This window comes from Sphaerospermopsis sp. LEGE 08334, assembly GCF_015207205.1.
In the GTDB taxonomy this organism is placed as follows: Bacteria; Cyanobacteriota; Cyanobacteriia; order Cyanobacteriales; family Nostocaceae; genus Sphaerospermopsis.
The window spans coordinates 1-57,671 of the sequence record NZ_JADEXH010000031.1 but is presented as its reverse complement, the minus strand read 5'-3'; the positions used below and the strand labels follow the sequence as shown (position 1 = coordinate 57,671).

At 37.7% G+C, this 57,671-nt stretch carries 56 protein-coding genes, 1 other RNA gene, 2 pseudogenes and 2 CRISPR repeat arrays (1 of these 61 running past the window's edge); of the genes and pseudogenes, 33 read left to right on the top strand and 26 right to left on the bottom strand.

Annotated elements, in window-relative coordinates; all coding sequences use genetic code 11:
• Positions 1-616: the end of a sucrose synthase gene (locus IQ237_RS17530; RefSeq protein ID WP_194057430.1), read on the top strand. 1,805 nt of this gene lie to the left of the window's left edge; only the last 616 of its 2,421 coding nucleotides appear in the window; the start codon falls outside the window, past its left edge; the stop codon is at positions 614-616.
• A 149-nt stretch (positions 617-765) separates the two neighbouring features.
• Here the strand turns inward: IQ237_RS17530 and IQ237_RS17525 are convergent, their stop codons facing one another.
• Positions 766-1,314: a peptidoglycan-binding protein gene (locus IQ237_RS17525; RefSeq protein WP_194057418.1), complete on the bottom strand. Its 549-nt coding sequence runs from the start codon at positions 1,312-1,314 to the stop codon at positions 766-768.
• Between the two features lie 722 nt (positions 1,315-2,036).
• On the opposite strand from IQ237_RS17525, the gene glgB reads away from it, so the two are divergent.
• Positions 2,037-4,328 carry a 1,4-alpha-glucan branching enzyme gene (gene glgB, locus IQ237_RS17520; RefSeq protein ID WP_194057410.1) on the top strand — a complete coding sequence of 764 codons (2,292 nt, stop codon included), beginning with the start codon at positions 2,037-2,039 and terminating at the stop codon, positions 4,326-4,328.
• Here glgB and IQ237_RS17515 read toward each other — a convergent pair.
• From IQ237_RS17515 to tyrS, 5 genes are all read right to left on the bottom strand, one after another.
• Entirely contained in the window at positions 4,288-4,905 is a 618-nt protein-coding gene (locus tag IQ237_RS17515) for a hypothetical protein (RefSeq protein WP_228020424.1), read from the bottom strand. The two genes, glgB and IQ237_RS17515, sit on opposite strands and share 41 nt — an antisense overlap.
• A 239-nt stretch (positions 4,906-5,144) precedes the next feature.
• The gene (gene pyrF / locus IQ237_RS17510) at positions 5,145-5,861 is read right to left on the bottom strand and encodes an orotidine-5'-phosphate decarboxylase (protein WP_194057408.1); all 717 of its coding nucleotides are present in this window, start codon (positions 5,859-5,861) and stop codon (positions 5,145-5,147) included.
• Between the two features lie 465 nt (positions 5,862-6,326).
• A complete protein-coding gene (locus IQ237_RS17505) occupies positions 6,327-6,947 on the bottom strand; it encodes a Uma2 family endonuclease (protein WP_194057406.1) in 621 nt (206 codons plus the stop codon).
• Between the two features lie 99 nt (positions 6,948-7,046).
• Positions 7,047-7,175, bottom strand: a complete 129-nt coding sequence (locus IQ237_RS26725) for a hypothetical protein (protein ID WP_255512680.1) — start codon at positions 7,173-7,175, stop codon at positions 7,047-7,049.
• 297 nt (positions 7,176-7,472) lie between these two features.
• A complete protein-coding gene (tyrS, locus tag IQ237_RS17500) occupies positions 7,473-8,744 on the bottom strand; it encodes a tyrosine--tRNA ligase (RefSeq protein ID WP_194057453.1) in 1,272 nt (423 codons plus the stop codon).
• A 285-nt stretch (positions 8,745-9,029) separates the two neighbouring features.
• On the opposite strand from tyrS, the gene IQ237_RS17495 reads away from it, so the two are divergent.
• Positions 9,030-10,952, top strand: coding sequence for a transglycosylase domain-containing protein (locus tag IQ237_RS17495; protein ID WP_194057404.1), 1,923 nt, complete (start codon positions 9,030-9,032; stop codon positions 10,950-10,952).
• Positions 10,953-11,052: 100 nt separating this feature from the next.
• Here IQ237_RS17495 and IQ237_RS17490 read toward each other — a convergent pair whose 3' ends face one another.
• Together IQ237_RS17490 and IQ237_RS17485 are read right to left on the bottom strand one after the other, a co-directional pair.
• Positions 11,053-11,376 (bottom strand): DUF1825 family protein, encoded by a 324-nt coding sequence (locus IQ237_RS17490; protein ID WP_194057402.1) that lies wholly within the window; start codon positions 11,374-11,376, stop codon positions 11,053-11,055.
• Between the two features lie 245 nt (positions 11,377-11,621).
• Positions 11,622-12,029, bottom strand: a complete 408-nt coding sequence (locus IQ237_RS17485; RefSeq protein WP_194057400.1) for a universal stress protein — start codon at positions 12,027-12,029, stop codon at positions 11,622-11,624.
• 89 nt (positions 12,030-12,118) lie between these two features.
• Here IQ237_RS17485 and IQ237_RS17480 point away from each other — a divergent pair, with 89 nt between their 5' ends.
• The 3 genes from IQ237_RS17480 (at position 12,119) to IQ237_RS17470 (ending at position 14,236) form a co-directional block, all read left to right on the top strand.
• Positions 12,119-13,321, top strand: coding sequence for a phosphoglycerate kinase (locus tag IQ237_RS17480; protein WP_194057398.1), 1,203 nt, complete (start codon positions 12,119-12,121; stop codon positions 13,319-13,321).
• Between the two features lie 72 nt (positions 13,322-13,393).
• On the top strand, positions 13,394-13,978 hold the full coding sequence (locus IQ237_RS17475; RefSeq protein ID WP_194057396.1) for a Uma2 family endonuclease: 585 nt from the start codon (positions 13,394-13,396) through the stop codon (positions 13,976-13,978).
• 42 nt (positions 13,979-14,020) lie between these two features.
• On the top strand, positions 14,021-14,236 hold the full coding sequence (locus IQ237_RS17470) for a hypothetical protein (RefSeq protein ID WP_194057394.1): 216 nt from the start codon (positions 14,021-14,023) through the stop codon (positions 14,234-14,236).
• A 129-nt stretch (positions 14,237-14,365) separates the two neighbouring features.
• On the opposite strand, the gene IQ237_RS17465 is transcribed toward IQ237_RS17470, so the two are convergent.
• The 8 genes from IQ237_RS17465 to IQ237_RS17430 all read right to left on the bottom strand — a co-directional run bounded on the left by IQ237_RS17465 (position 14,366) and on the right by IQ237_RS17430 (position 20,426).
• The gene (locus IQ237_RS17465; protein WP_194057392.1) at positions 14,366-14,794 is read right to left on the bottom strand and encodes a type II toxin-antitoxin system VapC family toxin; all 429 of its coding nucleotides are present in this window, start codon (positions 14,792-14,794) and stop codon (positions 14,366-14,368) included.
• Positions 14,791-16,734 (bottom strand): DUF4209 domain-containing protein, encoded by a 1,944-nt coding sequence (locus tag IQ237_RS17460; RefSeq protein WP_194057390.1) that lies wholly within the window; start codon positions 16,732-16,734, stop codon positions 14,791-14,793. Before IQ237_RS17460 ends, IQ237_RS17465 begins: the two co-directional genes overlap by 4 nt.
• 64 nt (positions 16,735-16,798) lie before the next feature.
• A complete protein-coding gene (locus IQ237_RS17455; protein WP_228020423.1) occupies positions 16,799-17,335 on the bottom strand; it encodes a type II toxin-antitoxin system VapC family toxin in 537 nt (178 codons plus the stop codon).
• On the bottom strand, positions 17,332-17,553 hold the full coding sequence (locus tag IQ237_RS17450) for a hypothetical protein (RefSeq protein ID WP_194057387.1): 222 nt from the start codon (positions 17,551-17,553) through the stop codon (positions 17,332-17,334). Before IQ237_RS17450 ends, IQ237_RS17455 begins: the two co-directional genes overlap by 4 nt.
• Before the next feature lie 40 nt (positions 17,554-17,593).
• Positions 17,594-17,842, bottom strand: a complete 249-nt coding sequence (locus IQ237_RS17445; protein ID WP_194057385.1) for a hypothetical protein — start codon at positions 17,840-17,842, stop codon at positions 17,594-17,596.
• Complete coding sequence (locus IQ237_RS17440; protein ID WP_194057383.1) at positions 17,839-18,171, bottom strand: DUF433 domain-containing protein; 333 nt, start codon at positions 18,169-18,171, stop codon at positions 17,839-17,841. Before IQ237_RS17440 ends, IQ237_RS17445 begins: the two co-directional genes overlap by 4 nt.
• Before the next feature lie 76 nt (positions 18,172-18,247).
• Positions 18,248-18,589 (bottom strand): hypothetical protein, encoded by a 342-nt coding sequence (locus tag IQ237_RS17435; protein WP_194057381.1) that lies wholly within the window; start codon positions 18,587-18,589, stop codon positions 18,248-18,250.
• 139 nt (positions 18,590-18,728) lie between these two features.
• Positions 18,729-20,426, bottom strand: coding sequence for an NYN domain-containing protein (locus tag IQ237_RS17430; RefSeq protein ID WP_194057379.1), 1,698 nt, complete (start codon positions 20,424-20,426; stop codon positions 18,729-18,731).
• A 345-nt stretch (positions 20,427-20,771) separates the two neighbouring features.
• On the opposite strand from IQ237_RS17430, the gene IQ237_RS17425 reads away from it, so the two are divergent.
• The 5 genes from IQ237_RS17425 to IQ237_RS17405 all read left to right on the top strand — a co-directional run bounded on the left by IQ237_RS17425 (position 20,772) and on the right by IQ237_RS17405 (position 26,194).
• The gene (locus IQ237_RS17425; RefSeq protein WP_194057377.1) at positions 20,772-21,803 is read left to right on the top strand and encodes a VOC family protein; all 1,032 of its coding nucleotides are present in this window, start codon (positions 20,772-20,774) and stop codon (positions 21,801-21,803) included.
• Positions 21,804-21,930: 127 nt separating this feature from the next.
• The gene (locus IQ237_RS17420) at positions 21,931-22,746 is read left to right on the top strand and encodes a DUF1838 domain-containing protein (protein ID WP_194057375.1); all 816 of its coding nucleotides are present in this window, start codon (positions 21,931-21,933) and stop codon (positions 22,744-22,746) included.
• A 241-nt stretch (positions 22,747-22,987) separates the two neighbouring features.
• Positions 22,988-23,614: direct repeats of the CRISPR family, unit length 37 nt; unit sequence GTTGCAACATTAAATAATCCCTATTAGGGATTGAAAC.
• Between the two features lie 63 nt (positions 23,615-23,677).
• Positions 23,678-24,076: a hypothetical protein gene (locus IQ237_RS17415; protein ID WP_194057373.1), complete on the top strand. Its 399-nt coding sequence runs from the start codon at positions 23,678-23,680 to the stop codon at positions 24,074-24,076.
• 395 nt (positions 24,077-24,471) lie between these two features.
• On the top strand, positions 24,472-24,969 hold the full coding sequence (locus tag IQ237_RS17410; RefSeq protein ID WP_194057371.1) for a hypothetical protein: 498 nt from the start codon (positions 24,472-24,474) through the stop codon (positions 24,967-24,969).
• A 172-nt stretch (positions 24,970-25,141) separates the two neighbouring features.
• Positions 25,142-26,194 carry a hypothetical protein gene (locus IQ237_RS17405; protein ID WP_194057369.1) on the top strand — a complete coding sequence of 351 codons (1,053 nt, stop codon included), beginning with the start codon at positions 25,142-25,144 and terminating at the stop codon, positions 26,192-26,194.
• Between the two features lie 201 nt (positions 26,195-26,395).
• A CRISPR array of direct repeats spans positions 26,396-26,814; the repeat unit is 37 nt; unit sequence GTTGCAACATTAAATAATCCCTATTAGGGATTGAAAC.
• A gap of 63 nt (positions 26,815-26,877) precedes the next feature.
• On the opposite strand, the pseudogene IQ237_RS17400 reads toward IQ237_RS17405, so the two are convergent.
• From IQ237_RS17400 to IQ237_RS17385, 4 genes and pseudogenes are all read right to left on the bottom strand, one after another.
• A pseudogene (locus IQ237_RS17400) lies at positions 26,878-27,147 on the bottom strand (XisI protein); the annotation flags it as partial.
• Positions 27,135-27,551: a XisH family protein gene (locus tag IQ237_RS17395; protein ID WP_194057367.1), complete on the bottom strand. Its 417-nt coding sequence runs from the start codon at positions 27,549-27,551 to the stop codon at positions 27,135-27,137. The pseudogene IQ237_RS17400 and the gene IQ237_RS17395, both read right to left, overlap by 13 nt.
• 396 nt (positions 27,552-27,947) lie before the next feature.
• Complete coding sequence (locus tag IQ237_RS17390) at positions 27,948-28,316, bottom strand: pentapeptide repeat-containing protein (protein ID WP_194057365.1); 369 nt, start codon at positions 28,314-28,316, stop codon at positions 27,948-27,950.
• Between the two features lie 669 nt (positions 28,317-28,985).
• Positions 28,986-30,536: a hydantoinase B/oxoprolinase family protein gene (locus IQ237_RS17385; RefSeq protein ID WP_194057363.1), complete on the bottom strand. Its 1,551-nt coding sequence runs from the start codon at positions 30,534-30,536 to the stop codon at positions 28,986-28,988.
• A 181-nt stretch (positions 30,537-30,717) separates the two neighbouring features.
• On the opposite strand from IQ237_RS17385, the gene IQ237_RS17380 reads away from it, so the two are divergent.
• The 11 genes from IQ237_RS17380 to IQ237_RS17330 all read left to right on the top strand — a co-directional run bounded on the left by IQ237_RS17380 (position 30,718) and on the right by IQ237_RS17330 (position 42,092).
• Positions 30,718-31,593, top strand: a complete 876-nt coding sequence (locus tag IQ237_RS17380; RefSeq protein ID WP_194057361.1) for a M48 family metallopeptidase — start codon at positions 30,718-30,720, stop codon at positions 31,591-31,593.
• Between the two features lie 200 nt (positions 31,594-31,793).
• Entirely contained in the window at positions 31,794-32,420 is a 627-nt protein-coding gene (locus IQ237_RS17375; RefSeq protein WP_194057359.1) for an alpha/beta hydrolase, read from the top strand.
• A 160-nt stretch (positions 32,421-32,580) separates the two neighbouring features.
• Positions 32,581-32,793: a DUF2555 domain-containing protein gene (locus tag IQ237_RS17370; RefSeq protein ID WP_194057357.1), complete on the top strand. Its 213-nt coding sequence runs from the start codon at positions 32,581-32,583 to the stop codon at positions 32,791-32,793.
• Between the two features lie 253 nt (positions 32,794-33,046).
• Entirely contained in the window at positions 33,047-34,177 is a 1,131-nt protein-coding gene (locus tag IQ237_RS17365) for a DUF262 domain-containing protein (protein ID WP_194057355.1), read from the top strand.
• Positions 34,171-35,271, top strand: a complete 1,101-nt coding sequence (locus tag IQ237_RS17360; RefSeq protein ID WP_194057353.1) for a DUF3696 domain-containing protein — start codon at positions 34,171-34,173, stop codon at positions 35,269-35,271. Before IQ237_RS17365 ends, IQ237_RS17360 begins: the two co-directional genes overlap by 7 nt.
• Positions 35,272-36,060 (top strand): hypothetical protein, encoded by a 789-nt coding sequence (locus IQ237_RS17355; RefSeq protein ID WP_194057351.1) that lies wholly within the window; start codon positions 35,272-35,274, stop codon positions 36,058-36,060.
• Positions 36,060-37,286, top strand: a complete 1,227-nt coding sequence (gene coaBC / locus IQ237_RS17350; RefSeq protein ID WP_194057349.1) for a bifunctional phosphopantothenoylcysteine decarboxylase/phosphopantothenate--cysteine ligase CoaBC — start codon at positions 36,060-36,062, stop codon at positions 37,284-37,286. The genes IQ237_RS17355 and coaBC overlap by 1 nt, the downstream gene beginning before the upstream one ends.
• Before the next feature lie 54 nt (positions 37,287-37,340).
• A complete protein-coding gene (locus IQ237_RS17345; protein ID WP_194057348.1) occupies positions 37,341-37,490 on the top strand; it encodes a hypothetical protein in 150 nt (49 codons plus the stop codon).
• 267 nt (positions 37,491-37,757) lie between these two features.
• Positions 37,758-38,147: a transfer-messenger RNA gene (gene ssrA / locus IQ237_RS17340) on the top strand.
• A gap of 331 nt (positions 38,148-38,478) precedes the next feature.
• Positions 38,479-40,197, top strand: a complete 1,719-nt coding sequence (locus tag IQ237_RS17335; protein ID WP_194057346.1) for a diflavin flavoprotein — start codon at positions 38,479-38,481, stop codon at positions 40,195-40,197.
• Positions 40,198-40,379: 182 nt separating this feature from the next.
• Positions 40,380-42,092 carry a diflavin flavoprotein gene (locus IQ237_RS17330; protein WP_228020429.1) on the top strand — a complete coding sequence of 571 codons (1,713 nt, stop codon included), beginning with the start codon at positions 40,380-40,382 and terminating at the stop codon, positions 42,090-42,092.
• 233 nt (positions 42,093-42,325) lie between these two features.
• On the opposite strand, the gene IQ237_RS17325 is transcribed toward IQ237_RS17330, so the two are convergent.
• Positions 42,326-42,538 (bottom strand): proteinase inhibitor I4 serpin, encoded by a 213-nt coding sequence (locus tag IQ237_RS17325; protein WP_194057342.1) that lies wholly within the window; start codon positions 42,536-42,538, stop codon positions 42,326-42,328.
• A gap of 323 nt (positions 42,539-42,861) precedes the next feature.
• Here IQ237_RS17325 and IQ237_RS17320 point away from each other — a divergent pair, with 323 nt between their 5' ends.
• The 3 genes from IQ237_RS17320 to IQ237_RS17310 all read left to right on the top strand — a co-directional run bounded on the left by IQ237_RS17320 (position 42,862) and on the right by IQ237_RS17310 (position 44,055).
• On the top strand, positions 42,862-43,542 hold the full coding sequence (locus tag IQ237_RS17320; RefSeq protein ID WP_194057340.1) for a Uma2 family endonuclease: 681 nt from the start codon (positions 42,862-42,864) through the stop codon (positions 43,540-43,542).
• 79 nt (positions 43,543-43,621) lie between these two features.
• On the top strand, positions 43,622-43,837 hold the full coding sequence (locus IQ237_RS17315; RefSeq protein ID WP_194057338.1) for a type II toxin-antitoxin system HicA family toxin: 216 nt from the start codon (positions 43,622-43,624) through the stop codon (positions 43,835-43,837).
• Positions 43,838-43,839: 2 nt separating this feature from the next.
• A complete protein-coding gene (locus tag IQ237_RS17310; RefSeq protein WP_194057336.1) occupies positions 43,840-44,055 on the top strand; it encodes a type II toxin-antitoxin system HicB family antitoxin in 216 nt (71 codons plus the stop codon).
• A gap of 136 nt (positions 44,056-44,191) precedes the next feature.
• Here IQ237_RS17310 and IQ237_RS17305 read toward each other — a convergent pair whose 3' ends face one another.
• Positions 44,192-45,781 carry a S8 family serine peptidase gene (locus IQ237_RS17305; RefSeq protein WP_194057334.1) on the bottom strand — a complete coding sequence of 530 codons (1,590 nt, stop codon included), beginning with the start codon at positions 45,779-45,781 and terminating at the stop codon, positions 44,192-44,194.
• Between the two features lie 204 nt (positions 45,782-45,985).
• Between IQ237_RS17305 and rpe the strand changes: the two genes are divergently transcribed.
• Positions 45,986-46,693, top strand: coding sequence for a ribulose-phosphate 3-epimerase (gene rpe, locus IQ237_RS17300; protein WP_194057332.1), 708 nt, complete (start codon positions 45,986-45,988; stop codon positions 46,691-46,693).
• A 216-nt stretch (positions 46,694-46,909) separates the two neighbouring features.
• On the opposite strand, the pseudogene IQ237_RS17295 reads toward rpe, so the two are convergent.
• Positions 46,910-47,044 (bottom strand): annotated as a pseudogene (locus IQ237_RS17295) (IS4 family transposase); the annotation flags it as partial.
• Positions 47,045-47,401: 357 nt separating this feature from the next.
• Here IQ237_RS17295 and IQ237_RS17290 point away from each other — a divergent pair.
• Both IQ237_RS17290 and IQ237_RS17285 read left to right on the top strand, forming a co-directional pair.
• Positions 47,402-48,283, top strand: a complete 882-nt coding sequence (locus IQ237_RS17290) for a M23 family metallopeptidase (protein WP_194057330.1) — start codon at positions 47,402-47,404, stop codon at positions 48,281-48,283.
• A 197-nt stretch (positions 48,284-48,480) separates the two neighbouring features.
• On the top strand, positions 48,481-49,083 hold the full coding sequence (locus IQ237_RS17285) for a peptidoglycan-binding domain-containing protein (protein WP_194057328.1): 603 nt from the start codon (positions 48,481-48,483) through the stop codon (positions 49,081-49,083).
• A 224-nt stretch (positions 49,084-49,307) separates the two neighbouring features.
• Here IQ237_RS17285 and wecB read toward each other — a convergent pair whose 3' ends face one another.
• Together wecB and IQ237_RS17275 are read right to left on the bottom strand one after the other, a co-directional pair.
• Entirely contained in the window at positions 49,308-50,423 is a 1,116-nt protein-coding gene (gene wecB, locus IQ237_RS17280; RefSeq protein WP_194057316.1) for a non-hydrolyzing UDP-N-acetylglucosamine 2-epimerase, read from the bottom strand.
• Between the two features lie 396 nt (positions 50,424-50,819).
• A complete protein-coding gene (locus tag IQ237_RS17275; RefSeq protein WP_194057314.1) occupies positions 50,820-51,191 on the bottom strand; it encodes a hypothetical protein in 372 nt (123 codons plus the stop codon).
• An 845-nt stretch (positions 51,192-52,036) separates the two neighbouring features.
• Between IQ237_RS17275 and IQ237_RS17270 the strand changes: the two genes are divergently transcribed.
• The 5 genes from IQ237_RS17270 to IQ237_RS17250 all read left to right on the top strand — a co-directional run bounded on the left by IQ237_RS17270 (position 52,037) and on the right by IQ237_RS17250 (position 57,142).
• Positions 52,037-53,338 (top strand): type IV pilus twitching motility protein PilT, encoded by a 1,302-nt coding sequence (locus tag IQ237_RS17270; RefSeq protein ID WP_194057312.1) that lies wholly within the window; start codon positions 52,037-52,039, stop codon positions 53,336-53,338.
• A gap of 147 nt (positions 53,339-53,485) precedes the next feature.
• Positions 53,486-54,253: a circadian clock KaiB family protein gene (locus IQ237_RS17265; RefSeq protein ID WP_194057310.1), complete on the top strand. Its 768-nt coding sequence runs from the start codon at positions 53,486-53,488 to the stop codon at positions 54,251-54,253.
• A gap of 160 nt (positions 54,254-54,413) precedes the next feature.
• The gene (locus IQ237_RS17260; protein ID WP_194057308.1) at positions 54,414-55,166 is read left to right on the top strand and encodes an MBL fold metallo-hydrolase; all 753 of its coding nucleotides are present in this window, start codon (positions 54,414-54,416) and stop codon (positions 55,164-55,166) included.
• A gap of 111 nt (positions 55,167-55,277) precedes the next feature.
• Positions 55,278-56,378: a tetratricopeptide repeat protein gene (locus IQ237_RS17255; RefSeq protein ID WP_194057306.1), complete on the top strand. Its 1,101-nt coding sequence runs from the start codon at positions 55,278-55,280 to the stop codon at positions 56,376-56,378.
• Positions 56,379-56,572: 194 nt separating this feature from the next.
• Complete coding sequence (locus IQ237_RS17250) at positions 56,573-57,142, top strand: hypothetical protein (protein ID WP_194057297.1); 570 nt, start codon at positions 56,573-56,575, stop codon at positions 57,140-57,142.
• Positions 57,143-57,311: 169 nt separating this feature from the next.
• Here IQ237_RS17250 and IQ237_RS17245 read toward each other — a convergent pair.
• A partial coding sequence (locus IQ237_RS17245; protein WP_194057295.1) for a HEAT repeat domain-containing protein occupies positions 57,312-57,671 on the bottom strand: 360 nt, incomplete at its 5' end.

Here is a 57,671-nt window from a genome sequence, read left to right as displayed (position 1 = left end):
AATTCTCGTAGCCGGTAAATTGCGTGTTGAAGAATCAGGAGATAACGAAGAACGGGAAGAAATCATCAGACTTTATAACATCATTGATGAATATAATCTGCACGGAAAAATTCGCTGGTTAGGAGTGCGCTTAACCAAAACAGATTCTGGTGAAATTTACCGAATCATTGCTGACAAAAAAGGAATATTTGTCCAACCTGCTTTATTTGAAGCCTTTGGTTTGACAATTTTAGAAGCGATGATTTCAGGACTACCAACTTTTGCTACCCAATTTGGTGGTCCATTGGAAATTATTCAGGATCAGGTAAATGGGTTTTACATTAACCCCACAAATTTAGAAGAAACCGCTGATAAACTTCTGGAATTTGTGACCAAATGTGAACATCATCTTCATTATTGGGATGAAATTTCCCAACAAGCAATTGAGCGAGTTTACAGCACCTATACTTGGAAAATTCACACTACCAAGCTGTTATCTTTAGCAAGAATTTACGGTTTCTGGAATTTCACCTCCAAGGAAAACCGAGAAGATTTATTGCGTTATCTAGAAGCTTTGTTTTATCTAATTTACAAACCCAGAGCGCAGCAACTATTAGAACAGCATAAGTATCGTTAATTAGTAGGGGACTGGGGACTGGGGAAGAAAATTTTAGATTTTAGATTTTAGATTTTAGATTGGAGTTCACAAACTCCAAAATCCAAAATCCAAAATCCAAAATCCAAAATAAATAACTCCTACCTCCTGACTCCTGACTCCTTGATCTCCTAAATAGACAACTCCCACCAAGTTTTTTGACCAACAATACCATCTACTAATAAATTACGTTGACTTTGAAAAGCTTTAATAGCTGCTTCAGTAAGAGGACCAAATATACCATCAACTCGAATACCATAGCCATTAGATACCAATAAACGCTGCATAATTCTTACAGACATACCAGAACTACCAAAACGTAAAGTTGGCATGGGTTGTCTGTTATGTGCTGGGTATCGTGCTAATAGCTGCTCTTTTGTAGGGATATCCTGAGCATCAGCTAACTCAAAAGATATTGAGGACAGGTGCTTTTGTCGAATTTGTTTTAATATATAATCCCGCTGATGTGCCAGTGCTGAAATTTGAGGTTTCTCCCTTCCGTCTACTGTCATAAATTCAGGTGGTGTGATTTGAGAAATAGAAGTTAATTGAGATAACTGACTATTTTTTGAATTATGCACGCCATTTTCCGTTGTAAATGGTCGCTGCTCCGGCAAATGGGGCAAATTTGGTTGTGTGGTGCTTAATACGCCCGTCATTAGCAGGCCAATTTCAGTCATTTTAGTTCATCTGATATTTTGTACCTATAAGGATAAACCAGGAGTAGACAAACAAATAGTGTGAAACTGTAACTCTCGTCCAACAAATTATTTTATGTAAGCAGAAGTAATAAAGAAGACAAATAATTACAGTGTAAAAACTTATTTATTTGGAAATTTGATTAATGATAGTAAACGATGATTCTATCGAAGGGAAGAGGTTTTTTGGTTAATTTACTTTTCTTTACATACTTTGGTTGTTTTCCGTCTTTCTACTTATCAATTGTCAATTGTCAATTATCAATTGATAACAGTAATATCAAGCTGCAAATTGTCAATTTTTGTGTAGTATATATCACCATCTTGTATTTACATAGTTAAGCTATTGCTGAGTCATATTTATAACGTTTTATCACTTTACCAGTCCAGGAATTGTGAGTTAATTTTAGCAAAAAAACCTTGACAAAAATTTAATTTTATCCATATACCAGCAAACTGATTGCAACAATTCGGTGTAAAATCGGGATTAGTCCCGCTACACTAAAGCATTTTGAGGCAAAAAGTTTTTGAAGCAGTTATAATCACCGTTACCAAAATACCTCTTCCAGTCCCCATTTCCCAATAAGATACATTCTGGTGTTAGGATAACCGTGACGACAAAAATGCAAATAAATGTAAACAATATATATTAAGTTCTTAAAAACTAAATTTAGTTAATCACCTTATTTCCAGTAGGTAGCTTCATGTCCATCAGTACCATCGCTCCTGAGCAGGTTAATCGCATTGTTGGGAATCAGCATCATGATCCGTTTGAGGTACTAGGTTCACATCTTATAGAACAGGAAGGTAAAAACGTCTGGGCTGTGCGAGCTTACCTCCCAAATGCCAGCGCAGTTTATGTAGTAGTTCCAGAAGGACGCAAAGAATACCCCATGACAACGGTGCATCATCCCCATTTTTTTGAATGCACCATAGAAACACCAGAACTTAACAACTACCAATTACGAATCAAAGAAGGAGAGCATGAGCGAGTCATTTATGATCCTTATGCCTTCCGGTCTCCCCATTTAACAGATTTTGATTTGCATTTATTTGCAGAAGGAAATCATAACCGCATTTACGAAAAATTGGGAGCGCATCTTACAGAAGTTGATGGTGTCAAAGGTGTTTATTTTGCCGTTTGGGCCCCCAATGCTCGCAACGTTTCTGTTTTGGGAGACTTCAACCACTGGGATGGACGTAAACACCAAATGCGGAAAGGACACACAGGGGTTTGGGAATTATTTATTCCTGAACTGGGTGTGGGAGAACATTACAAATATGAAATCAAAAATTTTGACGGACACATTTACGAAAAATCAGATCCCTACGGTTTCCAACAAGAACCACGTCCCAAAACAGCATCTATTGTCAGTGACTTAAATGCTTACACCTGGAATGATGAAAATTGGATGGAAACCCGGAGACATACAGATCCCCTCACCCAACCAATTTCCGTTTATGAAGTGCATTTAGGGTCTTGGTTACACGCTGCTAGTGGCGAACCAGCAAAATTGCCCAACGGCGAAACAGAACCAGTAGTTATTGCTTCAGAACTCAATCCTGGGGCGCGTTTCCTTACCTATCGGGAACTAGCAGCCAAACTCATCCCCTATGTCAAAGACCTGGGATATACCCATATAGAATTGCTACCCATTGCTGAACATCCCTTTGATGGTTCTTGGGGTTATCAAGTCACAGGTTACTTTGCTCCCACTTCCCGTTTTGGCAGTCCTGAAGACTTCATGTATTTTGTCGATCAGTGCCATTTAAATGGTATTGGTGTAATTGTCGATTGGGTTCCTGGACACTTCCCCAAAGATGGACATGGTTTAGCCTTCTTTGATGGTACACATCTTTATGAACACGCAGATCCCCGCAAAGGTGAACATAAAGAATGGGGAACTTTAGTATTTAACTACTCCCGCAACGAAGTTAGAAATTTCTTAGTTGCTAACGCTTTATTCTGGTTTGATAAATACCATATTGACGGGATTCGTGTGGATGCGGTAGCTTCCATGCTTTACAACGATTATTGCCGTAAAGATGGGGAATGGTTGCCTAACCAGTACGGTGGTAGAGAGAATTTAGAAGCTGCTGATTTCCTGCGTCAAGTAAATCACAACATATTTAGTTATTTTCCCGGTGTGCTTTCCATTGCGGAAGAATCTACTTCTTGGCCTATGGTGTCTTGGCCTACCTATACAGGTGGTTTAGGGTTCAACCTGAAATGGAACATGGGTTGGATGCACGATATGTTGGATTATTTCAGCATGGACCCTTGGTTTCGGCAGTTCCATCAAAACAATGTCACCTTTAGTATGTGGTACAACCACAGTGAAAACTTCATGTTGGCATTGTCACACGATGAAGTTGTACATGGTAAGAGCAACATCATCGGTAAAATGCCCGGTGATAGATGGCAGAAGTTAGCTAATGTGCGGACTTTATTTGCTTATATGTTTGCTCACCCTGGTAAGAAAACCATGTTTATGAGTATGGAGTTTGGCCAGTGGAGTGAGTGGAATGTGTGGGCGGACTTAGAATGGCAGTTATTACAACATGAACCCCATCAACAGTTAAAAGCATTTTTTAAGGAGATAAATCATCTTTACCGTTCTGAACCTGCTTTATATACTCAGGATTTTGCGCGGGAAGGGTTTGAATGGATTGATTGTAGCGATAATCGTCACAGTGTAGTTTCTTTTGTCCGTCGTGCTAAAGATACTGATGAGTTTGTAGTTGTGGTTTGTAATTTTACACCCCAACCCCATTCTCACTATCGCATCGGTGTACCAGAAAAAGGATTTTATACTGAGTTGTTCAATAGCGATGCGCGTAAATATGGCGGTAGCAATATGGGCAACTTAGGAGGAAAATGGACTGATGATTGGTCTTTACATAATCGTCCTTATTCCTTAGATTTGTGTTTACCACCTTTGGGAGTTTTGATTCTCAAACTGGATCAAGAAAAGACTGCGGAAGCACTGAGTTAAGGTTTAAACTGGGATGTTGCGGGAAGTAGTTTACACTTCCTGCTTCACAATCCCGTAACCAAAGTTTAACACCTTGAGCGATCGCCCCCTGACTACTATCCCTGGGTGGTGCTATAGGTGGTTTTACTGGATATTCACCAGTTTGAGTAAACATCATCACCACCTGCCAACCCAAAGTAGTTTTCGTCAAAAACAACCAGTGGAACTGTTGCAACTCCACCGCCTTTTTATTAACATACTGTCGTTCCAGCGTTGTAAAAAAAACCTGCTCAACCCCTTGGGAAGCATAATTATTAGTATTATTAGCAGTATTATTTGCAGTATTAATACCAGGGCTTAAAGGTAGATTTTGAAACTCCGGCTTACCTGCCACCAAAATATAAGGATAGATATCAACACTGCGACTCAGACGACGGGATCTTTGAATAACGCGGTTAGCATAGCTAGGTAAATCTAACATCAAACGAGTAGTTAAACTTTCCAAACTTTGCTGAGAACAAGAACTACTCACATCTGACTTTACAGGTGTAGGAGAAAGATTTTTAGAGAAAACAGGAGATACAAAGATAAAAGACATAAAAAGCCACACAGGAAAAAGAAATACTAAATCCTTAAAAACAAACCAGCCATTTTTTCTGCCTTCATCTGGAAAATTCATCAAATTCAAAAAATCACATCTTGTAAAAAATATTATCCCATAACTTGGGCGGGCAAGATGCCCACCCTACAAAAATCAGAAAAGACCCACAAAAAATCTCTTCAAAACTTCCTCTCTCTGCGTTCTCTGCGCCTCTGCGTGAGATTGAAAAAAGTGATTCACTTACCCACATCTACCTCCTCACAAATCTTATCCCAAGCCAGAACCGGATCAGCAGCAGCAGTAATAGGTCTACCGATCACCAAAAAATCAGCACCTGCTTCAACAGCTTGAGCAGGAGAGAGCGATCGCTTTTGATCACCTTTTTCAGCCCAACTCGGACGCACCCCAGGACAAACCAGCAAAAAATCCTCTCCGCAACATTCCCGCAACTGTGCCACCTCTTGGGGAGAACAAACCGCCCCATTCAAACCTGCATTTTTCGCCAAAAGTGCCATTTCTAAAGCAAACTCCGGCAATTCCAGAGGAATTTTCAAATCAAACGCCAAATCTCGCGCCGAAATGCTAGTTAACACAGTAATAGCGATTAAATTAGGTGGTTTAGTTCCCGCCTTTTCTGCTCCCACCAGCACCGCTTCAGCAGCAGCAGTCAAACAATCATTACCACAAGTTGCGTGAATTGTCAACAAATCCACCCCATAACCAGCAGCAGCACGACAAGCAGCAGCTACAGTATTAGGGATATCGTGAAACTTCAAATCCAGGAAAATCCGCTTTTGCCGAGATTTTAGCACATCGAGAATAGCCGGACCCGTGCTAGTAAACAATTCTAAACCAACCTTCCAGAAAGACACCTGGGGAAGTTTATCCACCAAAGCGATCGCACTTTCCAAATCTGGAACATCTAAAGGTACAATAATTTTTTCATCATTCATAATTCTGGTTATTACATTCAGTTATAGTAGTCCTATTAAGGGTGAAAATGTTAACATCTCATGATATCTTCCATCCAATGAACATAACTGATTTGTTGACACATACAAGCTTGAAGATAGCGGAATTTATCTAACACGTAAAGACAGGTGTTCAAAACCGGATAATCATTTTTTGGCAAGGATTTGAGGATGTCTTTGACAATCTTGGGAAATGAATTTATAATCATGATCAAATCAATATTTTGATATAGCTTGCTCAAATTTTAATATATTTTGGGATATTTTTATCACAGATTTCTTAACATTCAACACTTCTGACCTTAGAATTATATTCCACTAATTTTATTAATGGGTTAGAATCTCTACAAAAAAGATATTTAATTAACAAAATTGTAGAAGATAACATATTGTTTGATTTATCTCCTATTTTCAGAGAATATGTCAGAAATTTTTGTGAAGATTAATCTACATCATCCCCGCTTGAAAAATCTGATTTGCGGTTAAATTTAATTCAGTAAAAACTTGAGAAATAACCCGTTCATCATCTCTAAATTTACTGATTTGATATTCTCCATCTACCAAATTACAAACAGAAATAGTAGGTTGTTTGGGATTACCAATAAAATTACGTCCTCCTAAAGCTGCATAATCTATAATCCAATATTCAGCAATACCCATTTCTTCATAATCAGCGTACTTTAAATAATAATCATCACGCCAATTAGTGGAAACAACTTCTATGATTAAAGGTATGGAAGCACCATTACTAATAACTGATTGTTTTTTCCATAATGGTTCATTAGCTAAATTAGCACGATTTAAAACTAACAAATCGGGAAAATAACCAGAATCTTTACCTTCTGGTCTAACTATAACTTGATTAGGTATCACATACGGAAGATTTAACCCATCAATTTTAGCACTAATTTTGATAGTTAAAAACCCTTTAACTTCTTCATGATCTCCCACCGGTTGCCCCATTGTGACAATTTCTCCATGATGTAATTCATAACGTATATCGGAATTGTCAGGAAGCCAGTTAACAAATTCCTCAAAGGTGACAATTTTATTTAGGGTTTGAATCATGACTGTGAACAATTATTGATGATGAAAATATTATAACAGCAGGGTGCGTCAGATATCAAAAGTATATTTATTTACATGACTTCTACCGTCTGACGCACTCTACGAGTCCCGTACTAAATCTGAAACATCTAAAGGAACTATAATTCTCTCGGCATTAATAATCATATCAATGATGGGTTTGTTTTCATGGTGTTTTATATTTTTACGATTGAATGAGTTAATACTCATAATATTCAGTAAGGTGTGTATTTACTTGGAGTGACACACCTTATTTTCTGAAATATTTGGTTATCGTCTAGATTTGACTAGAACTTTACGCATCTCAAACTAAAATTTGTTTTTTCAGAGATTTCAATTGACCAGATAATTCTTTACGAGTTGAAAATCGCAACATACAACATATAGTACAAAAAGAAGTAAAGCAACAAATATTATTTGCCATTTAACCTCTGGTTTTGATACTGTTACAACTTCAGGTTGGGAAGGTGTTACAACTTCAGGTTGGGAAGGTGCTACAACTTCAGGTTAGGAAGGTGCTATTACTTCAGTTTGAGGAGTTGCTATCCCACATTCTGCTTGTGGTGTGAGTTCTTGAAAATCATAGCTAACTAAACGCACAAAATTCTTCTTACCCACTTGTAAAACCTTACCCGATAAATCACTAGGTGAGTCAAAAGTTAAATCTACGTCAGTAATCTTTTCACCATCCAACCTGACACCACCCTCTTGAATTTTCCGTTTACCTTCTCCCGTACTTTTACACATACCAGAAGCACCGAGAATAAAAGCTAATTTAGCCGGAAATTGAGTTATAGCAGCCAAAGAGAACTCCGGTAATGCCCCTTCCTTACCACCGCTTTTTGCAGCCTCCTTAGCCTCATTAGCCGCCGCTTCACCGTGATACTGACGGACAATTTCCCAAGCTAAAAATTGCTGGCGATCGCGGGGGTTTTCTGGCAAACTCTCCAAAGGTAAATCAGTCAACAACTCAAAATACTGTGACAGTAAATTATCTGGCACAGCTTGAAGCTTCTGATATTTCTGGGAAGGGTGTTCAGAAAGTCCCACATAATTACCTAAAGACTTAGACATCTTTTGTACACCATCAGTCCCGATCAAAATAGGTAACAGTAAACCAAACTGAGGCTTCAAACCAAAATGACGTTGTAAATCTCGACCCACAGCAATGTTAAACTTTTGATCAGTTCCCCCCAACTCCACATCAGACTCCACAGCCACAGAATCAAAACCTTGCATTAGAGGATACAGGAACTCATGGAGGAAAATCGGATTCTCTTTCTTATAACGTTCAGCAAAACCTTCCTTAGCCAACATCTGTCCCACCGTCATCGTAGACAGCAACTCCAGAATTTTCCCCAAATCTAGACAGGAAAGCCATTCCGAGTTGTAGCGTACCTCCAACCTCCCAGGTGTGTCAAAATCTAAAATAGGACGCACTTGATCAAGATAAGTTTGGGCATTTTGCTTAACCTCTGCTTCTGTCAGTTGACGACGGACATCAGACTTACCCGTAGGATCACCAATTCTTGCAGTAAAATCACCAATAATCAAAACCGCCGTATGACCAGCATCTTGAAACGCCCGCAGTTTTCTTACTGGTATACTATGACCCAAATGAATATCCGCACCCGTAGGATCAATACCCAACTTGATCCTTAAAGGACGGTCAGCATTCAGCAACCGCCTTTCCAAACTTTCAGTTTCACTATCAGCATCATGAGGTTGAGGAAAAATTTCTGCCACACCACGATGTAGCCAAGAGAAATTTTGCGCCATACTAGCCATACTATAAGATTCACTATTAACTACACTTTGCACTTTAGAAATTAGGTTGGTAAAGTCCACTGGCAAATTATCCGTTTTCTGTTCTGCCAAACTACTATACAGCAGGAGTCAGGAGTCAGGAGTCAGGAGTCAGGAGTAAAACTAGCTTAGTGTATAGGTTTCAATTTAGATTCTGTACCTAATGGATCTGCAAACTACTATAATTGCAAAAAATTAACCGACTTTTTTCATTTCATCAATTACATTTATATTTATTAGTGAGGAAGTAAAACCGCCGTGTCTTCTAGGACTTTTGTAAACAAGCAATCCCAAGACCAGGCTTCATCTGGGTTTGAATTTTTTAAAGGCGTAGGTCAGATAACTGGCGCTACCCTACTATCGCTCACACTGCTGTCAAGTTCTATTGCAGCGGGGGGACTGGTCGGACTGGCCATAAGTTTCCGCAACTTGCCAGACGTGAGACAGCTACGCAGCTTTTCTCCCACAGAAACCACATACATATATGACATTAAAGGTAAACTCATATCAAGCATTCACGGTGAAGCAAACCGCGAAGTAGTACCCTTAAATAGAATTTCCCCGAACCTCAAACGCGCTGTACTAGCCAGTGAAGACGGTCACTTCTACAGTCACCAAGGCATTAACCCTTCTGGTGTAGGAAGGGCTGTAGTAGTCAACTTGGCAGCAGGTGGTGTAAAAGAAGGTGGTTCTACCATCACCATGCAGTTGGTAAAAAACCTGTTTTTGTCTCATCGGCGGGCTTTTACTCGCAAATTAGCCGAAGCAGTTTTAGCCATTCGTTTAGAACAAATTCTGGAGAAAAACGAAATTTTAGAAATGTACCTCAATCAAGTATATTGGGGTCATAATAACTACGGTGTACAAACAGCCGCCCGGACTTATTTTGATAAATCAGCCGAATTTTTAACCTTGGGTGAGTCAGCAATGATGGCGGGTTTAATCCAAGCCCCAGAAGAGTTTAGCCCCTTTGCCAGTATGAAAAAGGCAAAACAAAAACAAAAAGAAGTGTTGGGGCGGATGTTAGACTTGCAGTGGATCACCCAAAAAGAATATGATGATGCTCTCAAGGAAGAAATTAAACTAGGGAGAATTAGGTCATTTCAAGGTAGCGCCCTACCTTATATTAGTAATACTGTAGCCCAGGAACTGGTGAAAAAGTTTGGACGGGATACAATGCTGAAAGGCGGGATGCGGGTACAAACCACCGTTGATGCCAAATTCCAGATGATGGCAGAATCAACTGTGAGTAAGTCGCACAAAAATTTACTAGGTCAAGGGTTGCGTGGAAACCAAATTGCTTTAGTTGCAGTTGACCCCCGCACACATTTTGTCAAAGCTCTAGTTGGTGGTGTAGATTCTAGAGGTAGTGAATTTAACCGCGCTACCCAAGCACTAAGACAACCAGGATCTGCCTTTAAACCTTTTGTTTATTATGCTGCCTTTGCCACTGGTAAATATGCACCAGATAGCACCGTATTAGATACCCCTGTTAGTTACCGAGATGGTAATGGCTGGTACTTCCCCAGAAACTACGATGGTGGTTTTAGTGGAGCAATGTCTATCCGTACCGCTTTAGCTCAATCTCGCAACATCCCTGTAATTAAGCTTGGTAAAGCCATAGGGATGAATAAAGTTGTTGAAACCTGTCGGACTTTGGGTATCATGAGTCCAATGGAACCCGTTACCTCCCTGCCTTTAGGTGCTATTGGTATGACTCCCTTGGAAATGGCCAGTGCCTACGCTACCTTTGCGAATTATGGCTGGCAATCACCAGCAACAGTAATAGTCAGAATTACAGATAGTAGTGGTAATGTGTTACTCGACAACACACCAAAACCCCAGCGAGTGCTTGATCCCTGGGCATCAGCAGCAACTATAGATATTATGCAATCTGTGGTTAGTAGCGGTACGGGTAAGGGTGCAGATATAGGCAGACCATCAGCAGGAAAAACAGGAACAACTTCCTCAGAAAAAGATATTTGGTATGTGGGTACTGTGCCACAACTCACAACTGCTGTCTGGGTGGGAAGAGATGATAACCGACAATTATCCAGTGGTGCTACAGGTGGTGGTATGGTTGCTCCCATCTGGCGTGATTTTATGGAGCAAGCCCTTAAAGGCGTACCATCAGAGAAATTTAAACCACCTTCTCAGTTTCCACGTCCTAAAGCAAATTAGAGGTGACAGGTGACAGGTGACAGGTGACAGAAGGCTAGGGTGATGGGGTGATGGGGAGGTTAATAACCCAATGCCCAATGCCCAATGCCCAATGCCCCAATCATACCTGTTTTTCCAACTCAGCTTTCATTCTTTCCAGAGTCATATTCATCTGCTCAAACATTTGTTGTGGTGTAACACCAAACTGATTTAGCTGAGTTTTTAGTTGCTGTATGGTCATTTGCGCCATAAAATCTTCTGATAGCTCGAACCGCTTCATAAAGACGCGATATCTGTCCATCATAGATTCCATCTGCTCAATAAACAGCTTTTTGCCCTCGCGGTCAAATTTGCCGTAGTTGTTGCCAAGTTGAATCAGTGCTTGGTAATCTTCAAAAAGCTGTTTGGCTTCGTGTTGAACTATTTCAGAGTCAAAGAATCCCATTTTGCTTATATTCAACTGAGTGCTTGTACTCAGTAGCTGAAAGTTTTGTCTCTAGTCTTATTTTAGTCTAGAGGACTAATCTAGAGAAAAAAATTCGCTGGAAGTACGGTTTTTTACCGAAATTTCACTACTTGACTGGAGATGGGTCATGGGTGATTGGTGATGGGTGATGGGTGATTGGGCATTGGGCATTGGGCATTGGGTTATTCATCTTCCCCTGACTCCTGCTTCCTGCCTCCGAATAACTAAGGCACAATCAAAACAGGACAAGGTGAAAGATTGATCACCCTGGTTGTGACACTATCATTTGCGCCTTCATCAGTTAAACCGAGTCCGCGAAAACCCATAATAATTAAATCTGCTCCTATCTCGTCAGCAACATCACAGATAGTAAAAGCCGGTTTACCTTGTCTTTCTATTACTTCAGCAGTGATACCTTGCTGAGAAAATAAAGCTTGGGCATTTTCTAGGAGTTTAGCAACCACCTCTGGAGAACCCATGATATCGCCAGCATCCCCATTTGGGGAGGGTTCTTCCACTACTGACAGCAATACCAAACGACTTTCATATTTCTGCACGATGTTGGTAACTACGTCAGCAGCTTCTCGTGCTTCACGACTTTGGTCAATGGGAAATAGAACTGTTTTAAACATAAATTAATCTTCACACCCCTTACTCCGGTAAAATCTTGATGGTCATATTTTGAAGACAATAACAAAAAAGTAATCAGGAGAGTTGTACTGTGTCTAAAAAAAGTTTAGCAAGTTTATCTGCGGCTGATATATCTGGAAAACGCGCTTTAGTACGGGTTGATTTTAATGTGCCTGTGGATGATCAAGGCAACATTACTGATGATACTCGGATTCGGGCGGCGCTACCAACTATCCAAGATTTGACCCAAAAGGGTGCTAAGGTGATTTTAACAAGCCATTTCGGTCGTCCCAAGGGTGTAGATGAAAAATTGCGTTTAACTCCGGTTGCTAAACGTCTTTCTGAACTGTTAGGACAAGAAGTTGTTAAGACTGATGATTGTATTGGTGATGAAGTTGCTGCTAAGGTTGCAGCTTTGGACAATGGCCAAGTCCTGTTATTGGAAAATGTGCGCTTCTACAAGGAAGAAGAAAAGAATGACCCGGAATTTGCTCAAAAATTGGCAGCAAACGCTGATTTTTATGTAAACGATGCTTTTGGAACTGCACACCGCGCTCACGCTTCTACTGAAGGTGTAACTAAGTTTTTAAGTCCTTCTGTGGCTGGTTATTTGGTTGAGAAGGAATTGCAATATTTACAAAGTGCAATTGAAGCTCCTCAACGTCCTTTAGCGGCTATTATCGGTGGTTCTAAGGTTTCTAGCAAAATTGGTGTGATTGAAACTTTGTTAGAAAAGTGCGATAAGTTGATCATCGGTGGGGGAATGATTTTCACCTTCTATAAAGCCCGTGGTTTGAGTGTTGGTAAGTCTTTGGTAGAAGAAGATAAACTGGAATTAGCGAAGACTTTGGAAGCAAAAGCTAAAGAACGGGGTGTAGCTTTGTTGCTACCTACAGATATTGTAGCGGCTGATAAGTTCGCGCCTGATGCTAATGCTACTACTGTGAGCATTGAAAATATCCCTGCTGATGGGATGGGTTTAGATATTGGTCCTGATTCTGTGAAAGTTTTTCAGGAAGCTTTGGCTGACTGTAAAACTGTAATTTGGAATGGTCCTATGGGTGTGTTTGAGTTTGATAAATTTGCTGTGGGTACTGAGGCGATCGCTCATACTTTAGCAGAAATCGGTAAAACCGGCGCAATTACAATTATCGGTGGTGGTGACTCTGTGGCCGCTGTAGAAAAGGTTGGTTTAGCTGATCAAATGAGTCACATTTCTACTGGTGGTGGTGCTAGTTTGGAGTTATTGGAAGGTAAGGTTTTACCTGGTATTGCAGCTTTGGATGAAGCATAATTAAAAGGTGAAGGATGAAGTTTTAGGCTTTATCCTTCATTCTCGGCAATTAACTAAGTTAAGGAAAATAATATGCAAGTAGAAAGTCGTAAGCATACTTATACACCTGAAGAATATTTAGAGTTAGAAGAAAAAGCACTTTATAAAAGCGAATATCGGAATGGAGAAATAATTCCTATGACTGGTGGAAGTACAAATCATAATCAAATTGCGCTGAACTATGCAGCGTCTTTATTATATGCTATTAGAAAAAAACAAAATCGTGTTTTTATTGGAGATGTACGTTTATGGATTCCTGAATATCGAGAATATACTTATCCTGACGTGATTGTAACTGATAACAGGCCTCTTTATACAGGTAAGAACAATACTACTATTACTAACCCTCTGTTAATTATCGAGGTTTTATCTAAGTCTACGAAAAATTATGATCAAGGTGATAAATTTAATTTTTATCGTTCCATTCCCCAATTTAAGGAATATGTTTTAGTGGAACAAAATCAATATTTGGTAATGCACTACAGCAAAACTAATGAGGGAGAATGGATTTTTAGAGAGTATAAATCTGAAGATGATATTGTCAAGTTGCAACATCTTGATTTTGAAATTAGTTTAGTTGACATTTATCAAGATGTTAATTTTGAGGAAAAAGAATAATATCAAATTCGGATAATTACTTACAATATAAAAGCTAAAATAATGGAAATCCAAGAACTAAAAGCTTTGATTAGGGAGATAGTTCAAGAAGTATTGCAAGAAGAGAGAATAACACTTTATAACACCCTGCTACTATATAAAAATAATACAAAAAATGAAGAATGGAATCAATTTTCTTTTGAACAGGCTATGAGAGGTTTAGAAAATGATTATCTCCCGGAATACACAGAAGCGGATCTCATAGAAAAATGGCAATAGTTGGTCAAATTGTTTTATTCAAATTTCCCCAAACAGACCTAACAATTGGAAAATTACATCCACTACTTCTAATTAAGCCATTAAGCAACAATTATGATGATTGGCTAGTTTGTATGATTTCCACTAAAACTATATACTTACAGTCCAATCTTCCATTTTTAAATCAGGAATTTTGATAAAATCTTGGTAATTTTGAGTTACTAAAATTGCATCATTAACTAAAGCTATGGCAGCTATTCTTAAATCTTGTGTACCTGTATTGATTTTTTGCTGACGCAGTTTTTTAAAACATTCACAAGCTGCTTCATTAAAATCTAATAAATTCATTTGACAAAAATAACGTTGGGTTATTAGTAAATTCTGGTAAGCTCTTGGTAACAATTCTGGTTTAGTAGCAGATTTACTAATAACTGCTAATCTACCTTTTAATTGTTCTTCCAGGGTAACAGTTGTAATAAATATATTGGCAATTTCCACAACTTTGGCACGTTGAGCAATATTAGAATTTCCGTGTTGAGAAAGAGTCACAATATTAGTATCGAGAATATATCGGCTCACGCTGTTTGATTCTCCTCTAAAGAAGCTTCATAAGCAGCTATTTCTGCATCTAATTCACGTCGATTTGCAGCCATTTCTTCAACAAAATCATCAAAAAGCGGATCGTCTTTGAAAATACCGTCAAACTGAACAAGGGGATTAAAATCTTCTTCTTGTCTTTGGTTCAAAATTGGCAAACAGCAGAAACGCAATGTTACCCACCACAAATAAGACATGATAGGACTATTAAATTCATTATCACTAATTAAACCATGAGCCATCCGGTTTCTTAAATTTGAACCAGAACGCTCAATTAACAAACCTTGAATATCAAAGAGAGTATCTGCGTCAAAAATTGAATTTATTTGTGGGTAGTTTCTAGGAAACAGAGTAGTATTCAAATCACGTTCGTCTTCAATTCCTTTTTTAGTCTTCATTTCTGATGGTATTGCTCCCTGTTTGCGAAGTAAATAACGCACTGAATTTTCTATTTGAGGAATTAAAATGTGTGTAGATGTAAAAAAATCTCCTATTAATCCAGCATAAAGCCCTTTTGCAAATAAATATTCTCTTCCTGATGGTACAAAAGGGCTATGTGAAACAATAGGAAAAAAATCTCTTATTTCTATGCTATGTTCCAAATTAATTTGATATCTAGCTGGTTCAATAAATGCTTGAGCATTACACCTATGACCATCAACTGCTATCCTATACATATCAAAAAGAATTGCCTCTTCTGCTTTATCTGGCTCAATAGGTTGACGTGCCACCGTCTTTCCCATCTCATTTTTATTCACTACTGGCATAAACTTAGACAACCAAGCATTTTCTTCTGCAATCTTACGAATATCTGAAACTTTCTGAGGAATACCCAAAATAGCCAAAGATAATAATGCGTCTTGAAAATCTTTACCTTTCACATACGCTCTAGCTAGTTCTATTTCCTTACTGATGTTATGCTGGGAAGAAACAGTTATTAATTCATGTAAAGATTGTTCTTGATACTGAGAAAGAAGTTTATGAACTTCATCCATTTTACTGTTTATTGCAGTTCTTTCCTCTTCTGTACTTTGGTGGCTCTTTAATCTTTCAAATGCTTCAAAAGCCTTCTGTAAATCGTGTGATGCTTTTAAGTAAGGTGTTGGATGTTTAGTTAAAGAATGTTGTGATTCCTTTCTGTAAGTTTCAGCAACAAGTATTCGTGCTGCATATTCTGCTTTATTCTTTTCAATGCGATGCCATTCAGCTTTAATTTCCCAATAGTTTCGTGCTTTATCCCATTCTTTTATAGATTCTGCAAAAATTGCACCTTTCTCAGCTAGATCAGCATATTTAACAGTATTTAAAAGTTGTTTTTTCCGCAGAATATTTATGTTTTTCTCTTCTTGTAAAAGTTCATGGAGCTTTACTGATAGCCATAATGGATCTTTTCCTTGGTAGCGATTTAAAACCTCATCTACATATTTAACAACAATTTCTGGCTTGTAATCAATTTTGAGTGCTAACGTAAGCGATCTTTTAATCCTATCGACACAGTGACTCCATTTTTGAGGATCTTCTAGTTGCTTGGCAGATTCTAAATAACAATCCACTGCTAACTGTCCCATCCGATAGTTATGCTTTTTAATCCAGAGAATTTCTGCAATTTGAGCTTGAAGTTCTGGATCTGAAACTTCATTTACAATCTGATTAAGAAATTCTATTATTTCATCAGGAAATCTTGCTAAAAATATTGAAGATTCACCATCTAATTCTGATTGCATTGTAGCAACAATTACACGATTGAGAATCTCAAAAACTGCCTCTTCTCTGATATTTCCTGCTTCTTGTGCTTGCTTTGCCTTATTCCAGAATGCCATGTCATAACTATTACAATCTTTTCTCTCGCTGTTATTAATTACTTCTTTCCAGCCAGACTTAATAAAATCTTCTTTACTCAGAGGAGGATTTAGTGGTGACATATTTTAATATTAGTAAATTATTCAGATACTTATATATTAGCTCAAATTGCTCTTAAACGTTATACTATAGGTAAAGATTACTGCAGGTACGGAAGCGAACTAACAAAAGCCCTTCTGCTTTAGAAGACACTATGCGTAGCTTGCTTTCCGTAGGGTACGGAAGCGATCGCTCACATTCTAGCAGAAATTGAATGTTTTGTATTTTTGGATAAATAGCATTGTACAATTTTGCATCAGCAGTGATAAATTTACAGTTTTCTCTAATGCTTAAAGCTAGGTAAAGGCTATCGTAGACAGTTCTTTGATAATTCACTGCAAACTGATAGGCATCTTTTAATAATTCATCGGCAGGAAATATTTTTAATTGTATTTGTTGAAATAAATCAATTATTATCTCAGCGTCCTGATTTGTTAAACCTTGAAATCGCTGTATTTTCCAGACAATATTACCAATTTCTGCATAAATTAAGTCTGGAGCAATCAAGGTAATTTGTTGTGATTGATAAGCATCAAGAATTTTATTTGCCTCTAATGAATAATCTTGAGCAATAAACCATTTAATAGCTACACTACTATCAATGACAATTTTATCTGTGATCATCTGTCTCTATCTTCTCGTAATAATTCTGTCAAATCAGAAAATTCACCATATTTTTGCTTTAAGCTTTCTTGAAAAATATGTATGTTTTTAACAAGTTCAGACTGTTCTATTTTGTTATGTTTAGCGAAATTTATTTGATTAATTTTTTCATCAACAATTCTATTAATTAAGGATTCTAAATCCTGTAAAGTCATTTCGGTAATAGACTGGTTTAGCATATTTGATCTACCTCCAGTAGTAATATCAATTTCTTTTAAGCTAGAATTGAACTAAACTGAGCTTTATTGTAGCATACATTCGTATTAGGAAAAATTCATAAAAGGTTTGGTATGTTACCAATAACCGTTGAAATACTTCCAGATAACGCAGGAGTTCTGGATCTAGTGTTCCTAGAGGGGGAGCATCTGGATCACCCACACGAACTATATCTATTGCTGGGTTAAGACGCAAAACAGCAAATTTTAGCTTTGGTGACAAATTTTCATCGAGTAAGAAACGGATCTTCATACAAAATTAAGCCGCTCCTGTTCTCGTTGCGCTTTGATTGCTCTCAAACGCTGTATCATCGGAGAAGGATTAGCCGCAGCTTCTTGATAACGCTGTTCTCTCCACCTAGCCAAACGCAACATATAAGCATCTATTTCCGCACGATTATGGAGATAGTAGGTAATAGTAGCATGAATTTTTTCTAAATTCAGTGATGGCAACTCTTCCAAAATTTGTTCTGGTGCAAACCCTTGCAAATAATAATCAATCACATCATCAATACCGATTCTATGCCCCTTAATACGGATATCGTCTGGATCTAAAAATTCAAAATAATCCTCTAGTTGCATACTTTCACCTTTATATGTGATATCAGTTTAGTGGATATTGAGCAACATTTGATTTTCTACATCCATAATATCAGTTTTATTCCTCATTTTCACCTATTTCTGCATCTAATTCACGACGATTGTTAGCCATTTCTTCAACAAAATCATCAAAAAATGGGTCATCTTTGAAAATACCATCAAATTCTACGAAGGGATTATAGTTATCAATATCTTCTCGCAATTCGGTTAAAATAGGAAATACATCATATTTTTGCTTGAGGTTTTCTTGCAAGATATGTATTTTATTCACCAGTTCATTTCGTTCTATTTTGTTATTTTTAGCAACATTAATCTGATTAATTTTTTCATCAACAATTCTATCAATTAATGATTCTAAATCCTGTAAAGTCATTTCCGCAATAGATTGATTATTTAGCATTTTTCAAACCCTATAAACTGAAGTAACAGGTAATCATAATAAAATCATATTAGCGTTTTCTATATGCACTCAGACGCACAAAATATGAAGTTTTTATGGGAGATATGCAGTTATGGATTCCTGAATTTAGACAATATACTTATCCTGATGTCATAGTGACTGATGGTACTATTTTATATTTATTCCCTTTCTGCTGGATCTGAAAAGAATTACAAGACTGTAAAAATTTGAGAAAACTACCATTAATCTGTAACTCTTTCATTTGCTTAGTAATGGGTTTATCATATTGTTGATGAAATTTAATTCCTAAAATTCCAATATCAACATAGTTGTTGTTTGCTGTTTTCGTTAACTCTGTAAGAATCATTTTTAGTGCTTTTTCTAAGTCAGCAGCAGAATTGATCTTAGTTGATGAAACAGATGATAATACAGATCCAGAGCTAGGAGAATTAAGTTTAATTACTTGCCATTTATTATCTTTGAGTTGAACTTGAAAATCACTACAAGATTGTAAAAACTTGGCAAATGTACCACCTATCTGTAACTCTTTCATTTGTTCAGTAATCGGTTTACCATATTTTTGCTTAAATTTACTGGCTAGAATACTAATATCAAAACTTTCATTTTTAGATTGTTTGCTTAACTCTGCCCAAATATTTTTTATGGCCTTTTCTAAATCTAATTTGGTGGTTAAACTATTCACTAATGAGTTATTTTTAACCTGAGAGTTTTTATTATTTTCTGCTGGATTAATATCTTCTTTTTGGGAAAAATGTTGTTGTTCAAAAAGCGTGATGTATAATTCTCCTACATCATCAACTTGATGAATCACAAAATCTGCTGGATAGCTAATAAAAATATCTTTAGCCCTTTTACCTGGTAAATATTTAGCAACGATATTACTAATATTTACTTGATATTTATTTTTATATAATTTAGAAATTTGAGACAGTTTAATCCAATAATTAGCTGTTTGCTTTTGTTCTTCTTTAATTAAATGTTTGACTTGCAGAACAAATTGATCAATAGATGGTATTTCTGGTAAGGGTTTAATGCTATGGATAATAGTTTCACCTGTGGTATTATTTAAGATATTGATATTTTCCCCGTGCTGACTGACTTGATATACAGTTAATCCATGCTGCTGTAAATTGTTACATAAATTCGTCATTACCTTATCAGATGAACAAACGAAAACTTCTTTAGCTTTGGGATAAAGTTCATGAATAGAAGACCCAAAAGCAATCATTTTTCCATCTGCATTATCCCTACCAGCAGGAACATGAATCAAATCATAACCACGTTCATGTAATTCTACATCTAGTTTACCTCGATTACTCCAATTAGCAAAGGCAATTTTCACTTGAATCGGACATTGACAAATAGTTCCTAAAAATTTTTCTGTATTGATATTAAGTTGTAAATTTTCCGCATCTAAAAGTAAAACCCCTATTCCTACTGTTACTAAAGCCGGAAACAATGTAGAATTTAAACAGCTATCTAAATCAGATATAACAGGATTGTGATTTCTAATTTCAGCAATTAATTCTGATATAATTGGTACATTTAAAGCTGCGGGAACTAGGAAAGCTTTTAAATATAGTTGTAGCTTATTTATTAGTTCTTCCTTACTGCGAGTTTGACTGAGTAATTCTGTAAATTTAGCACTCAAAGCAGATTGATTAGCTGTTTTTTGCCATTGGACTTTTCTGTACTTTTCCATTAATAATTCTGGCTGCTGTTGTTGAATAGTAATTAGGGCTTGGCAGACCTGAGAGACTATTTGATTTAATAAAGCAGAATCAGAGGTAGTAAGCGATCGCTCATGATTTGACATAACTTATACAATATAGTAAAGCATCCTTGCGGAAAATGCGTAAATTATTCTTCAAAAATCTAATTTATACCTAATGTATATTTAGGTTATACCTAATTTATACCTAATTTATATCAAGTTTACAGTTTTAGATGTGGGAACATCTCTCAAATAGTATAAAAGTGTGAGTCTACTTTTGGGGAAATTTCCGCACTTGATATTCTCTCGCTGCTGACATTTCATAGGAAAAGCCCAAAGATTGGTGAACTTTTTAAGCGATCGCACCTAGTTCGCTTTCCGGGCTGGCTTTCCACTGTTCGCGACTTTGCCTATACACCAACAGTTTACACTGAAATTGATTGAACCATGACTCAAGTAAAAACTACGACAATTGAAGGTATCTATGAAGTTTGTATTGGCGTTACAGAACCGATTTTAGCAATTCAATATTGGCAACAATTTGGGTATCGCATTGGATCAGTGGGAGAATTAAACGCAGAAACAGCGTATCAATTATATGGGGTAAACTCCCCTTTAAAAGCAATTCGTCTTAATCACCAAGATGCAGATCATGGTTTAATCAGATTGATGACTTGGGAAAATCCCATAAATCAAGGTTTGGGTATCAGTTCCATGAAAATCAAGGGTAATCGCTGGACTACGGCTTTAACTGCTGATTTATTAGGGATTTTAAATCATGCGGAAAATGCCAGAGCCGCAGGTCATACAATTAGATATACTTACCCTTACTGGGAAGTCATTTATCAAAAAGAATACAAAAACCGTCCCTTTGTTGATCCAGCCGTAGGAGTCAGAGAAATGCTACTGTTGCAACCCTTGACGCGACAGGTGTTATTTCAACGCTTTGGTTATGTCATGCCCTACTATGGCAAAATAAATCACAATGCACCTTTTAGCACCAGTCAGTTTACCCATTTGGGGTTAGTAGTTCAAGACGACAGCAAAGAAACCCTGCGGTTTTATGAAGAAGTTTTGGGTTTGTTGCGTGTGCGAGATGATGTAGAAACCAGCTATGAATCTTCTTTTGCAGGACGAGATTTTTTTGACCTCCATCCAGGGGAAAAGTTTATAGTTACTGCTTTTGATGATCCCCGTTCTTCTCAAACCAACTTAATGGAAGCTCGCAGCGGTAGACTTTATATTGTAAGCTTTCCAGAAAATATCCTCTTAGAATCACATTTTACATTTGCTCAACCAGGAAGTTTAGGAATGTGTCTTTACACTTATCGTGTGCAGGGAATACACAATTATTTTGATAAAATTCGGGCAAGTAATGTACAGAAGTTTACTAATATTGTAAATAATGAATTTGGAGAAATGAGTTTTTCTTTTGTCTCCCCAGATGGTTATTTCTGGACTTTAGTAGCAAAAAGTTAATGTCAGGAGTCAGGAGAATTTTAGATTTTAGATTTTAGATTTTAGATTGGATTCATGAAATACAATCCAAAATCCAAAATTGTATCACCAGTCCCTACTATAATCATAAGGAGAAAATATACAGAATATGGTAGCCCACATCCAAGAAGTTGATGCCCAACAATGGGTGAAAACTCGTTCTTCCTTAGATCCTAATGAATCTACTTTTTTAGTTTGGACAGGTAAAATTTATAGCTTTGTCCCTGGGGAAAAGCGACAACTGTTATTTAAAATCATCGGTATGAGCGTAAGTCGGTGTATTCCCACTGCTGAAGGTCGTTGGGATTTTACTTCTAGAGAACTGACTTATTACCTCAACCCAGAAACTGATGAAATTTTGCGAAAATGGGAAAATCCCTGGACTGGGGAAACTGTGACAGTGATGCACGTGGCTAATAATCCCGTACAAGGTAAGTTTAAAGGTAAACTGCCTGTACAGGTGGAAGGTGAAAATACTACCTTTGTCTTTGATCTGTTTCCCTATTATCCCAACCCTTTGGCAGAAGATCCCCAGTTTGCCTTATATTGCCCATCTCCAACTTATCAAGCGGCTGAGTTATTTAAAATTACTGTCAAGAGTGCAGATTTGCTCAACTCAGAACTTAATTCCGTCACAGAATTAAAATTAAGTTGGGATAGAATTGGTCAATGGTTGCCTTGGATGAAAATGGGTGAACAACCAGGACAACTTATATATAGTGCTACCGGTGGCAAGGTGGGCGGTTTTACAGAGTTACCCCCACTGTTACAAGCGGAAATTAATAACCGTGTGCCTTTGTATAAGCAAGCGCCGAAGGCTTTTATGGAAGGGGAAGATATGACTTCTTGGTTATATTTTCAGAAGCATTTTTCTGATTATTTGGCTGGGGAAGTTTTTCCTTTACCAGCAACGGAGGAAGGTTAGTTTTTAGTCCGAAATGCGCGGATGGGTGGGTGTAATTTTTGAGGTGTTGAAAAAAATGCCTGGATCTCTCTCTATGCAAGGGTTGGGAGTTATTTGTGTAGAACAACCACCCGCGCACCTTACGCTGTCCTGGTTTCAGCGTTTTTCTCTCTTGACGCAATTCCTGAAATGGACTATCATTAGAACATCCGCGCAACCGAACCTTGAAAACTACATATATCTAGGATTCCAGGATGCCGCTGTTGCAACATTAAATAATCCCTATTAGGGATTGAAACTCTCCAGGAACTCTTTATCCTCTGGTTTAACTGCTACGTTGCAACATTAAATAATCCCTATTAGGGATTGAAACTTCATACTCCTCTTCGTCGTACTCCTCTTCTTCATCCGTTGCAACATTAAATAATCCCTATTAGGGATTGAAACATAAACCCGTGCTTCTTCAATCAAGGTAACAACCTCATGTTGCAACATTAAATAATCCCTATTAGGGATTGAAACGGCATCGGCTGTAATTTCATGACCAGTGCTAGTCTTGCACGTTGCAACATTAAATAATCCCTATTAGGGATTGAAACAGTCAAACCTCCTAAAACAGTGGAACTGGCTACTAATAGTTGCAACATTAAATAATCCCTATTAGGGATTGAAACAAAGTTGGTGAAGATGCGATCGCGCATCTACTCCATGTTGCAACATTAAATAATCCCTATTAGGGATTGAAACCTTTTGCAAAAAGGCTCGCTACTATTAAAGTAGAGTTGCAACATTAAATAATCCCTATTAGGGATTGAAACTTTTAATGTGATAGCTGACAGACCACCAGGACTTGTTGCAACATTAAATAATCCCTATTAGGGATTGAAACGTATTTGAGAGAGCGTGGGAGTTATATGACCAAAAGCTAGAGTCAAGCTTTGACAATGTGACTATGGAGTTAGTTGTTCCCATACTAGAGAGACTAGCTGGCGATCGCTGGCTGGTGTGGTTTCCTAATGTTGAAGTAGAGCTTTCAACAGCTCCTACAGAGATAACTATAGAGCATGACAACCTGGAGTTAAAGTACAAGTGGAGTAAGTACAAACAAGACTATCTTCGCACTGCTAAACCAGAGCTGGGGGGGCGCATCCTATTCTTCCCACCTAGTGAGGTTTCCTTACACTCTATCTTAGAGCAGCCAGCTCAACTGGGAGCTAACGTGGCTGACATTCCTTTTGTGTACCCAAGTGATGATGAAGAGGACATAGCTAGGAATGCTGAGAGAGAGGAAAAAGACTACCTCTCCAGAGGGTTTAGTGCGACAGAGGCTTGGGAGTTAGTGCGCTCTTAGTGGGGTACACTAAATCTAGTAAATCTAGAGAGCTATGCACCCCATAAAGATAATAGGGTTGTTATTTGCAGCCCTAGCCACTCCAGCCCTTGCTTGGGTGAGTGTCGGTCTAGGCAGTAGTGTTTACCCATTAGTAAAGCATTCTGCCTACCCCGCTCCAGGAACTTATACTCTCAAAACCAAAGTATTAGGGTTCTGCGGGGGTAAAGATTATATAACGTTCTCCTACAAATTCTCGAAGGAGAACTGTGTGGTTGTCTTCTTGTCAGATGATGAAAGATTGAGAGTAGAGGACCCGCGCAACTTGTTAACTCAGCAGGGACAGAAAGGTCAAGCCACCCTGGCAGTTGATGGGTTTAACAGACCTACTGTGGTAGGGTGGCAGAGGGAACAGGATGAGTGAAGAAAAGCCCTCTCTGACCAGAGCAGAAGTAAAAGAGTTCTTCTTCTATATAATGCTGCTAGTAGTACAATGCGCCTTTTGGTCAAACGTATATCAAAGAAAATTCCCCAACCCTCTTCCTACTTTAGCAAAGGATTGGGTGAAGCCCAATCTGGAACAACCTAGAATAGGGTTCTACAAGTACATCAAAGTCCTCGGCTCAGGTGATCGCTATTACCTTCTCAACCTAAATACAGATAGAGGAGTTGTCAAGAACGTTAGAGCAACTTTAATGCCGGGTAGCTACTGGAAGAATGTTACTATTAACTCAGAAGGTAGAGTAACCCGTAAGGAGCTATCAAAGTCTAGAGACACTGGCTGCCTAGAGAGTGCTGTTATTATGCGAAGGTCTGGCATAGTAAGCGTAGGTGGTGTACAAGTGACTGACGCGCGAGGGAACTTCTACGGGAATGTTGATTTAGTTAATTGTGAGAAGAAGAATAAGGATTAATTTGAAAGGTCAGTAGTTTATACTGACCTTTTGAGTGTCTGCTGGTAATATTATCTTCTCTAAGAAAAAAAGCCAAAAGAGAGGATTCCTCACACAAATTACTATGAGCATTCACTTTCTAGTTACCTTTACCTTATTCTGCTGGGTAGTCTTACACCTAGCTAGGCATTCTTTGATAACTCCCTATATAGCCGGGGGAGCAGCCATGACTCTGTGTTCCTACTTTCAAACCAGAGCAGAAATCTTTCTGGTTGCCGTAGTCCTTGCCTACTTCATTGTTTATCTCCTGAATGAGGATGTAGACCCCAACCAACTGTTAGTAAGAAATAAAGAGAGTGCGGCTGCCTTGACAGAGGAGATAGGTGGCAACATTAAAGTAGTGAGAGTAGTGACTTTGCTACTGTTCTGCTTCCTACCAATCCCCAGCCCTCCTGGTTTTATTACAGGAATACTCCCAGTAGTGATTATCTCTCTGCTGATATTCCTCAACAAGGATGCAGGGAAAGGCAACCTGATTGGTTATCTGGTTTTGGTTGTAATGGCTGTAGGAGGAGCCAGTTTTACTCTGTGGCTGGTCAAAACCTTCCTACCAATCCAAGTGAGTGTAATACCAATCTTAACCGGGCTGGCTATCCCTTCCTTGCTGGGCTGTGACCCACCACCTACCCCAAGCCAAAGATTAAGAGAAAGAGGGTTGAACTCTCCACCAGGGATAAACAACATTCTGTGGACATTCCTGCTCACCTGGGTAACACCGGGTTTATCTCTGAGTGCTACTACGTCTGCGCTCATAGCTCCCGGTGCTTACAGGTTAGTAATTGCTAACCTAACTTCTGTAGCTATAGAGGGCTGGAATCTGGGTCTGTTATTCAGGGATGGGAGTTCAACTAAAACTCCTCTAGCAGACTTATTACTCAGACCAGACCGCTGGTATCAAACCCCAACCTTGCAAGTTTCAGGAGCTGGGCTGGACCACCTGTTCTTTGTAGTCCTGCTGGGAGTAATGCCAGCGGTCGCAATGTACCTCTGGTGTAACTCAAAGTTTGAGCCAGACCCTTCCATAATCATTGTGGTGATGCTATTGCAGTCTGCCGTGATAGCAGGTTGGTCATCCTTAGCATTAGTACCTCTAGGATTGGGGTTTGCTGTATTGCAGCTGGCGTTTATGCCAAACTATTCAGAGATTAGGAGCTTGACTATCATGGCTCCAATGCTTGTACCATAAAAGAGATTGATTGACTGAAGTAACAAGAGTTAATAAATCACTGATGATTTTAGAAAACAAAGAAGAAGGCAGAGTGGTAGTTCAAGGAGCCAGGCAAGTGTGTGATAATCCTTATGACTATGAAGAAGAACCAGACCAAACAGAAGTGACTGACAAAGAGTTAATATCTCAACGTATCCAGCAAGGTAAGTTAACAGAGGCGTTGCAACATTAAATAATCCCTATTAGGGATTGAAACAACTTGTTCTTAAATATAGTAACTTGTTAAATAACAGATGATAGTTGCAACATTAAATAATCCCTATTAGGGATTGAAACTTTGACCATCTGAGAGATTTGAACTCAAGACAACCCGTTGCAACATTAAATAATCCCTATTAGGGATTGAAACTTGGTGTCTCTTTTTCTGTTGATTATTTTGAGGACAAGTTGCAACATTAAATAATCCCTATTAGGGATTGAAACTAGTAGTTGAAGTTATTCAAATTCCTTTGGGAATTTTATCTCTGTTGCAACATTAAATAATCCCTATTAGGGATTGAAACTGGAGATAGTACCCAAAATCAATCTATAAAATTGCAAAGTTGCAACATGAAATAATTATGATTAAAATACAATCAACCAACTCCATAGCCTGTATATTCCCGCATTTCAGGAGCTTGAAAACCTAAAATAATATCTTCCTTTGCAACCCCTCGCGCTACAAGTTCTTGAGCCACCATCATTTCCGTCATATTTTGCTCAATCCAGATTTTTCCCTCTTTAATATCCAAATGTAAAACACAACCATAGACACGCCGATGGCCATCCCATCCAACATTCATGACTTGGTAATGATCTTGTTTAGTATCAAAAACAGTGTAACAATCAATCTTACCATTGGCTATCGGGATGGCAGCATAAGCAGTCAACAACGACTGAATGATATTGCGATAAGATGCTATGGTATCCATTGTAAAATTACCTCTTCAATTGGGTCATAAATAATTTGTTTAATCTGATATCTCTCTATTGAAATTTGGGCAAATTCCCGCTTAAAAAAAGATTCATAAACACCTATTGGTACTGCCAAATAGAGAATACGAATTGGATCACTGATTTCTAAAGCAAGTCTATAATTCAAAAATTGTCCTAATGCGGCATGATAATCGGTTAGTGGTGAATCACTTAGGAAAGTTTTAATCTCAACTGCAATTTTTTCTTTACCCCGCTCTGCGGCCAAAAGTTGCTCTGCACCTAAATCAATTTCAAACTTGGTTCCGCCAACTTCCAGTCGTAGGGGATCATCAGTGATCTTCCACTCCTCCTTTTCTAAAGCTCTTCTCACCACAGTATGAAATTTATCTTTAGCTGCCATTGTTGTCTTTTTAATGTTTAGCCCAGAATCTCTGCCCTTTTAGGGTGAGTAGTATGTCAATTACAATCTTAGAACAAATTATTGCAACATTAAATAATCCCTATTAGGGATGGAAACTTGTACCAAAATTCAGGTTCTAAACCGGAATATTGTAGAGGTTTAGCAATGCTAAACCCCTACAGACTCCTGTTATATTTGGTAATTCCTATGGTTTATGTCCCAATCTTAATGGCTACAGCTATAGGTTAAAATTTTATAGCCCTGGACAGGTTGGTTAAGACATTAATTGATAATGAAACTGTTACTAAAAGAGGGTTTTACTTCTGACTCCTGCTATAGATAAAAACAAGAGCGATCGCCAAATTTATCCCCATAACCAGCAACAAAACCAAAACGTCAAAATTTCCGCATACCATGACTAACGGGATCAAAACCCTTAGAAAAGCGCGTGCTGTCATCATAACAAGCGCCCTTCAAATTCGCACCATATAACTTAGTATAGTGCAGCCTCGCACCCCGAAGATTAGCTTCAGAGAGATTAACACCGCACAAATTAGCCCTGGTCAAATTAGCATTAGCTAAATTAGACCTACTCAAATTAGCACCCCACAGTTTAGCCTTAGCCAGATTAGCTTCACTTAAATCTGCTCCCCACAAATTGATTCCCGGTAAATAAGCATCAATCAACTTGATTCCAACCAAGTGAGCAGACATAAAATATCTTTCTCCAGCGGCATAGCGCCGTTTAATATCCTCCGCATCCATCTATATTTCACTGCCTTTAGCAACGACACAGTGATTTCTGTTCCTACTTATCATTTAACCACAAAAACAGCCAAACCGCTATTTAAAGCCAGAAACACTAACTTTTCTCCCCTTACACACTGCCCTGTATTTTCCCATCTGTTCCAGTACCATTAAAAACCAACAAATTGATACTAGAAAAATAACCATTTTTTTTTATACACGAAAAAGCGCCTGAGTCCTTTTTGCTTACTCAGGCACTCCCCCGTATAACTTTATACCATTTCACTGTATGTAACATTTCAAATCCTCCACACTGCTATTAGGGAAAGCATTGTGAGGATAACCTGTAACAAACATGAGTGAAGTGGTATCACTCCTTGCATTAGATAAGAATATCTCTTTTATCACCAAATAGCCAGTGTAGAGAGTGACAGTTTATGAACTGACACTGGTGGAAAACGATGCAACCAGGATAGTAACTATCAAGACAAAGGCAAACAGTAAACATTTTCTGGCAATAGTATAAAAAGTCTAAAGTTGGGGACTAGGGACTGGGGACTGGGTAATCAATTTGATGTTTCCCAATCAACTATTAAATATTAATAATTACCAAATAGCTTTTAAGTAAGAAGTTATCCATACTACAAACCACAACTACAAAAAAGCTACCTTGATTTTTAGCAAAATTCAGCCAAAACCACCACCTCCTGGAGTTTCGATCACAAAAATATCTCCTGGTTGCATTTCTACAGTAGCGGTACTACCTAAAATTTCCTCAGTGCCATTTTGCCTTTGTACCCAATTGCGTCCTACTTTTCCCGCTTCAGCACCATTTAAACCGAAGGGAGGAACAACACGATGGCCAGAGAGAATATTCGCAGTCATCGGTTCTAAAAACTTCATGCGACGGATCACCCCATCACCTCCGCAATATTTTCCTTTCCCTCCACTCTGGGAACGCAAACTAAAACTTTCCACCAACACAGGATAACGAGTTTCTAAAACTTCAGGATCTGTTAAAAGAGAATTAGTCATGTGGGTATGAACCCCATCAGTACCATCAAAATTTATTCCTGCACCAGAACCACCGCAAATAGTTTCATAATATTGATATTTTTGATTTCCAAAAGTAAAATTATTCATTGTTCCTTGGGAAGCTGCCATCACACCCAAAGCACCATATAAAGCATCAACAATAGTTTGCGAAGTTTCTACATTTCCTGCTACTACGGCTGCGGGATAAGTTGGGTTTAACATACAACCTTCAGGAATAATAATTTCTAAAGGTTTAAGACAACCAGCATTGAGAGGAATATTATCATCAACTAAAGTTCTAAATACATATAAAACTGCCGCTTGAGTTACAGCTTTGGGAGCATTGAAATTACTATTTAATTGTGCAGATGTTCCAGCAAAATCAATTTTGGCATTGCGTTTTTCTCTGTTGATTTTTACATGAACTTCAATTTTTGCACTGTTGTCCATTTCATAAATAAATGACCCATCTTTTAAAACATCAATCGCCCGTCTCACAGATTCTTCTGCATTGTCTTGAACAAACTGCATATAAAGTTGAACTGTTTCTAGTCCATATTGCTTGACCATTTTTAGCAGTTCTTGTACTCCCCTTTCATTAGCAGCAATTTGAGCTTTAAAATCTGCTATATTTTGGTCAGGATTGCGACTAGGATAGGGATGATTTAACAAATAATTTCTGATTGCTGTTTCTTGAAATTCTCCCTCTTGCACTAAGAGAAAATTATCAAAAATAATTCCTTCCTCTAAAATTGTCGTACTATGGGGAGGCATAGAACCGGGAGTAATACCACCTATATCGGCTTGATGTCCACGGGAAGCAACATAAAATATGGGACTGGGAATATTTTCATTACTCGCTAAAAAAACTGGAGTAATAGCAGTGACATCAGGTAAATGTGTTCCCCCGTTATAGGGGTTATTTGATAAATATACATTTCCTGGTTGAATTGTGTCACCAACATCATTAATTAAACTGCGGACACTTTCACTCATTGAGCCTAAATGTACAGGAATATGAGGAGCATTGGCAACTAATAAACCAGAACTATCAAAAATCGCACAGGAAAAATCTAGCCGTTCTTTTATATTAACTGATGCTGCTGTATTTTGCAGCACAATTCCCATTTGTTCGGCAATAAATTGATAGAGATTTTTGAATATTTCTAAACGAACTGGATCAGGTTGAGTTGTGTTGTACATGATAATTTCTTCCTAATTAATTTTTGGCATCTTTTTAGATACAGTCGTAGGGGCAAACCCCCCGTGGTTGCCCGTACTCCCAGGAGTGAGTTTAAGGCGATCGCCTGTACTCACAAGTATCACGGGGCTGAAATCGCTATACTATCTGTGGGAATTATATTTTTTATTGATTGCCATCATTATGTCTTTAGTTAAAACTTCTCTAATTGGTTTAAAAGCTGACTCATTCCGTCATCCTCTGGACTTGGAAGCTACAAAAACTCTCAAGCAAATTCCTGGTATAGATATGATGGTCAGAAATTGGCTAGGTCCAATGGCAGAACAGGTTTTTTATGTAGAAAATATTGCTGCTAGTGTATTGGTGGGTGAAAAACAATTACCAGATTTACACAAGTTATTATTAGACGCTTGCAATATTTTAGATATTGAACCACCTCAATTATACGTCCGTCAACATCCCGCCCCTAATGCTTATACTTTTGCCATGCGGGGTAAACAGCCTTTTGTAGTGTTGCATACTTCTTTAATTGATATGCTCACACCAGAAGAAATACAAGCGGTTATTGCCCATGAGTTAGGACATCTCAAATGCGATCATAGTGTTTATTTAACACCTGTGAACTTACTCATTTTAGCGGCTGCAATTTTACCTAATGTGGGTGCGGTTTTAGCTCAAACATTACAAGCACAGTTATTAGAATGGGTACGTTGTGCAGAGTTTACTTGCGATCGCGCTGCTTTGTTAGCTACCCAAAACCCCAAAGTTGTCATGTCAGTTTTAATGAAGTTAGCCGGCGGTTCTCCCACCTTAGCACCTCAATTAAATCTTGATGCTTTTGTTGCCCAAGCCCGTGCTTATGATGACATCAGTAAAACCGAACTGGGTGTAATGGTGAAAGAAGCCCGCACCGCCCAGTTAAGCCATCCAGTACCCGTATTGCGAGCCAGGGAAATTGACAGATGGGCAAGTAGTACCGAATACCATAAACTTCTGCAAAATCACGGTTTTAAAGGAGAAACTGAAACCGCACCCAAAGGTGGTTGGAGAAATTGGTAAATACTTGGTAAATACTGGGGACAGGTGACAGGTGACAGGTGACAGGTGACAGGTGACAGGTGACAGGTGACAGGTGACAGGTGACAGGTGACAGGTGACAGATGACAGGTGACAGGTGACAGGTGACAGTAAATAATTAATTACCAATTACCAATTACCAATTACCAGCCCTAACTAAATGACTAACAACATAATTGATCATGACATTAGATTTCATTAGAATTTCGCCAAAAACAGAAAAACCCCCATCAGCTTTAATCGTTACGTTACATGGTTGGGGTGCAAATGCGGAGGATGTAGAATCTTTATCCTCTTATTTCAATTTACCTGATTGTGAATTTTTGTTTCCCAATGCACCTTATCCACATCCCTATTCCCCTGTTGGTAGGGCGTGGTATGATTTGCGGGATGAGAATATGTATCAAGGATTGCCAGAAAGTCGTCAATTACTGATAGATTGGTTGCAGTCTTTAGAAAGCATGACAGGAGTACCTTTGTCTCGCACCTTTTTGAGTGGGTTTTCTCAAGGTGGTGCAATGACGTTGGATGTGGGGTTAACTTTACCTCTCGCTGGTTTGGTAGTGATGAGTGGCTATCCACATCCTCAACTTGCTAACTTACAAAAAGGCAATTTTCCACCTACATTAATTATGCACGGCACACAGGATCAAGTTGTACCATTGTCAGCTGCTACCAAAGCTAAGGAAGTGGCACAAGCATTAGGAGTGGTAGTGGAATATCATGAATTTGTGATGGGACATGAAATCAATTTAGAAATGCTGGAGGTATTGCGAAAATTTGTTATCAAGACAATTGCGGATGGTTAAGTTATCAATTTTTTACAATTTTAGGATAAAAATCAGCTAAATGTTTACAAATTTCATGCCCACTAATTAGTAATATAGATTGGGTGGAATATTCTAGCTCATTTAGCGCAACTCCACCCACGGCTGAAAGCGAGTGCTGCAAAAGGGAGGGGCAAGCATTATGACAACTCTAAGCATTTCCAAGAAAGAAATTGCTGGTATGACAGCAACAGATGTAAAAGATTTGGCTACTCGTCTGGAATTGGATAATTATAGCAATGCTTTTGAGGGCTTAAATGATTGGCATCTACTGCGAGCGATCGCCTTTCAGCGTCCAGAATTAGTTGAGCCTTACATCTACTTGTTAGATTTAGAACCCTACGACGAGGCATAGAAATTTTACCTAACAATTTAGAATTATGTAAGGGTTTGGCCTTGCTAAACCCTTATACAAATCATTTTATGCAAATAATCATTACATGATTCAAATAGAAGCATACAAATAGATGCAATAACAATATAGGCTTATGCCAAGGTAGCCATGCTATCAGTCAACACCTAAATGATTTGTGTAGATGAATTATTTGGTATCATTAGAGAATGATATACAGTTTTTTGTATCTAAGTAATTAGGAACGATTGTCATAATGATCACAAATAATCAACAGCCGGAATTATTAGATCAAGAAAATGAATTAGATGATGATTTTAATTTTGAACAAGATCAGGATGAGGATGAAAACTTAGAACCATTTGATCCTACAAAAATTAGGGTTAAAACGAAACCCATGACAATGGATTTACTACTAAAAAGAATTAAACATGATGAAATTGACTTAGCTCCTGATTTTCAGCGACAATCTGGTATTTGGACTACTAAAGCCAAGAGTCGCTTAATTGAATCTCTTTTGATTCGGATTCCGCTGCCAGCATTTTATATAGATGCGACGGATGATGATAAATGGATTATTATAGATGGTTTACAAAGAATTAATACATTCAAAAGTTTTATTTTAGATAAATCTCTTAAATTAACAGGATTACAATTTTTAAGCGATTTAGAAAAGAATAAATATGATGATTTACCCCGTCATTATCAAAGACGTATAGATGAAACAGAATTAACAGTTTATTTAATTGAACCTGGAACTCCTACTGAAGTTAAGTATAATATTTTTGAAAGAGTTAATACAGGAGGATTACCTCTTAATAAGCAAGAACTTAGACAAGCAATTAACCCTGGACCAGCAATAGAAATCCTGAAGAGATTCGCTAAATTACCAGAATTTGAAAGAGTCACAAATTTGAGTCCAAAAAAAAAGAAACGTATGGATGACCATGAATTTATACTTGGTTTTCTAGCATTTACTTTAAATGATTATGAATATTATCCTGTCAATAAAGGTCGTAATTATTTCTTGAATGAAGTAATGCAGCAATTAAATAAAATAGATACTAATTACATAGAGAAAGTAGAGAATAAATTTATTACAGCTATGAATGCATCTGAGAAAATATTTGGAAATTCGGCTTTTCGTAAATCACAAAAATCACCAGTTAATAAGTCTCTGTTTGAAGTTTGGTCAGTTACTTTAAGCAAATTAACTTCTCAAGAAATTGAAAAATTAATCAATCATAAAGAGAAATTGAATAATATATTTAAACAAAAAATGATAGAAGATGCTGATTTTCTGAAATCCGTATCTCAAGCATCTAGTAAAGTTCAATATCGGTTTGAACAAATTAATCAAATAATTCAAGAGGTTTTATCATGTTAAGTTCTTTAACTTTAAAAAATTTCAAACCATTTGAAAATCAATCTTTTTATTTAAAGCCATTAACTTTACTCACTGGCTTAAATAGCACTGGTAAATCATCTGTATTGCAATCTCTATTACTATTGCGTCAATCTTCTCAGCAAGATGATTTATTAGATAGGGTAGGTTTAGTATTAAACGGTGATTTAGTATCTATAGGTACTGGACAAGATGCTCTTTTTAAAAGAGCTAAAGAAGATTTTATAACTTTAGAAATTGGCATGAATAATGATATTAAAGGTACTTGGATTTTTAATTGTGATCGTGAATCAGATATAATGCAAATATCTCCATTGTCAAGTGCTGATGTAGCAATTTATAAATCATGTCTTTTTAACGATAAATTTCATTACTTAAAAGCAGAAAGAATTGCACCGAGAAATTATTTCCAAATGTCCGATTTTAAAGTCAGACAACATCAGCAAATTGGCAGTCAAGGTGAATTTACTCCCCATTTTCTATCCATAAATGAATATAAAAAAATTCCACATAGTCAACTATCGCATCCATCAGCACAGTCTGATATTTTAAAAAGTCAAGTTGAAGTATGGTTAGGAGAAATTAGCCCAGGAACAAGAATTGATATAAAATTACATTCAGCAATGGATGTAGCAAATTTACAATATTCCTATGAAGATAATAATTCTTATCGTTCAACTAATGTAGGTTTTGGAATTACCTATACTTTACCAATTATTGTGGCTATATTATCAGCTAGTTCAGATACATTGATTTTATTAGAAAATCCAGAAGCACATCTTCATCCTAGAGGACAATCTAAGATGGGAGAATTAATTGCCTTAGCAGCAAGTTGTGGTATTCAGATAATCTTAGAAACTCATAGTGATCATGTTCTCAATGGTATTCGTAAAACAGTAAAATATAACAAACTTGATGCTAATAAAGTGCAAATTAGCTATTTTGAAAGATATTTAAAAAAAGGACAACCAACAACAGAAATTATTACTCCTCGAATTTATCCAGATGGAGGAATTGATAAATGGCCAGATGGATTTTTTGATCAAGCTGAAAAAGATTTAATGGAGTTACTATAAATGTACTTTTTGATTAACGAACTTTCTTTTATTGCACAAGCATCTAATAATTATAAAGCTGATGAATTAATGAAAAATATTTTAGACATTATTCAAGAAATCAGTGTTATTCAAAATGGTGATCCAATCCAAACTCATAGCAGTTTTGCTTCTCAAAAGCTATCATCAGAATTAACAATTAGTCAATGGATTTTTCAGAATATAAACTCAAAAAATTCTAATCAACAAAAGATTGCTATGATTTTGCTGAGACTTTTAAGAAAAGGTCCTTTTATAGATGTACAGGATTTACTTAATAATTGCCAATGTCATCATCAACAAAAAGATGTTTCATCGAGTTCATTAGCTGGTGCTGCTAAATTGGAAGGTATATTAATTAGTTTACAAAATAACCCTGATTTTATTCACGAAAATATAGAAGTTGAATTTCAAGAATCTATAAATTCTCCGCAAAAAAATATAACTATCACAAATTTGACTACTATTAAACAGACTAAAAAAATATGTCCTCGTTATCAACTTCATTCTAAACATGATCCTCAAGGATATTGGAAAAATGCTACTCCTATGGATTTAACAGATGCAGAAGCTCAAAAAGTTTTAAATAGTTCTGTATGTAATAGTAATGAAAATAGTGAAAAACGTTATGGATATCATAAGGAAAGTGTTAAATTCTATGTATTTCATTCAGATAATACTTTTGATGAACAGGGTTATCCAACCTATCATGGATTTCCAATTTCTGAAGATCAAGTCCCTAAAGAAGTATTAAATAAAATAAAGAGATAATGCCATCATCTGTAAATCTCCCATCCAAAAAAGTTATTGTTGCTATATGCGGCGGTATTGCTGCTTATAAAGTTTGTGAATTGGTTTCTACCTTGTTTAAATCTGGGGTAGAAGTGCGAGTTATTCTCACAAATTCTGCTCAAGAATTTATCAAACCTTTGACTTTTGCCACTTTATCTCGTCATCAAGCTTATACAGATGATGATTTTTGGCAACCTATTTATTCTCGTCCTTTGCATATTGAGTTAGGGGAATGGGCTGATTTAATTGTGATTGCGCCTTTAACTGCTAATACTTTAGCTAAATTTGCTTATGGGATGGCAGATAACTTGTTAACAAATACTGTCTTAGCGTCTACCTGTCCTGTTTTGTTAGCACCTGCTATGAATACGGATATGTGGGAACAGGTAGCAGTACAAAGAAATTGGCAGCAAGTATTGACAGATAAAAGATTTTATGGTATGGGAACGGGTTCTGGGTTGTTGGCGTGCGATCGCATCGGTGCAGGAAGAATGGCCGAACCGGAAGAAATATTTGTTAATATTCAATCTTTATTACACACCCAAGGAATTCAAGATTTAAGCGGGAAGCGGGTTTTAATCAGTGCTGGGGGAACGCGAGAATATTTAGACCCCGTGCGGTTTATAGGCAATCCCTCAACAGGTAAAATGGGATTAGCATTAGCACAGGCAGCATTGCACAGAGGCGCAGAAGTCACACTAGTGCATTGTCCAGCGAGTTGGGATGCACCTTTAGGAGTAGAAGCAATTTCCGTAATTAGTGCAGCCGAAATGCAGCAAGCAATGTTAGAACATTTACCAAATGCAGATATTATTATTATGTCTGCTGCCGTTGCAGATGTGAAACCGAGAGATTATAGTATAGAGAAATTACCCAAGCGATCGCTTCCCGAAAACTTACCCCTTGCACCAGTACCGGATATAGTTGCTGAACTAGGGAAAATTAAACAACCCCAGCAATTATTAATCGGTTTTGCAGCACAAACCGGGGATATTATCACACCTGCGAAAGAGAAATTACAGAGAAAGAAATTAGATGCAATTGTAGCGAACCCTATTGATAAAGTTGATAGTGGTTTTGGCAGTGATCATAATCAAGCGGTGTTTTTAGATAAAGAAGGAAGAGAAATAGAAATTCCCCCTTGTTCTAAATTGGAAATGGCGCATTATTTATTTGATTTTATTGTTTACAACAGGAGTCAGTAGGGGCAAACCCCCTGTGGTTGCCCTCTTGAGGCAGGAGGCAGGAGGCAGGAGGCAGTGGTTCGACTTACTTCGACTGCGCTCAGTACAAGTCGCTCACCAACCGGAGGCAGAAGAACCCGCATTTCTCACAAACAATGCGATCGCCATCTATATAATCCTTATGGAGAACCAGTTTCGGGTATTTTTCATGGTGCTGATTTTTGACACAGTGTGAAAACCGAGAATCCAGATTTTATAAGGGTTTGAGGATTTTGGTGAGAAATCCGGGAGAAGCAGGGGAGGTAGGGGAGGTAGGAGTTTTTTATTTTTTATTTTGGATTTTGGATTGTTTTTGTCAACCCCAATCTAAAATCTAAAATCTAAAATCTAAAATTTTCCGCCCAATGCCCAATACCCAAAGACAATAAAATTTTTTTGATCAACTGCACACAATTCCAAAATTGTATACTATAATAAAAATATAAAGCGCATGGGGCTTTAACGGTTTCGACAGGTTGGCGAAAGCTGCTCTGTGATTCAGGTCGAGAGTGAGTCTCCTCTCGCAAATCAAAGGCTCAAACAAAAAGTAAATGCGAACAATATCGTAAGCTTTGCTCGTAAGGAAGCCCTAGTTGCTGCCTAATAGCCTCTTATAGGTCCGAGCGTCTCTGGTTTGACTCCGTTAAGGACTAGAGACCTAACCCCAACGGATGCTCCAGTAAGCGTTCTCTGGTTGGTTTGCTGGCTAAGACTAAATCAGAGCATCCTACGTTCGGGACAATGAACGATTCCCGCCTTGAGGGTCAGAAAGGCTAAACCTGTGAATGAGCGGGGGGTTAATACCCAGTTTGGACATGGGTTCAATTCCCATAAGCTCCACTTTAAATATTGAACAAGTCCACCTGACACTATTATGTGTGGGTGGATTTTGTTTATAAGTAAATCAATGTTAAAAAACGTATTACCCATATCCCCGACTTCTCAGAGAAGTCGGGGATCTATCCACTTTCAATTAATTGTAAGTCGTTTATGTTTCATTATCTGGAAGATAGTTCAGAGTTCGTAGATTTTCGTGTCAAAAAATATGCTGAAAAATAGCATTGTTTGATACAACTTTAATTTTACAAAATATATTCTTAATTACAGCTTTAAAAAGAATTTAGGAAGAAAATGGTGGGGAGAAAAGAATATTATTTAGAATCGGATACAAATCATGGTAGCAATATCAGAGAAAATTGAACCAAGGTTAACTATACAAACTGTAGAAATTGCTCCTAATACTACAGCGATTCGTTCTCTGGATTGGGATCGCGATCGCTTTGATATTGAATTTGGATTGCAAAACGGTACAACCTATAATTCATATTTAATTAGGGGTGAACAAACAGTTTTAATTGATACTTCTCATCAGAAGTTTCGCCAATTATATTTAGACACTCTCAAAGGTTTAGTTAATCCGAAAACAATTGATTATATAATTGTTAGTCATACAGAACCTGATCATAGTGGTTTAGTAGAAGATGTACTACAATTAGCACCGAGAGCGACTGTTTTAGCTTCTAAAGTAGCATTGCAATTTTTAGAAGGTTTGGTACATGATCCTTTTTCCAAAAGAATCGTTAAAAGTGGCGATCGCATTAACATCGGAAAAGGACATGAAATAGAATTTGTCAGCGCCCCAAATTTACACTGGCCTGATACAATTTTTAGTTTTGATCGCAAAACCCAAATCCTTTACACTTGTGATGCGTTTGGGATGCACTTTTGTGATCATCGCACATTTGACGAAGATTTAGAAGCAATAGAAGCTGATTTCCGGTTTTATTATGATTGCTTAATGGGTCCCAATGCTCGCTCTTTATTGAATGCAATGAAGAGAATGGGTGAACTAGGTAACATTCAAATTATTGCCAATGGACATGGACCATTATTATATCATCACCTCGATGTTTTAACCGAATATTATCAAAATTGGAGTCAAAGACAAGCGAAAACAGAAACTACTGTTGGGTTGTTTTATGTTTCCGGTTATGGTTATAGTGAGCAATTAGCTCATGCAATTGGTGATGGTTTACAAAAAGCTGGTGTGGGTTCAGAAGTAGTTGATTTACACACAGCAGATTTTCAAGAAATTCAAGAATTAGCTGGTAGAGCAGCAGGTTTAATTATTGGAATGCCAGCTACTTCTTCAATTGTAGCACAGGCTGGTATTAGTTCTTTATTAGCTGTAGCTAAAAATAAACAATTTGTAGGTTTATTTGAATGCTATGGTGGTGATGATGAACCGATTGATACTCTAAGACGGAAGTTTATTGACTTAGGGATTAAAGAAGCATTTCCCGCAATTAGAATTAAATCAATTCCCAACGAAGCAACTTATCAACTTTGTGCAGAAGCGGGTACAGATTTGGGACAAAGGGTGGTGCGAGAACGCAACATCAAACAAATCAAATCTCTCGACGTGAACATGGAAAAAGCGTTAGGGAGAATTAGCAGCGGATTATATATTGTAACTGCAAAAAAAGGTGAAATTAGCGGTGCAATGATGGCTTCTTGGGTAGCACAAGCTAGTTTTCAACCGTTAGGATTTACCATTGCTGTTGCTAAAGATCGAGCGATTGATAATTTATTACAAATAGGCGATCGCTTTGTGATAAATGTGTTAGAAGAAGGTAATTATCAAGACCTGAAAAAACACTTCCTCAAACGTTTACTTCCCGGTGCAGATAGATTTGCAGGTGTGAAAACCCAAACTGCTAAAAACGGTTCACCAATTTTAACCGATGCACTTGCATACATGGAATGTCAAGTAGTCAGCAACATTGAATGTAGCGATCATTGGATTTTATATTGCATCGTTGAAGATGGCAAAGTTTCCAAACCTGATGCACTGACAGCAGTACGTCATCGCAAAGTAGGAAACTATTACTAATTGATAATTGATAATTGATAATTGATAATTAATTGTTAATTGTCAATTGTCAATTATCTACACAGATATTTATCTAGCAAGAATATTTGATAAATAGTATGCCTTTTTCTGATTCTGTTTCTAATGCTTTCAACTCAGCTAAAAATTGGGTTTCTCAAGTTTTTTATTCACCAGAAAAATCTATGACAGATTCCAAACCACGGGACGTACAAATTTTACCGATCGCCACCAATACCAAAGTTCTCAGAGCTAGGAGTTGGTCACGTCTAAGGTTTGAAGTTGAATATGCACTTTGTCGAGGAACTACCGCCAATTGCTATTTAATAGAAGCGGATAAAACTGCATTAATTGATCCTCCGGGAGAAGGATTTACTAATATTTATTTTGCAGCATTGCAGAATACAGTTAATTTGAGAAAATTGGATTATGTGATTTTGGGTCATTTTAGCCCTAATCGTATACCAACTTTAAAAGCACTGTTAGAACTTGCACCGCAAATTACTTTTGTTTGTTCTATGGTTGGTGCAAATAATTTGCGTGCATCTTTCCCAGATCAAGATATTAAAGTTTTGATTATGCGGGGAAAAGAAACTTTAGATTTAGGTAAAGGTCATGTTTTGAAATTCTTACCTACTCCTAGTCCCCGTTGGCCAGAAGCACTTTGCACCTATGATCAACAAACCCAAATTCTCTATACTGATAAATTATTTGGGTCGCATATCTGCGGTGATGAAGTTTTTGATGATAATTCAGAAGCTTTTAAAGAAGATCAGCGTTATTACTTTAACTGCTTAATGGCTCCCCATGCAACTCATGTCGAAGCTGCATTAGAGAAAATTTCTGATTTGCAGGTGAGGATGTATGCAGTGGGTCATGGTCCATTGATCCGCACTAGGTTGATAGAATTAACTAAAGCATATTCTGAATGGAGTCGCGCTCAAAAAGATCGGGAAATTTCCGTAGCGTTACTTTATGCTTCCGCTTATGGTAACACTGCCACTTTAGCACAGGCGATCGCTTGGGGATTAACTAAAGGTGGTGTTGCGGTAAAATCTATTAATTGTGAATTTGCCACCCCTGGAGAAATTCGTGGTACTGTAGAACAAGCAGATGCGTTTATTATTGGTACTCCTACCATCGGTGGTCATGCTCCCACACCTATTCACACTGCTTTAGGTATTGTGTTAGCTACTGGTGATAATAGTAAATTAGCAGGTGTGTTTGGTTCTTATGGTTGGAGTGGAGAAGCTTTAGACTTAGTAGAAGGAAAACTGCGAGATGCGGGATATAGGTTTGCTTTTGACACTTTGAAAGTCAAGTTTAAACCCGATGAAGTCACCCTGAAAATGTGCGAAGAAATAGGTACAGACTTTGCACAAAGTTTGAAAAAAGCCAAGAAAATTCGTGTACCACAACAACCTGCAACCCCTGTAGAACAAGCGGTAGGAAGAATAGTTGGTTCTGTATGTGTAGTTGCAGCGAAACAAGGAGAAGTTTCCACAGCAATGCTGGGGACGTGGGTATCTCAAGCTACCTTTAATCCTCCAGGAATTACAGTGGCGATCGCCAAGGAAAGAGCAGTTGAATCATTGATGTATCCGGGTGGTAAGTTTGTCCTGAATATTCTTCCGAATGGTGTTCATGTAGACTACATAAGACATTTCCGTAAAAATTTCGCCCCCGGAGAAGACAGGTTTACTAATTTCCAAACGGTAGAAGCTGATAATGGTTGTGCAGTCCTGACTGATGCTGCTGCATATTTAGAATGTTCCGTTAACCAACGTCTAGAATGTGGTGATCATTGGGTAGTATATGCCACTGTAGATAATGGTAAATTACTCAAACCGGATACTGTAACTGCTGTTAACCATCGCAAAACCGGTACACATTATTAAAAGGATATCAAGGAGTATTGATAATTGACAATTGACAATTGATAATTGACAATTATTTCATTCAGGGGTGAATACCAGCAGAAAAACCGCTTATTTGCAGATGCTATCCCGTGGTTTTTGCAGTCAAACAATAGGTGTAGCGATGCACAGACCTAACCAACCAAGATATAACAGCAGTGATGTTTTTGTAATAGATGATTGGCATTAAGACACCAAAACACAACCAAAATCTATCACAAATAATCATTATCTCCAGCTAAGAGAGATTCAGTATTGCTTGGGGAAGATTTACTGATTAAATTTGTATTGTTATCTACTGCTGAATATCCCAATACACTCAGCATTACAATACTAGCTGCTGCTAAAACGTAGCGTCTACCCAAACTAACTCCGTACCGTCTTTGTAAGAAATTTCCTTGCACAGCAATAAACTTGTGTCGGTTCATCTGCTACCTCATTTTTTGTTTCAGCTTTCTATCAAGTTAGACGCTAATGATGTGTCAGATGTTCACTATCGCATACAAAATACATAAATCTTTGCTGGTTACAGTTTTGGTAACGGATTTTTACGTTATGTTTTCATAACTTAATTCAAGAGTCAGGAGTTATTAATTTTGGATTTTGGATTTTGGATTTTGGATTTTGGATTTTGGATTTTTTCAACTTCAATCTAAAATCTAAAACCTAGAATCTAAAATCTCAAATTTTTTTCCCCAGTCACCAGTCACCTACCTAATATATACTAAAAATAGAACTGGTAGCATCAATTATGCTAAATTACAATCCTTTGCATTGCTTACCTTCATCAGAAGAACTACCCGACTCCGACGAAACACCAGTGGATAACGAACTACAAGATTTAATTCCCGGTTTATTAAAAGCCATGTTAGCCTTAATCTGGTCTCAAAGATGGGATTGGTTTTTTGGTGTGGACATGGGAATATATTATGATCCCAATCAACCTGCAATAGTACCAGATGGGTTTTTAAGTATTGGTATTCCCAGGGTAATTCATGAAAAATTACGTTCTAGTTATGTTTTGTGGGAAGAACAGAAATTACCCAGTTTAGTGTTAGAAGTTGTTTCCCAAACCTACAGAAATGAATATAGCACTAAAAAAGAATTTTATGCCCATGATTTAGGGATTTTATATTATGTGGTATATAATCCCCAACGGAAAATCAAAGAAACTTTAGAGGTTTATAAATTAGTGGATGGGGAATATATTTTAATTACTGGAAATCCCGTTTGGTTGCCAGAAATTGGTTTAGGAATCGGTAAAGAAAAGGGAACTTATCAAGGAATAACCAGAGAATGGTTATATTGGTTTGATGAAAATGGTAAAAGATTTTTAACACCAGAGGAAAGGATTCAACAAAGTGAGGAAAAAGCGAAAAAATTAGCTGAAATGTTGAATAATTTAGGAGTTGATCCTGAAAGTTTGATTTAAATCACTTCTCACCCCCTGGAAACAGGGGTAACAGTATAAAAGCTGAAAGAAAGATTGTTTTGATCAAGGATTTTTACTTGTGCCTCAAAAAATTCGACAACTCAAAGCTCAACTATTAAAAGCTGGTTTTACTTATAGGCCAGGTAAAGGAAGTCATACTGTTTGGAGTCATCCTCAGTTATCCTATAGTTTGATTTTATCTGGTAAAGACGGAGCAGATGCTGATAGATATCAAGAACGAGATGTGAGAAATGCACTGAAAGATTTAGAAAGTTTAAATCATGAGGAAGAGTAGGTATGAATCACCATTATAGTATTTTAATTCAGTGGTCTGATGAAGATCAAAAATATATAGTTAGCTTACCAGAGTTTGGATCTTATGCCCATACCCACGGAGAAACTTATGCTGAAGCACTCAAGAATGGAGAAGAAGTTTTAGAACTTTTAATTGAAGAATATCAATTACAAGGAAGACAACTTCCAGAACCTTTAACAGTAGGTTCTCATCCGTAATTCATTATAATTCACGAATCAGAAGTTATTAGGGTTTTAGCAGTGCTAAACCCTTACATAAGTCATGATTCAGAATATTTCATAATTGTATAATCGTTACAATGGGGTTATTTTCACTAAAATTATTATCAAATAACTAATTTCCGGGAACAGTCCACCATGCTAATGAATAAGCTTGAGTTGGTTCGTTGACTTGTTGTTTAAACTGCACCCGAATTTTATATTTACCATTAGTAGGAACAGGACAAAAAATATGCTCTACATTATCAATTTCACTCACAGAAGCACAAGTAGCAATTTCCGTTTTTTGTGAATCTGCTGATACCAGGAATAAATCCAGATTATTTAAACCTTTATCTATAAAAGTTTCATCTTCATCATATAATTGATTTTGGTTTTTATCATTTAATGCTACTAATCGATCCCAAGTTAAGGTGATAGCTACAAAACTATTTTGTTTTAATGGTTTTTCTAATCTATATTCTAAAGCAGAATTAGCATTAATTGTGTTATAATCCCAACCAATAGGCGGAATAGGTGCGGTAGGTTGCCATTGACCAAACATAAATTGTTGATAGGCACGAAAAGCATTTAAATGTCCAGCACCCATTTGATCATCTAAGGGAATTTTGGGATTTTTGTAAGCATCGGAAATAAACCAATCTCGATTTTGCTTATCAACTAAAGTCCTGGTCATTCCCAACCGCAAACCATCACCACTATCTTGAATTTTCTCTGCTGAATTTAATAATACAGCTTTCATAACTTGATGATTTCTCGCATCAATAGTCCAATTTTGCTGTTTAATTCTTAACTGTCTATCGGCAAATTCTTGTAATAATGCAATGGTAGCTGTTAGGTGAGGTGCGGCAAAACTTGAACCTGTAGCTTTATTTAATTTACCATCGGGATTAATCACAGGAATGTTAGTACCAGGAGCAACTAAACCGATGGATCTGCGTCCACCAATATTAAATTCTTTACCTGCGAGGCGATCGCCTACTCCTTGATTATTTCCTGCTAAATTAGAAACATGAACTTTATTAAAAATTCCCTCCCTAGCAGATGAAAAAGCCACGTTAATTGCGTTAAAATTATCTGTAGGAATGGGAATCCCACCTTTGCCTTGATTCCCGGCGATCGCATACACCACATTATGCACCCGACTTGACCAGTCAATACATAAAGTCAGCAAAGCTTGACCATCTAAAACCGCATTTGGTCGAGGATCACGGTACAAAGGTTCACCAAAACTAAAGTTAATAGCACGAACATCACCACCATTTTGTAATGCTATATGTTGAGTGGATAAACACTCTTCCGCTTGACCCATATTTCTGGTAGATCCCACCGCAGAAGAATATAATTTTGCGTCTGGTGCAACTCCTGGCCAAGCTTTATCTTTACTGATCATCACCGTAGCCACATTATAAGCATGAGGGTCTACACCAGAATTTGATTTAGCTGGTGTATTGCGTAAAAACACCGCTACAGGAGAAATAGCGCGATTTTTAGAGACTGCTTTATCTAACCCAAACATACCAGGACGACCGATTTCTACCTGACCGATCGCAATTTTGCGCCCAGTTAAATTGTATGGTGGTTGATGTAATTTAAGTGCATCAATACCACTACTACCTAAAGAACTGCTCAACTTTACAAATGCCAATACTGGCACAGTTAAACAAGAAACAGCCAAACCGCAGATTATCCAGAGTTTTTTCATAGTAGCGTTTTTTCATAGTTAGTTATCAGGGAACAGGGAACAGGGAAGAGGTGGGAAGATGGGAAGATGGGAAGATGGGAAGATAAATAACCCAATCACCCCCAATACCCAATCACCAATCACCAATCACCAATCACCAATTTCCAAAAAATCCATATTTTGTTACAATGCTTACAGACAAGGACGATTAAGAACCCGCTAACCATGACCCAAAAACCATCTCAAAAGCCTATAGTTATCTCTCCATCTATCCTATCAGCAGATTTTAGTCGTCTGGGTGACGATATTCGTGCTGTAGACAAAGCGGGAGCAGATTGGATTCACGTTGATGTAATGGACGGACGTTTTGTACCTAATATTACAATCGGTCCTCTGGTTGTGGAGGCGATTCGTCCGATTACAACCAAACCTCTGGATGTCCATTTAATGATTGTGGAACCAGAAAAATATGTAGAAGGTTTTGCTAAAGCTGGTGCGGATATTATTTCTGTACACGCTGAACATAACGCTTCACCTCACTTACACCGGACTTTGGGACAAATCAAAGAACTCGGTAAACAAGCTGGTGTTGTGCTAAACCCCGGTACACCTTTAGAATTAATTGAATACGTACTGGAACTGTGTGATTTAGTGCTAATTATGAGCGTTAACCCCGGTTTCGGTGGACAAAGCTTTATTCCTAGCGTAGTTCCCAAAATTCGCAAACTGCGTCAAATGTGTGATGAACGCGGTTTAGATCCTTGGATCGAAGTTGACGGTGGACTCAAAGCCAATAACACCTGGCAAGTTTTGGAAGCCGGCGCTAATGCTATTGTAGCGGGTTCTGCTGTGTTTAACGCTCCTGATTATGCAGAAGCAATCAATAATATTCGTAACAGTAAACCTCCTACTAAGGAATTAGCGGCTGTTTAATTGAATACTGTTAACTGAATATAGCGTTTCCCAGTCTCATGAGGTACACCCTAATTTATTTACTGTTCCCAATTCCCAATTCCCTAAGATAAAAAACTCTGTACCTCAATCACTAACTTGGTAAATGCTATAATACTTAAATCCTCGATTTCTTTGGGAAGTCGGGGGTTTATTTTTTTGATGAAATCTGGATTTTCTTAACGGGTGACAAGGTGGTTAAAAAGCTTGTTTCATAAGGGATAGACCCTGAAAGCCACGCTGAAAAAAGAGGCGTTTATGAGGCTTGAGAGCGATTAAGTTCAGAGCTAAATCAGCCCATAATTCCATACCATAAATCCATAATTGTCTATACCTGGGTTCTTTTGAGCCTTTATTTCTATATTTTCTCTTCCAATAAACAGCAATATTAAATAGGGTTTGCTGAAAAAGTCTGTCCTTGAAGATTAAGGATTTCAAGGAGTCAGGAGTTCAAGGATATCAAGGAGTTTTTTGTATTTGGAAACGAGGTAAAAACCAACAAAGTGCAAGGTTTTCCTACTCATAGTTTCCAAAACATTGCCCCTATTTTTTACCCCCCTTATTTTCTCAAATTATTGCCACATCTCATCTTCAACCGTCTTGTCACCCGTTAAGCAATTTTCCTGATACTAGGTGAGTAATGCTGAAACAGCAAATAAAGAACTTTAGAAAAGAACTTGAGAGTTTTTTATGAACAAAAATATTATTTCTCGATTATGTGCTTATATCTTGATAGGGTTGATATCTTTAACAACTGTTATTAGTACAACTACCTCTGCATCACCTCCAGTAGTCAAAGCTTCCGCAGTTAACCAAACTCTTTTACCTAGTAGCAACTTAATTTGGCCGACTCAGGGGATAATTTCCCAAAGTTTCCGTAAACATCAACACGAAGGAATTGATATTGCAGGTGCTATGGGAACTCCTATTTATGCGGCTGCATCTGGTAAAGTGGTAAAAGCTGGTTGGGATGATTGGGGATTAGGTAATTTTATTGAAATTAAACACCCCGATGGTACTATGACAGTCTACGGTCACAATAATCGTTTGTTAGTTAGCAAAGGTCAAACGGTGACTCAAGGACAAATTATTGCAGAAATGGGATCAACAGGTAACAGTACAGCGCCTCATTTGCATTTTGAATTTTATCAAAATAGTCGATTAGCAATTGATCCTCTGAAACTTTTATCATCTTCCACCACTGCTAAACTACCCTTAGATAAACCAGTTTCACCTTCACAACCCGTTCCCGTCAATGTTCCACCCGTAAAAGTTAATCACGAATTAAAAGTTAATCACGAATGTACTGGAATTATAGTGATCACAGGTGAAACTGCAAAAGCTCGTATTCAAGTCTGTAACGAAAATGGTCAACTTTTTTATATTGGGCAATTAAAGCAAGATACGAGTCAAGCTGTCAAGATACTTGCTTGGAATGTTGGTGAAAATAAATATCGAGCAGATAACGGTTCTTTTTCTTACTTAGTTAGTCCAGAAAAGGTAGAAGTATGGCGCAATGGTAGTCAAATTCGTGCTGATAATTTTGATAATTTCCAGCAAGCTGGTAATTAACTAGCAATTAAAAATACTGTTTAGTTAAGTATGTGATGATTCCTTAAAAATACGGTACTGTGACAGTTGAAAGGCCGGAATAAGGTGTTAACAACTCTGCTAAATCAGGAGTATAAAATACATCTAGATTAAATCTAGAAAAAAGCAAAGTCATTTTTTGCAATATCCCAATTATTTACATAAAGGAGCAGAAAATCATGGAATATATGGCTTATTCCTATATGTACATGGCTAATGAAGAGACTCCGGTTAATTTAGAATTGAATTTGCCCAAATTGCAGTCTAATTGGCAAAAATTACTCAAGTCTTCTGCTTGGTTAGCGTTAGCTGGTGTGAGTGTTTTTGTTACTTCCCTTGCTCCCCTTCAGCAAGCTTCCGCCGAATATGTCAGAACTAATGGTAGTTGTTTATTTATCCGTAGGGGTCCTAGCACCGCTAACTCATCTGTAGCGTGTGTACCTAATGGTACAGATATTGGCAATACTGGTAATGTGAGAAATGGTTTTGCTCAAATTACTTCTGGACGTTACCAAGGATATTATGTTGCGGAAAGATGGTTAGGTACTACTCCTGGTAGATATCGTCGTCATTCTGGGGTTGGTGTTGGTGGTCGAGTATTATTAAGACCAGGTGCTAGAGGTGAGCGTGTGAGAACCGTGCAAAGAGCTTTAGGGATCAGAGTTGATGGTGTTTATGGATCTAGCACTGCTAGTGCAGTTCGCAATTTTCAACGCCGAAATGGATTGCTTGTAGATGGTATAGTTGGTCCATCAACTCGCAGGGCTTTGGGTATCAATTGATAATTGATAATTGATAATTGGTAATTTACCCAATCACCAATTACCCATTACCAATTACTAATTCTCAAATAATTTTTCACAATTTGCAAAATGCGTTCTGCTGCATGGCCGTCACCAAAGAGGTTAATAGCATTAGCCATTGCGGTATAAGGGCTTTGGGTATTAATTGATAATTGATAATTGATAATTTACCCAATCACCAATTACCCATTACCAATTACCCATTACCCATTACTAATTCTCAAATAATTTTTCACAATTTGCAAAATGCGTTCTGCTGCATGGCCGTCACCAAAGGGATTAATAGCATTAGCCATTGCGGTATAAGCTTCTGGGTTACTCAGTAACTCACTGGCAGCAGTAACAATACTTTCAATTTCCGTTCCCACCAGTTTAGCTGTCCCTGCGGTGACAGCTTCTGGTCTTTCTGTGGTGTCTCTGAGAACTAACACAGGTTTACCGAGACTGGGAGCTTCTTCTTGTAAACCACCGGAGTCTGTTAATAATAAATGCGATCGCCCTATTGCTCCTACTAATTCTGCATAGTCTAATGGTTCTGTCAAAAATATTCGGGGATGTTTACCCAATAATTGCTGTAATGGTTCTCTCACAGTGGGGTTTTTGTGTAAAGGCAGTAATAAAGCGGTATCAGGAAATTTGTCTAAAATCTGTAAAAATGATTGGGCGATCGCTTGCAGTGGTTCACCCCAATTTTCCCGACGATGCACTGTAGCCAAAATTGTCCGATATTCACCCCAGTTTAAACCCGGTATCTCACAAGCTGGGTTGGTTGCAGCCACATTCAATAACGCATCAATTACCGTATTCCCCGTGAGGTGAATTTCTCCCAAAACTCCTGAAGCTTGCAAATTTTCCACCGCTAGGGAAGTAGGGGCAAAATGTAATTGAGTAATTTGGGAAATTAACCTTCTATTAGCTTCTTCTGGATAGGGATTAAATAAATCATCCGTTCTTAACCCCGCTTCCACATGACCAACGGGGATTTTTTGATAAAAAGCCGCCAAAGCTGCTGCAAAAGCTGTTGTAGTGTCTCCCTGAACTATCACTAAATCTAAATTTAGTTCTTTAAATAAAGCTTCTAAACCTTGCAAACTCCTACAGGTAATATCATTCAGCGATTGTTTAGGCTGCATAATCTCTAAATTATGATCTGCTTTGAGGTTGAATAGCTGCATCACCTGTGCAACCATCTCCCGATGCTGTCCTGTAAGAATAACCTGTACTTCCACATCTGGAGAACTTTGGAAAACCTGAATTACTGGTGCTAGTTTAATCGCTTCAGGACGAGTACCTAAAATAATGCCAATTTTTTTAGTCATTAGTTATTAGTCATTAGTCATTAGTCATTAGATATTAGACATTAGACATTAGACATTAGACATTTGTCATTAGTTATTAGTTATTAGGCATTGGGCATTGGGCATTGGGCATTGGGTTATTAACTTCCCCCTGTTCCCTGCTCGCCTTGCCTATTCACTGTCACCTGTCACCTGTTCCCTGCTCGCCTTGCCTATTCACTGTCACCTGTCACCTGTCACCTGTCACCTGTCACCTGTCACCTGTCACCTGTCACCTGTCACCTGTCACCTGTCACCTGTCACCTGTCACCTGTCACCTGTCACCTGTCACCTGTTCCCTGTTCCCTGTTCCCTCAAACATGAAAAAACCCGGCTTAACCGGGCAGATGCACTGTTTGTCGAATTTAGCAATGTTATTTATTTGAGTTCGCAAGTTAAAGGACAAGCAGCATAAACCGTGGTTTGCACTTTTTCTGCCTCACCATGTAGCCAGCTTAACCATTTAACTTCTTTAGGATGAACACCTTTAGCAGTTAGTACACCAGCCACGATCAAAACTGTCAGAACATTAAACATAATTAAACCACCTGCTACCAGCAACACAGCACTGACAGGCATTACAGATTGTAGGACTATCGACAACAGGCATCCGACCGTAGCCATTACTACAACTAATGGAAAACCGACAACCAACAAACATACTGCCAATGTGAAAGTCCAGATTAAAAAGCTTTTAATCATTAACAAGGAGTAGGTCTTCCCTTGATTAGAGCTTTGAGCCGAAACCATGACTTTTCCTCCCAAATACACAGCAAAGTTTAAATTTGAATTTCAGTTGTGCCTCGCTGTTGACGAGTTAACTGTTTTGACTCAGTGAAATCCAGTATATAGAAACTTATGGAAAAGATGAGCATTTCTTTACTAAACTTTACAGTTTATTTTTTGTAATTATGGATATCTCCTCAAATGCCCCTTTGTGTAGTCAGTCTTGCTTGAGCATATATCTTGAGGAATATAACCTTGTGGAGAGAATAGTCCAATCATGATCTCCGAAATTAATGACCTGCTTTACTTAACATTTCTTATCAAAATTAGGATCGGTTCTCATAATTCAAGAGACGGGGCTGAAAAAGTTATGCAGGACTGATGCAAAACAGAACGAAAGCAGGGGTAATCATGAATTACCCCTACGCAAGAATCAGGAGAATCAGGTCTTTAGTCCAATCTTGCCTAAGTCCTAAGTAGAAAGGCGTAAAAAACCGAAGTATGTAACTAAAAGTAAAGTTGCCGCAAATCCTCTTCCTTGGTGCCTTCTATAGCTGACAAATTTCTCATCTGGGGGTTGAAAAATTAGGTATTTGTAATTTCAGGTAGAAAAATTACATAGCATTACAGAAATATTTACGTTTTAATACTGAAGGTTAACCTGTGTAAAACCAGGTTATATTGATGAAAGAATTTGTATATAACTAATAAATCCTGGAATTAGCTGCGAAAAAAACACAGACGGAGGTGGATGAACTCAAACTGACTGCTGTGCTTAATTTCCCAGGCTTAAACTCAAAATAGTGCTTTGTAATTCATCAAGAAATTAATTGTCGATTTCATTTTTGATCTACCCAAGTTGAAGATATATGACAGAATTACCATCTCGCAATCTACCACCCAAACCACCAGCACCACCAGCACCACCAGCGCCATCGATAGCAACATCTATGACACAACGCAATAGTACACAAATGTTGCAGAATCCCAGAGTAGGTTTACCAGCTGGCAATGCACCACCACCTCCCCCAGTAGCAGGTCAACGTCCAGTAGCACCACCACCAATGGCAGCACCAAGGGCAACAGTTCCGGCAACTTCTAAACCACCTGCGGGACTCACCCTAGCTCAAATTGTTCAAGAAGCTTTTGATCAAGGATATTCTGACGTTCACTTGGGGATAGGTGAAATACCCCGTTTCCGTAACCGAGGAGAAATTCAAGTAACGAACTATCCAGAAACGGATAAGGCAACTTTTGTTAATTGGTTGCATGAGATCATGACTGATGCAGAAATCCAACGCTTTCAGGATAACCTGGAATTTGACGGTGCGACTCAGTACGAATTTGCCCGTGTACGGATTAACGTTTTTGACTCTTTGCGCGGTTATGCAATGGTGCTGCGGTTAATTCCCTTGAAAATATTGTCAATTGATCAGTTGAGATTACCGCCGATTTTTCGGGATATTTGTCATTATCACAAAGGTTTGATTTTGGTGACTGGTCCTACTGGTTCTGGTAAATCTACGACAATGGCGGCAATGGTTGACTACATCAACCGAGAAATGCCCAAGCATATCATCACTATTGAAGATCCGATTGAATTTGTGCATCAAAGTCGCAAGTCTTTGGTGAAGCAGCGGGAAGTGGGAATGCACACCCGTAAGTTTGACAACGCCTTGAAAGCAGCTTTGCGGGAAGACCCAGATTTGATTCTGGTGGGGGAAATGCGGGATAAAGAAACGGTGAATACTGCCTTGAAAGCGGCTCAAACTGGTCACTTGGTTATGGGAACACTGCACACTAACAGCGCGGTGAAAACTATTGAACGGATTCTTAATTTGTACTCTGGTGAAGAACAAGATGCTATGCGGGTGGCACTTTCCGAGTCTTTAGTGGCGGTAATTGCCCAAGGTTTGTGTCGCACGACGGATGGTAAACGGGCAGCTTTCCACGATATCCTGATTAACACTGAGGCGATTAAAGAATGGATTAAAGATGCTAAGTATGATGATATTGGGGAGTTGATGAAACAAGCCGGTTTTGATGGCATGATTACTATGAATCAGTCTCTATTCAATCTCTATCAGGAAGGTCGCATTACTGAGGAAACCGCTATTGAAATGTCACCAACTCCTAATGAAATGATGCAATTCCTCAGAGGTCGTGTTTAATAAGGAGTCAGGAGGCAGGAGGCAGGGGAAGCAGGGGAAGCAGGGCGAGAATATTTTTTATCTCTTGCCTTTTGCCTTTTGCCTTTTGCCCTTTGCCTTCTATTCCCTATTCCCTGTTCCCTGTTCCTTGTTCCCTGAAAAAGCATAATGACCAAGCTAACCACAGACAAACTATCTCCACCCCAGTTGTTTAAAGGTATTGCTCTTTTTACACCAGGGGGAGATTTAATTTACTGTATTGACCCTAGTAAGCAAGGTCGATGGCATTTACATTTGTGTACGGCTTTGCAGGAAATTCTGGATTTATCAGAGCCGCCACATTTTTTAGTACCTTGTTATACAGCTACTATTGATCATTGGTTAAATCCACGGACACAACAAGTACAGACTTTTGCGGAAGCTTATCCAGCAGTGATGCGTCATCAGTCGGTACTGAGGGCAATTTTTGGTACGGGGGATATAGTGTGGCAAACAGCACCTTGGCAAGAGGGTTTATGCGATCGCATGGTGTTAGCTACTTATCGTTCTTCTTTTCCCCAACTCTGGGAAGATCATGATTTAATTGTGCGTTTAGATCGTGCAGATATACCATCCAGATATCAGCAAAATCATTTACATCCACAACAGGGAAAATTGAATGGTCAAGGTTATGTATTGCGTTTGTTTGTTGCTGGTCATAGTATGACTACTGAGCGAATTTTAGAAAGTTTACACGAATTATTAGAGCGATCGCTTGGTTATCCTTACACCCTCAAGGTAATTGATGTTTTAACACATCCAGAGCAAGCAGAAATTGATCAGGTTTTGGCAACTCCTACACTCGTTAAGGTTTGGCCTCATCCAATTCGGCGTATAGTAGGAGATATAGATAATGTGGAAAAACTATTACAAATATTAGGAGCGAAGGATAATTGACAATTGACAATTGACAATTGACAATTGATAATTCGTAATTAACCAGCCGTGTATTCGTGTTTAAAATCAGTGTGATCAGTTCGTAAAACTATCATAAATATTATAATTAATATTATAATTAATAATAAAAATCAGCACTACTCTTACTACCTTCAAAGTTATGTATTTCACTTGGTTAGACAGCAATAGTTGGTTAATGGAAATTGGTGGACAGCGGATACTTTTAGATCCTTGGTTGGTGGACTCATTAACCTTTAATAATTTAGATTGGTTATTTAAAGGTTCTCGAACGCAAGATCGACCCATACCAGAAAATATAGATTGGATTTTGTTGTCTCAAGGTTTGGAAGATCATGCACATCCCCCAACTTTGAAAAAACTGGATAAGAATATTCAGGTTGTTGCGTCTCCCAATGCAACTAAAGTAGTAAAAGAATTGGGTTATAAAAATATAACCACTCTTGATCATGGTGAGACTTTCACTTTAAATAATCAAGTAGAAATTAAAGCTTTTCCCGGTTCTCAAATTGGACCGAATTTGTTAGAAAATGGGTATCTGATCAAAGAGTTAGCAAGTGGTGTAAAACTGTATTATGAACCCCATGGAAATCATTCAAACCAACTCCAGCAGTTTGCACCAGTAGATGTGGTAATTACACCAATTATTGATTTAAGTTTACCTTTGGGACTACCAATAATTAAAGGAATGAATAGTGCTTTAGAAGTTGCTAAATGGTTACAACCTCGAATTATTCTTCCTACTGCTGCTGGTGGAGATGTTCAATTTGAGGGTGTATTAAACAACTTTTTGCAAGCAAAGGGAAGTGTTGAAGAATTTCAGGGATTATTAGAAAAAAACAATTTAGCTACGCGAGTTATTGCAGCTAAACCTGGTGAACAGGTAACATTTTAGGAAGTAGGTGACAGATGACAGGTGACAGGTGACAGTAATAATTTCACCTATTCCCTGTTCCCCATTTCCTATTTTCTGTTCCCTGTTCCCTGTTCCCTGTTCCCTAGTGAAATGGATTGGATTACTTTATTGCGATCGCTACAATCTGATTTTATTAAAAGATTAAATTCTGGTTGTCTCCTGCACTGTGAAACACCAGGAAATTATAGTGAATTAACTATTATTTCAGGAGAAAGATTAACAATATTAAGGAATTTTTGCTGGTTAATGGCAGAAAAATATAAACGCACTTCCCCAGTGCGTAACGTTTTTATTAGTAATCTTAAAGGTAAATTAGGAGAAGAACTTGTTAAAGAACGTTTAGCAGATTTCATTACAGAAGTTGATTATGAAAAACGAATGGGAGGAGATGGAAGACATGATTTTACACTAACCAAAAATCCGGAAATTCGTATACAAGTTAAATCTCGTCATGGTACAATTGAGCAGGTAAGATGGTCGGTAAGTGCAGAGGAAGTTGAAAAAAATACAGTTATTGTTTGTATTTTAATTAAACAAGAAGTTAATGAAGCGCAATCAGAATATCATTTATTTTTCGCAGGATTTTTACCGACAAAAATGATTAAATTAAAAACTGGTAAAATTTCCTTTGGTATCCATCAACTATTATACGGTGGAGGTTTATTATCTTATTTAGAAAATTTCCCCACTTCTATAGATAATGATCATATAGATTCACAAAATCAGCAGGTTTTATATGAGCAGAAAAAAATACTTAAAGGAATTGAATTACAAGATGATATTCTTGACAAGAATGATGATATTATAGATTATAAAAATCGAGGAAATATTCGTTATGAATTAGGGGATTATGAAGGAGCAATTGAAGATTACAATCAGGCAATTAAGATAAATGCTAATGATGAAGATATTTATTATTATCGTGGTAACGCTCATTTTGATTTAGGCAACTATGAATTAGCAATCAATGATTTTAGTAAAGTGATCAAAATTAAACCTAATTATACAGATGCTTATTATAATCGAGGAAATGCCAGATTAATTATAGGAGATAAACAGGGAGCAATTGAAGATTTCCAGAAAGCAGCGGATTTGTATTGGCAAAATGGGAAAATAGAAGAACACAAAGATACTCAAGCGATTATTTTAGATTTAGAAATTGAAGAATCTTTAGACATTTTAAATTTTTGATTTACAGGATTTATGATTGTCAGAATCAAGATTTTCAGGATAAGAACGCAGATAAACGCAGATTGTCAGGATCAAGATTTTCAGTATTTAAGCATTTTCAGGATTATTTGAAGAATTCAGTAATTTTCTTATTGACGAAAGATTAAGGATTGTTATAGTTGTATTATTATTTTTAATTACCCAGGTGTGTAAATATGATTTTCAATTTAAAAAAAAGTAGTGCTTTCTTAACTTTGTTTTTCCTAGTTGGTAGCAGCTATTTTCATGATGTTGCTCAAGCATCGGTAAAAAATAAGCCGCAGGTAATAGCAAAACAGCAGGTTAATAGTAAAACTGCTCAACCACATCCAGTTTTTAAATCAATTATCCCTAAATTAAAAAAAAATACGAAAATTACAATTTTATTACCTAACTATATTCCTGGTTTGGAAGGGGAAAACCCACTTTACGCAATTATCGAAACTGCCAACAAAAACAAGTATGATATATTACTAGGATTTAGCTCTGATTGTACTGGAGGTACAGCTTGTCGTCTTGGTATGATTAGTGCAGAAGCTATTAATAGTAAAACCCCTAAACTCACTGGTAAAGCGGTATCTTTAGCAAAGGGTATTACTGCTTATTTTGTAGATGCTAAATGTGGTGCTAATTGTTCTGATTCTACCTTAACCTGGCGACAAAAAGGAGTACAGTACACTATTGGCATAAAAGCAGGAAACCAGAAAGATTTGGTAGAAATGGCTAAGTCTGTGATTACACCATAGTTAATTTTGAATTTTCCAAGTATGGGAAGAACCTCTCCCTAACCCTCTCCTACAAGGAGAGGGAATAAGAATAATTTTTATTACTAGAAATTGAGAATTTAAAGCCTCTCCCCCACGGGGGGAGAGGTTTGGAGAGGGGTGAGATTATTTTCCTTGAACTCCCATTTGTTTAATTTTCAATTCCTTGCTGCCAAGCTGCATAAAATTCAGGGTAACTCAGGTTTTGGGCAAAGTTCCAGAAAAGTTGATAAATTTTTGTGTCAAAACTCAAATAATCTTTTTCATAAACATCTTTTGGTAAATATTTGTGCAAATGAGTAATTACCATTGCCATTTGTTCAACTTCTGTAATTTTATCTAAGCTTTCAGCCGCCCTTCTCTTGGTATATTCATTATCAGAATTGCGGATTAAATCAACCAAAGCCTGGATAGCATATTCATTGCCATTTCCTATTTTTCCTAAGCTTTCAGCCGCCCTTCTCTTGGTATATTTATTATCAGAATTGCGGATTAAATCAACCAAAGCCTG

What these genes read in the sequence shown, in the direction of transcription:
- IQ237_RS17525 (WP_194057418.1), bottom strand. Translation starts at nt 1,314, where the DNA reads ATGACTGAAATTGGCCTGCTAATGACGGGCGTATTAAGCACCACACAA.
- glgB (WP_194057410.1), top strand. Translation starts at nt 2,037, where the DNA reads ATGTCCATCAGTACCATCGCTCCTGAGCAGGTTAATCGCATTGTTGGG.
- IQ237_RS17515 (WP_228020424.1), bottom strand. Translation starts at nt 4,905, where the DNA reads ATGTCTTTTATCTTTGTATCTCCTGTTTTCTCTAAAAATCTTTCTCCT.
- pyrF (WP_194057408.1), bottom strand. Translation starts at nt 5,861, where the DNA reads ATGAATGATGAAAAAATTATTGTACCTTTAGATGTTCCAGATTTGGAA.
- IQ237_RS17505 (WP_194057406.1), bottom strand. Translation starts at nt 6,947, where the DNA reads ATGATTCAAACCCTAAATAAAATTGTCACCTTTGAGGAATTTGTTAAC.
- IQ237_RS26725 (WP_255512680.1), bottom strand. Translation starts at nt 7,175, where the DNA reads ATGAGTATTAACTCATTCAATCGTAAAAATATAAAACACCATGAAAAC.
- tyrS (WP_194057453.1), bottom strand. Translation starts at nt 8,744, where the DNA reads ATGGCGCAAAATTTCTCTTGGCTACATCGTGGTGTGGCAGAAATTTTT.
- IQ237_RS17490 (WP_194057402.1), bottom strand. Translation starts at nt 11,376, where the DNA reads ATGGGATTCTTTGACTCTGAAATAGTTCAACACGAAGCCAAACAGCTT.
- IQ237_RS17485 (WP_194057400.1), bottom strand. Translation starts at nt 12,029, where the DNA reads ATGTTTAAAACAGTTCTATTTCCCATTGACCAAAGTCGTGAAGCACGA.
- IQ237_RS17475 (WP_194057396.1), top strand. Translation starts at nt 13,394, where the DNA reads ATGCAAGTAGAAAGTCGTAAGCATACTTATACACCTGAAGAATATTTA.
- IQ237_RS17470 (WP_194057394.1), top strand. Translation starts at nt 14,021, where the DNA reads ATGGAAATCCAAGAACTAAAAGCTTTGATTAGGGAGATAGTTCAAGAA.
- IQ237_RS17460 (WP_194057390.1), bottom strand. Translation starts at nt 16,734, where the DNA reads ATGTCACCACTAAATCCTCCTCTGAGTAAAGAAGATTTTATTAAGTCT.
- IQ237_RS17455 (WP_228020423.1), bottom strand. Translation starts at nt 17,335, where the DNA reads ATGATCACAGATAAAATTGTCATTGATAGTAGTGTAGCTATTAAATGG.
- IQ237_RS17450 (WP_194057387.1), bottom strand. Translation starts at nt 17,553, where the DNA reads ATGCTAAACCAGTCTATTACCGAAATGACTTTACAGGATTTAGAATCC.
- IQ237_RS17445 (WP_194057385.1), bottom strand. Translation starts at nt 17,842, where the DNA reads ATGAAGATCCGTTTCTTACTCGATGAAAATTTGTCACCAAAGCTAAAA.
- IQ237_RS17440 (WP_194057383.1), bottom strand. Translation starts at nt 18,171, where the DNA reads ATGCAACTAGAGGATTATTTTGAATTTTTAGATCCAGACGATATCCGT.
- IQ237_RS17435 (WP_194057381.1), bottom strand. Translation starts at nt 18,589, where the DNA reads ATGCTAAATAATCAATCTATTGCGGAAATGACTTTACAGGATTTAGAA.
- IQ237_RS17430 (WP_194057379.1), bottom strand. Translation starts at nt 20,426, where the DNA reads ATGTCAAATCATGAGCGATCGCTTACTACCTCTGATTCTGCTTTATTA.
- IQ237_RS17425 (WP_194057377.1), top strand. Translation starts at nt 20,772, where the DNA reads ATGACTCAAGTAAAAACTACGACAATTGAAGGTATCTATGAAGTTTGT.
- IQ237_RS17420 (WP_194057375.1), top strand. Translation starts at nt 21,931, where the DNA reads ATGGTAGCCCACATCCAAGAAGTTGATGCCCAACAATGGGTGAAAACT.
- IQ237_RS17415 (WP_194057373.1), top strand. Translation starts at nt 23,678, where the DNA reads ATGGAGTTAGTTGTTCCCATACTAGAGAGACTAGCTGGCGATCGCTGG.
- IQ237_RS17410 (WP_194057371.1), top strand. Translation starts at nt 24,472, where the DNA reads ATGAGTGAAGAAAAGCCCTCTCTGACCAGAGCAGAAGTAAAAGAGTTC.
- IQ237_RS17395 (WP_194057367.1), bottom strand. Translation starts at nt 27,551, where the DNA reads ATGGCAGCTAAAGATAAATTTCATACTGTGGTGAGAAGAGCTTTAGAA.
- IQ237_RS17390 (WP_194057365.1), bottom strand. Translation starts at nt 28,316, where the DNA reads ATGGATGCGGAGGATATTAAACGGCGCTATGCCGCTGGAGAAAGATAT.
- IQ237_RS17385 (WP_194057363.1), bottom strand. Translation starts at nt 30,536, where the DNA reads ATGTACAACACAACTCAACCTGATCCAGTTCGTTTAGAAATATTCAAA.
- IQ237_RS17380 (WP_194057361.1), top strand. Translation starts at nt 30,718, where the DNA reads ATGTCTTTAGTTAAAACTTCTCTAATTGGTTTAAAAGCTGACTCATTC.
- IQ237_RS17375 (WP_194057359.1), top strand. Translation starts at nt 31,794, where the DNA reads ATGACATTAGATTTCATTAGAATTTCGCCAAAAACAGAAAAACCCCCA.
- IQ237_RS17370 (WP_194057357.1), top strand. Translation starts at nt 32,581, where the DNA reads ATGACAACTCTAAGCATTTCCAAGAAAGAAATTGCTGGTATGACAGCA.
- IQ237_RS17365 (WP_194057355.1), top strand. Translation starts at nt 33,047, where the DNA reads ATGATCACAAATAATCAACAGCCGGAATTATTAGATCAAGAAAATGAA.
- IQ237_RS17360 (WP_194057353.1), top strand. Translation starts at nt 34,171, where the DNA reads ATGTTAAGTTCTTTAACTTTAAAAAATTTCAAACCATTTGAAAATCAA.
- IQ237_RS17355 (WP_194057351.1), top strand. Translation starts at nt 35,272, where the DNA reads ATGTACTTTTTGATTAACGAACTTTCTTTTATTGCACAAGCATCTAAT.
- coaBC (WP_194057349.1), top strand. Translation starts at nt 36,060, where the DNA reads ATGCCATCATCTGTAAATCTCCCATCCAAAAAAGTTATTGTTGCTATA.
- IQ237_RS17335 (WP_194057346.1), top strand. Translation starts at nt 38,479, where the DNA reads ATGGTAGCAATATCAGAGAAAATTGAACCAAGGTTAACTATACAAACT.
- IQ237_RS17330 (WP_228020429.1), top strand. Translation starts at nt 40,380, where the DNA reads ATGACAGATTCCAAACCACGGGACGTACAAATTTTACCGATCGCCACC.
- IQ237_RS17325 (WP_194057342.1), bottom strand. Translation starts at nt 42,538, where the DNA reads ATGAACCGACACAAGTTTATTGCTGTGCAAGGAAATTTCTTACAAAGA.
- IQ237_RS17320 (WP_194057340.1), top strand. Translation starts at nt 42,862, where the DNA reads ATGCTAAATTACAATCCTTTGCATTGCTTACCTTCATCAGAAGAACTA.
- IQ237_RS17310 (WP_194057336.1), top strand. Translation starts at nt 43,840, where the DNA reads ATGAATCACCATTATAGTATTTTAATTCAGTGGTCTGATGAAGATCAA.
- IQ237_RS17305 (WP_194057334.1), bottom strand. Translation starts at nt 45,781, where the DNA reads ATGAAAAAACTCTGGATAATCTGCGGTTTGGCTGTTTCTTGTTTAACT.
- rpe (WP_194057332.1), top strand. Translation starts at nt 45,986, where the DNA reads ATGACCCAAAAACCATCTCAAAAGCCTATAGTTATCTCTCCATCTATC.
- IQ237_RS17290 (WP_194057330.1), top strand. Translation starts at nt 47,402, where the DNA reads ATGAACAAAAATATTATTTCTCGATTATGTGCTTATATCTTGATAGGG.
- IQ237_RS17285 (WP_194057328.1), top strand. Translation starts at nt 48,481, where the DNA reads ATGGAATATATGGCTTATTCCTATATGTACATGGCTAATGAAGAGACT.
- wecB (WP_194057316.1), bottom strand. Translation starts at nt 50,423, where the DNA reads ATGACTAAAAAAATTGGCATTATTTTAGGTACTCGTCCTGAAGCGATT.
- IQ237_RS17275 (WP_194057314.1), bottom strand. Translation starts at nt 51,191, where the DNA reads ATGGTTTCGGCTCAAAGCTCTAATCAAGGGAAGACCTACTCCTTGTTA.
- IQ237_RS17270 (WP_194057312.1), top strand. Translation starts at nt 52,037, where the DNA reads ATGACAGAATTACCATCTCGCAATCTACCACCCAAACCACCAGCACCA.
- IQ237_RS17265 (WP_194057310.1), top strand. Translation starts at nt 53,486, where the DNA reads ATGACCAAGCTAACCACAGACAAACTATCTCCACCCCAGTTGTTTAAA.
- IQ237_RS17260 (WP_194057308.1), top strand. Translation starts at nt 54,414, where the DNA reads ATGTATTTCACTTGGTTAGACAGCAATAGTTGGTTAATGGAAATTGGT.
- IQ237_RS17255 (WP_194057306.1), top strand. Translation starts at nt 55,278, where the DNA reads ATGGATTGGATTACTTTATTGCGATCGCTACAATCTGATTTTATTAAA.
- IQ237_RS17250 (WP_194057297.1), top strand. Translation starts at nt 56,573, where the DNA reads ATGATTTTCAATTTAAAAAAAAGTAGTGCTTTCTTAACTTTGTTTTTC.